Below are 56,263 nucleotides of genomic sequence, written 5' to 3'. Positions count from 1 at the left end.
GTGTGGCACAGAACCTGCTCAAGGGCCTGAAACCTGTTCATTCAAGGAAGCCCCCGCATGAGTACCCCGCCCCGCCGCCTGGAAAGCGCCGCCCAGGCCATCGCCGCCGCCCATGAAATCGCCGGCCAGATCGCCGAGCTGGCCCGCGACCGGCACAACAACCGCCAGTTGCCGCGTCGCCAGGCCCAGCTGCTGTCCGACAGCGGCCTGACCGCCATCGGCGTGCCCGCGCAGTTCGGCGGGCTGGGCGCTTCGGTACAGACTATCGTCGAGACCGTGCGCATCGTGTCCGCCGCCGACGGCGGTGTCGGGCAACTGCTGCAGATTCACAACGTGATGCTGCGCGGTGTGCTCAGCGGCTACCCGGATGAAGTGCGCGAGCGCCTGATCGCCGACCTGCTGGCCGGCAAGCGCCTGGGCAACGCCCTGGCCGAGGTCGGCGGCAAGAACAAGTTCGCCCTCAAGACCCGCATCGAGCGCCGCGAAGACGGCAAGCTGGTGCTCAACGGCAGCAAGTTCTACTCCACCGGCTCGTACCTGGCCGAATGGATCTCGCTGACCGCCGCCAGCGACGACGGCGGCGCCGGGGTGCTGCTGCACCGCGACACGCCGGGCCTGACCCTGCTCGACGACTGGGACGCCTTCGGCCAGAACAACTCGGTGAGCGGCACGGTGCAGTTCGACAACATCGAGCTGGACGAGCGCTATGTGCTGCGCCGCCAGGGCCCGATGAAGCGCACCGGGCTGACCTTCCCGCAGATACTGCACGCGGCCATCGACACCGGCATCGCCGCCGGCGCCCTGCAGGCCGGCATCGACTACCTCAACCAGCACGCGCGCCCGTGGGTGGAGAGCGAGGTGGAGCGCGCCAGCGAAGAGCCGCACATCATCCGCCAGATCGGTGAATACGCCGTGGCCCTGCGCGCCGCCGAATCGCTGCTGCGCGATGCCGCACGGACCTTCGATGCGCACGAGCTGGCCCCCGACGACAAGGCCCTGCAGGACGAGCTGATTCTCTCGGTAGCCACCGCGCGGGCGCACTCGGATGCCGCCTCACTGAAGATCTCCAGCGACATCTTCTCGCTGCTGGGGGCCAGCGCCTCGCTGAGCAAATGGAACCTGGACCGCTTCTGGCGCAATGCGCGGGTGCACACCACCCACGACCCGATCCGCTGGCGCCTGCACCACGTGGGCAACTACTACCTCAACGGCATCGACCCGGGCGAATACACAGCCATTCTCGCCGCCAGGCAGAGCGCGGGCGCCAGCCGCTGAACACCGGGCGCGGGGCCTGCCCTGCGCCTGTTTTCCCCTTTGCCTCGAGTTTTCCATGAGCCCTCGACACCCGCTGCTGCGCAGCCTGGCGATCTACCGCGAAATGCCCTGGCGTTTCGCCCTGGTCGCCGGGCTGTTCGTTTTCATCAACCTGGGGCTGGTCTGGCAGCAATGGCTGATCGGCCATGCGCTGAACGACGTGAGTGCCGGCGCCGCCGTGGTACGCCTGGCCGATGGCAGCCTGGATGCACGCCTGGCCTGGCACTGGTTCTGGCTGATAGGCGCGGTGGCGCTGGGCCGCGCGGTGTTGCAGTACGCCGCGGCCATCGGCTCGCTGGTGCTCGGCCAGGCGCTGCTCACGCGCCTGCGCGAGCGCCTGCTGGCCCAGGTGCAGGCCCTGCACCTGGGCTACCACTGGCAGCACGGCATGGGCGAGATGGTCACCCGCACCACCCGCGATGCGGACAAGGTGCGCGATGCCCTGATCAGCTTCTGGCGCCAACTGGTGGAAACCCCGTTGGTGGTGCTGGCCACCGTCGGCCTGCTGGCCTGGTACGACCCGTGGCTGGCCCTGGGGCCGCTGCTGCTGACCGTGCTCGGGCTGGGCATCTTCGTGCACCAGACCGAGCGCCTGGTGGCACTGGACCGGGCCGTGGGCGCCGCCTACGACCGGGTCAACCAGGACCTGGCCGAAGGCATCGGCGCGGTACGGGTGATCAAGTCGTTCGGCCTGCAGGTCCAGCGCATCGAGGGCTTTGCCGCGCAGGTGCAGGTGTTTGCCGGGCATGCACGCCAGGCGCTGGCCTACGCCAGCTCGCGCATACCGCTGCCGCAGGCGGTGGTGGCGCTGGGGCATGTGTGGATCCTGGTGGTCGGTGCGCAGCTGGTGGCCCAGGGGCGCATCGGCATCGGCGAGCTGGTGACCTCGCTGCTGATCGCCACCACCCTGGTGTTTCGCATCGAAGGCATCGGCCGGGTGATGCAGACCTTCGCCGACGCGCGCGCCTCGGCCGAGCGTATCTGGCAGTTGCTCGATGCGCCGGTACACATCGTCAGCGGTCAGCAGTCGCTGCCCCCGGGGCCGCTGGGCCTGAAGCTGGAGGCTGTCGGCGTGGCAGCGCCCGGCGGTGGGCAGGCGGTGCTCAGCCAGTGCTCGTTGCAGATAGAACCCGGCGAGGTGGTCGCGCTGGTGGGCGCCACGGGCACCGGCAAGAGCCTGCTGGCCAGCCTGCTGCCGCGCCTGACCGAGGCCGACCAGGGCCGCGTGCTGCTGGGCAGCGCTGCACGGGGCTGGCACGACGTGCGCACCCTGGCGCTGGATGAACTGCGCCGGCGCGTGCATGTGCTGCCCCAGGAGAGCTTTCTGTTCGCCGACAGCCTGGCTGCCAACCTGCGCCTGGGTGCGCCCACGGCCAGCGACGCGCAACTGCTCGATGCACTGCGCCAGGCCAGCGCCGAGGACGTGCTGGCGCGCCTGCCCCAGGGCCTGGACACGCCGCTGGGCGACCGTGGCGTGACCCTCTCGGGCGGCCAGCGCCAGCGCCTGTGCCTGGCCCGCGCCCTGCTGGCGGCCCCCGACATCCTGTGCCTGGACGACGCCACCAGCGCGCTGGACGCGATCAGTGAACAGCGTGTGCTCGACACCCTGCGCCAGCGCCGCAGCGATGGGCATGCGCCGACCCTGCTGCTGATCGCCAGCAAGCTGAGCACCGTGCAACTGGCCGACCGCGTGCTGCTGCTGAGCAGTACCGGCATTGCCGACAGCGGCAGCCATGCGCAGCTGCTGCACCGCAACCCGACCTACCGTGAACTGCTGGGGATCGAGCATGGCTAAGCCGCAAGCGGGCACTGCCCTGAGCGATATCGAGATAGAAGAATTACTGGCAAGAAAGGCCCTGGACCGCAGCATGTTCCGGCGCCTGCTGCCCCTGCTGCGCCCGGTGCGCCGGCAGATCGGCTGGGTGATCGGCCTGGAGCTGGTGCTGGTGTTCACCGTGTTCCTGCGCCCGTGGTTCGTGCGCGAGCTGCTCGATCACGGGCTGATCCATGACGGCAACGCCTGGCTGCTGGACCCGCCGCTGGTGCTGTGGCTGGGCGCGGGCCTGGCGGCAAGCTGGCTGGGGCGCTTCGTGCTGGCGGGGCTGTCGCAGTACATCGCCGGCAGCGCCGCGATCAGCGTGCTCAACGACCTGCGCGTGCGGGTGTTTGCGCACGTGCAGGCGCTGAGCGTGGGCTACTTCGACCGCACCCGCGCCGGGCGCATCATTTCGCGGGCCGACCGCGACGTGGACGCGCTTGAGCCGCTGCTGATCCAGGGCCCGCCCGAGCTGCTCGGCGCCCTGCTGCGCTGCAGCCTGGCGGCGGTGATGCTGTGGCTGATAGAGCCGCTGTTCTTCTTCAGCCTGATCGGCAGCGTGCCGTTGCTGCTGCTCGCCACCTGGGGCTTCAAGCGTATCGCCCAGCGCAACTGGGCGAAGGTCGCGGAAAACCGCAGCCGCTTCACCGCCCACCTGGTGGAGAGCGTCAGCGGCGTGCGCCTGCTGCAGCAGACCGGCCGGCAGCAGACCAACCTGCAGCGTTACCAGGGCCTGCTGGACGACTTCAACCGCGCGCTGATTCTGGGCAGCCTGCGCTCGGGCTGGTTCGCGCCGTTCACCGCGCTGCTGGCCGCGATGGGCATGGCGGTGCTGGTGCTGGTGGGTGGCTACGGGCTGGCCGAGGGTTCGGTGACGGTAGGCCAGGTGGGTGAAAGCCTGTTCTACGTGATGCTGTTTCTGGGGCCGTTGCAGGAGCTGACCGACCTGTTCGAGCGCTATGCCACCGGTTCGGCTTCGGCGCAGCGGATCTTTCTGCTGCTGGACACCGCGCCGCAGATTCTCGACCCGCAGGTGCCCGTGGCGTTGCCCAGGGCGCGTGGCGAGGTGCGCTTCGAGCAGGTGCGCTTTGCCTATGAGCGTCAGGCGCCAACGCCGGTGATCGACGGGCTGGACCTGCACATACGGGCCGGCGAGGTGCTGGCATTGGTCGGGCCGTCGGGGCATGGCAAGAGCACGCTGGTGCAGTTGCTCACGCGCTTCTATGACGTGGACGGCGGCGCAGTGAAGCTCGATGGCATCGATGTTCGCCAGTTGAGCCAGCAGCAGTTGCGCCGGCACGTGGGTGTGGTGCTGCAGGACAACGTGCTGTTTGCCGGCAGCATCCTCGACAACCTGCGCCTGGCAGCACCGGGGGCGGACGATGCGACGCTGATCGCGGCGGCCCGCGAGCTGGGCGCCGATGAAGTGCTGGAGCGCCTGCCGCACCAGTACGCGACCCAGGTGGGGGCGCTGGGCGCGCACCTGAGCCATGGGCAGCGCCAGCTGGTGTGCCTGGTGCGGGCGTACCTGGCAGACCCCGCGGTGCTGGTGCTGGACGAAGCCACCTCGGCGGTGGACGTGCATACCGAGCGACGCATCCAGCGGGCGTTGCGTCGGCTGTGCGAGGGGCGCACGGCGATCATCATCGCGCATCGGCTGGCGACCATTCGCGAGGCGGACCGCATCGTGGTGATCGGCCAGGGCCGCCTGGTGGAGCAAGGGCCGCATGCGCAGTTGCTGGCCAGGGGTGGGGCGTATGCGGCGCTGCATCGCAGCTATGCGCGGGCCGGTTAGGGCCAATCGCGGGTCAAGCCCGCTCCCACAGGGGGGCATTGCTCTGGTGCTGCAACCGCCGCACCCACTGCTGCTGCACTGCTGCCCTGGCAGCAGTGCAGCCTCCCACCCCCCGCAAAACCGGGCCCGCACCGCGTGGCATGACGGTTGCACCACCTCTGGCACATTCACCGAGGAACAGCCATGAGCACCGAATTCTTCTGGCGCCTGCCCCTGGGCACCGACGGGCCGCAATTGAGCACCGACCGGCACAACCGTGGCAGCTTCAGCCACCAGCACGGCCATATCGCACCCGGCCGGCTGGCAGACGGCCGCCCCGACGGCTTCACCTATATCGACTACATCGCACAGGTGGCCAAGGCCGCCGAACTGGCCGGCTTCGAAGGCGCCCTGCTGCCCACCGGCCCCGAACCCTGGATCGTGGCCGCCGCACTGGCCCGCGAAACCCGCCGCCTGCGCTTTCTGATCGCCTTCCAGGCCGCCTGGACCCTGCCCGCCTACGCCGCACAGCAGGCCGCCATCCTGCAGCACCTGAGCCACGACCGCCTGGACTGGAACATCATCACCGGCGGCAACCCCGCCAGCCAGCGCGCCCAGGGCGACTTTCTCGACCACGACCAGCGCTACCGGCGCACCGGCGAATTTCTCGACATCATCGACGGCCTGTGGCGCAACGAGCACTTCAGCTACCAGGGCGAGGTCTATCAACTGGACAACGGCGCCCTGCCCGAGCACCTGGGCCATGTGCGCAAGCCGGGGGTGTACTTCTCCGGCTTCTCCGACCCGGCCCTGGACGTGGCTGCACGCCACGCCGACGTGTACCTGAACTGGGCCGAGCCGATCGAGCAACTCAGGCCGCACATCGAGCGCGTGCGCGAGCTGGCCGACAGGCAGGGCCGCACGGTGCGCTTCGGCCTGCGCGTGGACCTGTTCGCCCGCGAAACCGAAGAGGCCGCCTGGCGCGACCTGCGCCGCCAGTTCGACAGGCTCGACGGCAGGCCCAGCGCCCTCTCCAGCACCTTCAGCACTGCCAGCGACTCGGTCGGCGGCGCCCGCCAGAGCGCCTATCACCAGAACATCCAGCGCTTCGACGACCTGATTCTGGGGCCAAACCTGTGGGCCGGTTTCGCCAAGGCCAAGCCCGGCCCCACCGTGGGCCTGGTGGGCAGCCACCAGAACATCGCCGAACGCCTGGCCGAGTACCGCGACGCCGGCTTCTCGACCTTCATCCTGGCCGGCAACCCGCACCTGGAAGAAGCCCTGCGCATCGGCCAGGAAGTGCTGCCGCTGGTGCAACAACAACCCATCAAGGACCCGATGCCCCTATGACCACCCCTCTCGATACCCTCTGGTACACCCACAGCCCGGTGCCGACCGGCCTTGGCATCGCCGTGCAGACCGGGCGCCTGGCCGAGGCGTTCCAGCCGCTGGGCACCTCGATCCAGTCGCTGCGCGAGTCCAGCGAGCGCGAAGTGCGCGAAGCCCACTACGACCATCACCTGCCCAACTCGGTGCGCCACGGCGGCAACATTCCGGCGATCTGGGCCTACGCCAGCGGCGTGCAGACCCGCGTGCTGGGGCTGAGCTGGGCCGATGAGGTGCAGTTGATCCTGACCACCGAGGACAGCGGCGTGAAAAGCGTGCGCGACCTCAAGAACCGCCGCTTCGGCCTGCCCAAGTGGGCCAACGTGCAGATCGACTTCACCCGCGCCCAGGCCCTGCGCGGGCTGGAAAACGCGCTCAGGCTCGAAGGCCTGGACGTGGCCGATGTGGAACTGGTGGACTACCCCTACGGCGGCACCCACAGCGACGAGCAGGTCACCCATGTGCATGGCGCCACGGTGACCCTGGGCATGAACCGGGTGAGCCGGCGCAACAACGAACTGATCGGGCTGCTGCGCGGCGACATCGACGCGATCTTCCTCAAGGGGGCCTCGGCCTTGCAACTGGCCCACGAGTTCGGCCTGCGGGTGGTGATCGACACCGGCTCGCACCCCGACCCGCTGATCCGTTCCAACAACGGCACGCCGCGCACCCTGACTGTTGACCTGAACCTGCTGCAACAGCATTTCGGCGCGTGCACGCGCATCGTCGACGTGGTGCTGCGTACCGAGCAGTGGGCCTGGGCCAACCCCGATGAAACCCGGCGCTACCTGGCGCGCGAGCTCAACACCAGCGAGTACTGGGTGGCGGCGGCGTATGGCGAGGACGCGCACCGACGCCTGCGCACCACGCTGGACAGTCGCTCGATCGAGGCGCTGCAGGATTTCACCGATTTTCTGCATCGGTGGCATTTCATTGCGCGGCGCTTCGATGTGCGCGACTGGATCGATTTCAGTGTGCTGGAGGCGGTGATCGGGTCGACGTCGCGGGTGGCCACCTGAAAATCGTGTCGCCCCATTCGCCAGCAAGGCTGGCTCCTACACAGGCCTCGCCCCCTGTAGGAGCCAGCCTTGCTGGCGAAGCTTTTCAAACCGGTTGCTGCTGCAGCAGCAGGCATTCCACAGCCCCCTGCTGCACCACTAGCAACCCACCCCGAAACACCCGATAAAACCCATGTAAATCAACAGCTTGCAAACATGGCACAAACCCTGCTCTAGCCCCGTATCAGCCACACTCGGGGAGCCACACCATGCATCAGCTTCATCCACTGGCCAAGGGCATCGGCCTGGGCCTGCTGCTCGCAGGCACCAGCACCGCCCACGCCGACGACAACACCACGCCGGCACTCAAGACCGTCACCGTCACCGCACAACACCGCGAAGAAACCCTGCAGGAAGTGCCGGTGGCGGTCAGCGCGGTCCAGGGCACCAGTATCACCGCCGACGGCGTGCGCGCCATGGGCGACATCACCACCTTCATCCCCAACGCCTCGGCCAAGAACCCCGATGGCGATGGCCGCCCGCGCTGGTACATCCGCGGCCTGGGCACCGGCGACACCGGCGCCGCCACGGTCTACCCGGTGGGCATCTATGCCGACGACGTCTACCTCAACGCCCCCGTCGCCGGCGGCGGCCCGCTGTTCGACCTGGAGCGCATCGAGGTGCTGCGCGGCCCTCAGGGCACCCTGTACGGCAAGAACACCACGGCGGGGGCAGTCAACGTGATCTCGAAAAAGCCCACCTTCGACACCGACGGCTTCGGCACCATCGGCTTTGGCAGCAAGAACGAACGCATCCTCAACGGCGCCCTGGGCGGCACCCTGGTGGACGAACGCCTGGCCGGCCGGGTGTCGCTGTATTCCGAGGAGCGCGACGGCTTCACCCACAACCTGACCAACGACCAGACCTATGGCGACGTCAACAAGAAGGCCGTACGCGTACAGTTTCTGGCCAGGCTCAACCCGGACCTGGAGGCGCTGTGGAAGCTCCACGGGCGCCAGTTCAAGGGCGATGGCAGCAGCGGTTCGCTGCCGCTGGGCACCTATTACAACGTCGGCTACCAGCGCCCCCAGGGGCGGCGCATCGAGCTGAACGTGGACGAGCACTCCAAACTCGACCACGACGGCACCTCGCTGACCCTGAACTGGGACATCGGCGACTACCGGCTGACCTCCATCACCGCCTACGACTCTATCCGCCAGCAGTCGCTGACCGACGCCGACTACACCCCCTACGAGGTCAACGGCGCGAGCGACACCGACAACCGCTACGACCAGTACTCGCAGGAATTTCGCCTGGCCTCCCCGCAGCAGGAAACCCTGCGCTGGATGCTCGGCACCCATTACTTTCACGAAACCCTCGACAGCACCGACCGGCGTTTCGTGACCCCGGGCCCGACGCCCAACGGCACCGGCTCCAACCAGATCGGCGGGGTCGACCTGAGCAGCCTCGACTACACCCACAAGACCGACAGCTACGCGCTGTTCGGCAACCTGGCCTATGACCTGAGCGACAACTTCACCGTGACCGGCGGGCTGCGCTGGACCACCGAGAAAAAGAGCATCGACCTGGACCTGGCCCAGCTCACCCGCACCAGCGCCAACGGCCCGCTGGTGCCGCTGGGCGCTGCGGGCGCCAACGGCAACCGCGACGAGAGCAAGCGCTGGGACGCCTGGACCTACGATGTGACGCCCGAGTACCGCATCAACGACAACCTGCGGGTGTTCTTTCGCTATGCCCACGGCTTTCGCTCCGGCGGCTTCAACACCGGCCTGTCGAGCAACCTGGCGCAGCTGACCACGGTCGACCCGGAACAGCTCGATGCCTACGAGCTGGGCCTGAAATCGGAGTGGTTCGACCACCGCCTGACGGTCAACGCCAACCTGTTCTACTACGACTACCAGGACATCCAGGTCAACCTGCTGACGGTCAACAGCGGCCTGCTCACCACCGCGCTCACCAACGGTGCCAAGGGCAAGGTCAAGGGCGCGGAGCTGGAGATCGAGGGCCAGCCCACCGACTACCTGCACCTGCGCGCGGCGGTGTCGTTCCTGGACACCGAGTACACCGACTTCAAGAACGTCAACCCCACCACCGGCGAGGTGACCGCCGACTATAGCGGCAACAGCTTCGTGCGCTCGCCGCGCAACGTGGTGTCGCTGGGCGCCGACTACACCATCCCGCTGGCGATCGGCGGCAAGCTGGTGGCCGGCGCCGACGTGAGTTTTCGCGACAAGGAGTACTTTCTGGCCAACCGCCAGAGCAGCGCCGAGCCGACCCTCAGCCAGCCCCACTACACCCTGGCCAACAGCCGCCTGACCTGGTTCAGCGCGGATGAAAAGCTCAGCGTGACCGGCTTCGTCAACAACCTCACCGACCGCCGCTACCAGGTGCACGGCCGGCCCAACGGCCCCCAGGGCCAGTACGTGCTGACCTACGGCGACCCGCGCACGGTCGGCGTCAGCGTCACCAGCCGATTCTGATCGACCGCGCCGGCGGCAGGCTGCCGGCGCACTTCAACTGCCTTGCAAGGAGTACACCCCATGTTGCGTCCCACCCCCTTGGCCGGCGCCATCGCGCTGGTCATCGGCAGCGTTGCCGTGCCCGAATGCTCTGCCCAGGCCGCACCCGGCGCGGATGACAAGCTCGATACCGTGGTCGTGGTCGGCACCCGCCGCAGCGACGTCACCGCGCTGCAAAGCGCAGCCCCGGTGGATGTGCTGAGCGCCGAAAAGCTGCAGGACACCGGTGCCAGCGACCTGTCCGGTGCGCTGACCGCCCTATCGCCCTCGTTCAGCTTCCCGCAGTCGCCCCAGGGCGCGTTCGCCGGCTCCATCGCCCAGGGCGCCTCGCTGCGCGGCCTGGCGTCGGACCAGGTGCTGGTGCTGGTCAACGGCAAGCGCCGCCATACCAGCGCCAACGTGACCCGCCAGGGCCTGGCCAACGGGCGTGGCGCAGCGGCCGTGGACCTGAGCCTGATCCCGCTCAGCGCGGTGTCGCGGGTGGAGATCCTGCGCGACGGCGCCGCCGCCCAGTACGGCTCGGACGCCATCGCCGGGGTGATCAACATCGTGCTCAAGGAGAACGACGACGGCGGCAACGTGGGCTATCGCTTCGGCGGCTACGACAAGGGCGACGGCCTGCAGCGCAAGCTCAGCGGCTGGAAGGGCCTGGCCCTGCCCAACGATGGCTTCCTGACCCTGAGCTTCGATGCCGGCAGCCAGGACCCGGCCAGCGACACCAACCCCGACAACCGGATCTTCTACCCCGGCAGCACCAGCACCGATACCCCGCGCGAGCAGAACAACCGCTACCGCACCTGGCGCTGGGGCTCGGGCAATGTCTCGGACCAGTACAACCTGGTGGCCAACAGCGAAATCGGCCTGGGCGAAGGACTGACCGCCTATGGCTTTGCCACCTATGCGCACAAGAACACCGACGCCGACGGCTTCTTCGACCCGCCCACCACCCTGGCCCGCAACTACGGCAGCGATGCGCTGCGCCGCTACCCGGACGGGCGCCTGCCGGTCACCCGCTACAACCTGCAAGACTATGCCGTGACCGGCGGCCTGCGCTGGGAGGACGAAACCCTGGGCACGTTCGACCTGGCTGCCAACTACGGCAACGACACGTTGAAGTCCACCGACCGCAACGCCATCAACCCCAGCTGGGGCACGGCCAGCCCGTCGAGCATCTACACCGGCGAGCGCGAGAACCAACAGACCAACCTGACCCTGGACTGGGTGCGCGACTTCCCCACCGACCTGCTGGCCAGGCCGCTGACCCTGTCGGCGGGCCTGGCCTGGCGCAAGGAGAACTACCACCTGGGCGCCGGCGAGGCGGCCGGCTGGCAGAACGGGCCGCTGTTCGGCAGCCTGGACCCGGTCAGCGGGCGGCCGATCCCCGGTTACTACTCGGGCATCACCAACGTCGATGCCGCGTCGCTGGAGCGCAAGGTGTTCGGCGCCTATGTCGACCTCGAAGGGCAGCTCACCGACAAGTTCCAGGCCGGCGTGGCGCTGCGCTCGGAGCATTACTCGGACTTTGGCGATACCACCAACGGCAAGCTGTCGCTGCGCTACGACTTCACCCCGCAGATCGCCGCACGCGGCAGCCTCAGCACCGGCTACCGCGCCCCTTCGCTGGTGCAGAGCGGGCTGTCCTCGTTCAGCGTGCAGGTGGTGGAGCAGCCACCTGGCAGCGGCAACTGGGTCGAGGTGCAGCAGCGCACCCTGCGTGCCGACAGCCCCGAGGCCGCGCTGCTGGGCGGGCGCGCGCTCAAGCCCGAAGAGTCGACCAACTACTCCCTGGGCCTGGTGTGGCGCCCGCTGGCCAACGCCTCGGTGACCGTGGACGCCTACCGCATCGACATCGACAACCGCATCACCCTGTCCGACCAGTTGCCGGCCAACGTGGTGGGGCCGATCTTCGCCGGTACGCCGTATGCCAACATCCAGAGTGCGGCGTTCTATACCAACATTGCCGACACCCGCACCGACGGCATCGAGCTGGCCGGCCAGTACCAGTGGGACCTGGCGCAGTACGGCCGGCTGGACCTGAACGCCGGCTTCGCCAAGACGCGCACGCGCATCACCGAACTGCGCGATGCCGGCGGCATTGCCGGCAACCAGATCGTCGGGCGCGCCACCCAGGGCCTGATCGAGCACGGCACCCCCGACACCAAGCTGACCCTCAGCGCCAACTGGCTGTACCAGAACTGGGGCGTGACCCTGACCCAGCGCCGCTACGGTGAATGGCAGAGCCTCAATGCCAGCAACCCCGACCTGGACCAGACCTTCAGCGCGCAGTGGATCACCGACCTGGACCTGAGCTACCGCTTCGACCAGGGGCTGAAGGTCTCGGTGGGTGCGATCAACCTGTTCGACAGCCACCCCGACAAACTCGAAGGCCAGACCCTGTACGGGGTGCAGAAGTACTCGATCACCTCGCCCGAGGGCGCCCAGGGCGCGTTCTACTACACCAGCCTGAGTTACGACTTCTGAATTTTGTCCGACAATAAAATTGAGCTGGATCAACGTTTGGCGTGATGTATGGCACTTAGCCTTCATCCACTGCGACAGCGCTTCTATAGTGTGGCGGGAACCACGTTCCCCCCACTCTAAGGAGCGTTCATGCTGCGCGTACTTTCACTGGAAAACCTCACCGTCACCCGCAAACTGGCACTGGGCTTCGGGCTGATGCTGGCCCTGGCGGTGTGGTTGGCCGCCACCGGCCTCAAGGGGTTGCACAACGACAAGACTTCGTTCGAGCGGATCAACCGACTGAGCACCCTGTTCGACGAAACGGTGTTTGCCCGCGAGGCCAACTACCAGTACGCGCTGGCGCCCCAGGCCGCCCACCTGGACACCCACCAGACCCACCAGCAGGCCTTGCACAGCGCACTGAACGCGGTGCTCGAGGACGTGCAGCGCGGCGCCTGGCCCGCCGAAGACCTGCAGACCGTGCAGCAACTGGCCGACGGCCTGCAGGGCTACATCACCACCCACCAGGCCGCCCTGGCCCTGGACCCGCCCGACAGCGCCCGGGTGGTGCAGGCCAACGCCCTGCTGGCCGACCTGCAGGGCAGCATCAACGTGCTGTACAAGAAGGAAGAGGAGCGCGCTGCCGCCAGCGTGGCCACGGTGGTCTCGATTCTGCTGGGCGTGACCGTCGCGACCCTGGTGCTGGGCACCCTGATCGCCTGGCTGATCGGCCGGCAGATCGTGCGCCCGCTGCGCCAGAGCCTGGAGGCGGCCGAGCGCATCGCCCACGGCGACCTCACCGTGCAGCTGGACAGCCATCGCCGAGACGAACTGGGCCAGCTGCTGCGCGCCATCGGCGACATGAGCCAGCGTCTGCGCGAGGTGATCACGCGCATTGGTCACGGCTCCTCGCAACTGGCGGTATCGGCCAGCCAGCTGGCCACCATCACCACCCAGACCCAGGCCGGCACCGACAGCCAGCGCAGCGACACCGACCGGGTCGCCACCGCCATGAACCAGATGACCTCGATGGTGCAGGCCGTGGCGCGCAACTCCGAAGACGCGGCCCAGGCGGCCCGCCAGGCCGACGAGGAAGCCAGCGGCGCCTCGGGCATCTCGCGCAATGCCATCGTGCAGATCGAGGCGCTGGCCGGCGAGGTCGGGGTGTCGGCCGAGTCGATGAGCCGCCTGCACCAGGAAATCGACCGTATCGCCAGCGTGCTCGGGGTGATCAAGGCCGTGGCCGGGCAGACCAATCTGCTGGCGCTCAATGCCGCCATCGAGGCGGCACGTGCCGGCGAGGCCGGGCGCGGCTTCGCAGTGGTGGCCGACGAGGTGCGCAGCCTGGCCCAGCGTACCCAGCAGTCTTCCGAGGAGATCGAGCACCTGATCGGCGAGTTGCAGCGCATTGCCAACGAGAGTACGCAGATCATGCAGTCCAGCGTGGAGCAGACCCAGTCGACCGTGACCGGGGTGCGCAACACCGGCGATGCGCTGGCGGCGATCACCCGGCAGGTCTCGGACATCCAGCAGATGAGCCTGCGCATCGCCAGCGCCGCCGAAGAACAGACCACGGTGGTCGAGGAAATCACCCGCAACGTGCTGCATGTGCGCGAAACCGCCGACCAGTCGGCACTGGCCAGCAGCGAGATCGCCAGCTCCAGCGTCGAACTGGCGCGCCTGGGCAGCGACCTGCAGAGCCTGGTGGTGCATTTTCGCACCTGACGGCTCGCGGCACGGGCTGCGGCGCAGGGCGCGGGCAGGTGAAGGGGGAAAACGGATTGACTCCGTTTCCTGGCTGACCCAAGCTTGCCCCACCCCGCCTGCCCGGATGCCGCATGTCAAAACCGCGCCTCTATACCCTGCTCAGCCTGCTCGTGCTGCTCGTCATCGGGCTGGGCTACGGCTGGCTGGGTGACGCCCCGGCCCCCGCGCCGGCCCCCAGCCATGGCTACACCAAGGCGCTGACCATGGCCCATGAAGGGCAGCCGGGGGCGGCGCGGGTGCTGTACCAGCAACTGGCGCGCGCCGACCTGTCGGGCATTCGCCGCGCCAGCCTGCATGCCGAGCTGCCCAACTACCCTTCGCCGCTGGCGCTGAAGCTGGCCGACCAGGACCTGAGCCACGACGACCCGCTGGTGCGCCGCGCGGCGATCGCCAGCATCAGCGCGCTGGTGCCGGCGCCGCAGCGCAGCGTGCTGCTGGGGCCGATGCTCGAAGACCCCGAGCAGAGCGTGCGCTTTGCCGCGGTCGATGCGCTGCTGGGGCTGGGCCCGGACGATGTCGGCCTGTACTACGGCCCGCTGCAGCAGGCACTGGAGCAGTACCAGCAGGCCTTGCTCAAGCAGCTCGACGATGCCGCCGCCCAGGTGCACCTGGCCCGGCTGTACGTGCACGAGGGCCATGACGACGAGGCGGCGCAGGCACTGGAGCGAGCGCTGGCGCTGGCCCCCGACGACCTCGAGGCACTGGCGGCCAAGGTGCGCCTGCTCGACAGCCAGGGCCACGCCGATGCCTCCCGCGAGCTGCTGGCCCAGGCGCTCAAGCGCCACCCCGACTCGGCCTTCCTGCAACACGAGCTGGGCCTGTGGCTGATGCGCCACGACCAGCACGAATACGCGCTGCTGGCGTTCGACCGGGCCCTGGCGCTGGACCCGGACAACGCCGAGTATCGCTATACCCTGGCGTTGACCCTGCACAGCCTGGAGCAGGTCGAGGTGGCGCAGAAGCAGCTCGAAACCCTGCTCGCCCGCCAGCCGGCCAACCGCAAGGCGCGGGTGCTGCTGATCGGCTACTGGAAAGAGACCGGCCAGCTGCAGAACGTGCAGGTGCTGCTGGCCCAGCTGGAGCAGCAGAACCCGGACGATCCGCTGGTGCAGCAAGGCCTCTGAGGCCCCTCGTCCGGGCTCCCGCAAGCGTTTTGAACCCCGCCGAAAGTGGCGTGTCCAGTGATAGTGCATGGATAAAAAGGCAATCGCCTGGCTGTGCGTTATCAAAGGAGATCGCCCGTGAACAATTCGGTGCCAAACGGCGAACGCGCACTGATACTTGCCCCGCCCACCCTCAGCCGCCTGGCGCTGAACCTGTTCGACGAAGCCGGCATACAAGCGCTGGCCACCCGCGACCTGGACGAGATGGCCGATGCCCTGGGCCAGGGCGCGGGGCTGGCCATCATCGCCGACGAGTCCCTGGGCGGCTTCGTGCAGTCGCCCGTGCACAACTACCTGCGTACCCAGCCCGCCTGGTCGGACCTGCCGGTGGTGCTGCTGACCAGCCCGGCCCGGGCGCCGGACGCCGACCTGCACACGGCGCTGGGCAACCTGTTCCTGCTGGCATGCCCGTTCCAGCCCAGCGGCCTGCTGGCCCTGACCCACGCTTCGCTGCGCGCGCGCCGTCGCCAGTACCAGGCCCAGTACAGCGCGGCCCGCCTGCAGGACCTGGAGCAGCGGGTGGAAGAGCAACTGCGCCACCTGCGCGAAGACGAACAACAGCTGCGCCACACGCAGAAGATGGAAGCCATCGGCCAGTTGGCCGGCGGTGTGGCCCACGACTTCAACAACCTGCTTACCGGCATCGGCGGCAGCGTGGAGCTGATCCGCCGGCGCCTTGCCCAGGGCCGCCAGGAAGACCTGCCCAAGCTTATCGACATGAGCCTGGGGGCGGTGCAGCGCGCCGCCAGCATGACCCATCGGCTGCTGGCATTCTCCAGCCGTCAGCCGCTGGATGCGGGCCCGGTCAGCCTGGCCAGCCTGCTGGACGGCGACCAGCTGCGCGCCCTGCTGACCCCGCAGATCGACCTGCAGGTCAGCCTCGACGCCGACCTGTGGCACATCGAGGTGGACGCGCAGCAGTTGCGCGAAGCCATCGACAACCTGCTGAGCAACGCCCGTGATGCCATGCCCAACGGCGGTGAGCTGCGCATCCACGCCGGCAACCGTCGCCAGGGCAAGCCGTTGCCTGGCGGGCATCCGCTGGCCAGCGGCGACTATGTACTGCTGAGCGTGCACGACAACGGCTGCGGCATGCCGCAAAGCAGCGTGGACCGCGCCTTCGACCCCTTCTTCACCACCAAGCCCATCGGCCAGGGCACGGGGCTGGGCCTGTCGATGGTGTATGGCTTCAGTCGCCAGTCCCAGGGGCACGTGGCGCTGTACAGCAGCATCGGCCATGGCACCCAGGTCGAGCTCTACCTGCCGCGTCATGTGGGGGATGTACAGGGCGCGCCAGCGCCCGCCCCCGGCCCGCCGCCGGAGGCCAATGGCAGCAACCGCGTGCTGATCGTGGAGGACGACCACACGGTGCGCCAGCTGGTCCACGAGACCCTCGCCGAGCAGGGCTACCAGTGCTGCGAGGTGGCCGACGCCAGCCTGGCACTGTCGGTTCTGCGCTCCGACCGGCCGATCGACCTGCTGATCAGCGATGTGGGGCTGCCGGGGATGAACGGGCGCCAGCTGGCGGAGATCGCGCGCAAGCTGCGCCCGGGGCTGAAGGTGCTGTTCATCACCGGCTATGCCGAAAACGCCACCTCGTGCCGGGGCTTTCTCGACCCGGGCATGCAGATGATCAACAAGCCATTCAAGTTCACCCAGCTGACGCGCAAGGTGGCGCAGATGCTCGGCCCGGGCAACGCCCCATGAGCCTGCCCCAGCCCCCGCCGGTGGCCGGCCGGCAGGTCACCGAGCACGCCGTGCGGGTGCTTACGGTGAATGTGCACAAGGGCTTCAGCGCGTTCAACCGGCGTTATGTGCTGCCCGAGCTACGCGAGGCCGTGCGCAGCCAGGACGCCGACCTGGTGTTTCTGCAGGAGGTGCTGGGCAGCCACCGTGGCCATGCCAGTCGCCACCCGGACTGGTCCCACGTGCCGCAGTACGAGTTCCTGGCCGACAGCCTGTGGCCGCAGTACGCCTACGGGCGCAACGCGGTGTACCCGGACGGCGAGCACGGCAATGCGCTGCTGTCCAAGTTCGCCATCCGGCATTACGAAAACCTCGATGTGAGCGTGACCGGCAGCGAGCGCCGCGGCCTGCTCCACGCCGTGCTCGATGTTCCCGGCCAGCGTCCGCTGCACACCGTGTGTGCGCACCTGGGGCTGGACGAGCGCCAGCGCGTCAAGCAGTTGCGCCTGCTGTGCCGGCTGCTGGACAGCCTGCCCGCCGAGGCGCCGGTGATCGTGGCGGGCGACTTCAATGACTGGCGCCAGCGCGCCGACCAGCACCTGGCCGGCTGCGGCCTGGTGGAGGTGTTCACCCAGGCCCACGGGCGCCCCGCACGCAGCTTTCCGGCGCGCTGGCCGCTGCTGTGCCTGGACCGTATCTATGTGCGCAACGCCCAGGCCCGGCAACCCCGGGTGATGGGGCGCAAACCCTGGTCGCACCTGTCAGACCACTTGCCGCTGTTCGTGGAGGTACTGCTATGAAGGCCGACTGGCGCGAGGATAACGAGGTGCAATTGCTGATCAATGGCGAGGCGTACTTCCCGGCCGCCTTCGAGGCGATTGCCAATGCCAGGGAGCAGGTGCTGCTGGAGACCTTCATCATTTTCGAAGACAAGGTCGGCAAGCAGCTGCAACAGGTATTGATCGAGGCAGCGCAACGCGGCGTGCAGGTGGAGGTGCTGGTGGACGGTTATGGCACCGCCGACCTGAGCAACGCCTTTCTGCTGGCGCTGAGCCAGGCCGGTGTGCACCTGCAGGCGTTCGACCCGAGCCCGCGGCGGCTGGGGCTGCGCACCAACCTGTTCCGCCGCCTGCACCGCAAGATCCTGGTGATCGACGGGCACACTGCCTTTGTCGGCGGAATCAACTACAGCGCCGACCACCTGGCCGACTTCGGGCCGATGGCCAAGCAGGACTACGCCGTGCGGGTACGGGGGCCGATCGTGGCCGACCTGCAGCAGGCCACCCTGACCCTGCTCGACGCCCAGCGCGCCCGCCCTGTGCGGCCCCGGGGCTGGTGGCGCCGGGCGCCGCCGATCAGTGCCGACAGCGTGCAGGCGCGCATGTGCCTGTGCATCCGCGACAACGCCGAGCACCCCACCGACATCGAGCAGCACTACATGCGCGCCATCGTCACCGCGCGCGAACGGATCATCATCGCCAACGCCTATTTCTTCCCCGGCTACCGGATGCTGCGGGCCCTGCGCAATGCGGCCCGGCGTGGCGTGGACGTCACCCTGATCCTGCAGGGCATGCCCGACATGCCGCTGGTGCGGCTGTGCTCGCGCATGCTCTACAACTACCTGCTGCGCGACGGCGTGCGCATTCACGAGTACTGCGAGCGCCCGCTGCACGGCAAGGTCGCGGTGGTGGACCGCGAGTGGTCCACGGTTGGGTCGAGCAACCTCGACCCGCTGAGCCTGTCGCTGAACCTCGAGGCCAACCTGGTGATCCGCGACCAGGCCTTCAACCAGCTGCTGGGCGAGCACCTGCAGGCGCTGGCCCACAGCCAATGCAAGCCGGTGACCCTGCAACGGGTGCTGCGCGGCTACTGGTGGCGCGCGCCGCTGATCTTCATGGCGTTCCACTTCACCCGGCTGTTCCCGGCCATCGTCGGCTGGCTGCCTGCGCACCAGCCCCGGCTCAAGCCGCTGCAGCCGCCAGCGGCGCTCCAGGAGCCGCTGTCATGAAGCTTTCCGGCACACACTGGCAATGGGCGCGCCGGGCCCTGACCCTGGCGTTCTTCATCCTGATACCGACATTGCTGTTCATGTTGCTGCGCAACCAGGACTGGGGCGAGGTGCGTCACGCCCTGGTGTCCTACCCGCCCGGGGTGTTGCTGCTGGGCGGGGCGATTGCGGCGTGCAGCTTCGTGCTGTTCAGCTGCTATGACCTGCTGGGGCGGCGCTACACCGGCCACCAGCTGCCGGCGCGCCAGGTCGTGCCGCTGGCCTTCGTGTGCTACGCGTTCAACCTGAACCTCAGTGCCTGGGTGGGCGGGGTTGCCCTGCGCTATCGCCTGTATTCGCGCCTGGGCCTGGATGTACCGACCATCAGCCGCCTGCTCGGGCTGGGCCTGGTGACCAACTGGCTGGGCTACCTGCTGGTGGCCGGCAGCCTGTTCGCCTGTGGCCTGCCGCGCCTGCCGGCGGGGATGGAGATCGGCACCGGCGGGCTGCGCGTGATCGGTGTGCTGATGCTGCTGGCCGCTGCGGCCTACCTGGGCGCCTGCGCGTTCGCCAGGCGCCGCAGCTGGCAGGTGCGCGGGCAGGTGCTCACGCTGCCGGGCATCCGCCTGGCACTGCTGCAGGCCGTCATGGGGGCATGCAACTGGCTGCTGATGGGGCTGGTGATCTACACCCTGCTGCCGGACAAGGTGGGCTACCCGAGCATCGTCGGGGTGCTGATGATCAGCAGCATTGCCGGGGTGATCACGCATATTCCGGCAGGCCTGGGGGTGCTGGAGACGGTGTTCATCACCCTGCTGCAGGGCCAGTACGCCAAGGGCACCCTGCTGGCGGCGCTGATTGCCTACCGCGTACTGTACTTTCTGCTGCCGCTGCTGGTGGCCTGCGTCGTCTACCTGCTGCTGGAGCGCGTGGCCAGTCAGGGCGCCGGCGTGCCGGCCCCCGGCCCGCGCGACTCGGCGCGCTGAAGCATGGCCTTGACCTTGCGCTGCAGGCGGTCCAGCGGGAACGGCTTGGTCAGCAGTTCCACCCCCGCCTCGAGGGTGTCGCGCTGGGCGATGGCTTCGTCGGTGTAGCCGGTGATGAACAGTATGTTCTGCTGCGGGTTGTGCCGGCGCACCTCGCTGGCCACCTGGCGCCCACTGAAACCGCCGGGCAGGCCGATGTCGGTGATCAGCAGGTCGACCGGCGGGCCGGCCAGGCACGCCGCCAGGCCTGAACGGCCATCCACGGCCTCGATCACGTCGTAGCCTTCCTGTTGCAGCACCTCCTTGATCAGCATGCGCAGGGTCGGTTCGTCATCGATCAGCAGGATCCGCCCCTTGCCCGGCACGCTGGCCTTGGCCGGCACCGGTACGCTGGCCGCAGACTGGCTGTCGGCGCCACAGTAGCGTGGCAGCACCAGCCTGATGCGGGTGCCGCCGGTATCGGACGCCTCGATCCACACCCGCCCGCCCGACTGACGCACGAAACCGTACACCATCGACAGGCCCAGGCCGGTGCCCTGGCCCACGGGCTTGGTGGTGAAGAAGGGTTCGAAGGCGCGCTCCATCACCTGGGGGCTCATGCCCTGGCCATCGTCCTCGACCGTCAGCGAGCAGTAGTCGCCAGGGGGCAGGCCGTCCCTGCCTGCGACCCGGGCATCGTAGCGTTCATTGCCGGTACTGATGGTCAGGCGCCCGCCGGCGCGCATCGCATCGCGTGCGTTGATGCACAGGTTGAGCAAGGCGTTTTCCAGCTGGTTGGCGTCCACCAGGGTGCGCCACAGCTGCGGCTCGACCTTCAGCTGCAGGGCGATGTCCGGGCCCAGGGTCTGGCGGATCAGGGCGTCCATGCCGTGCACCAGGGCATTGAGGTCTGCCGGGCGCGGGTCGAGGGGCTGGCGCCGGGCGAATGCCAGCAGGCGGTGGGTGAGCACCGCCGCGCGCTGGGACGCCTCCTTGGCGGCGGCGATGTAGCGATCCAGGCCGTCCAGCTGACCACTGCCGATACGCCGCTCGATCATTTCCAGGCTGCCGCTGATGCCGGTCAGCAGGTTGTTGAAGTCGTGCGCCATGCCGGCGGTCAACTGGCCCACGGCATCCATCTTCTGGCTCTGGCGCAGCAGTTCCTCGGCTTGCACCAGGGCCGCGGCGCGCTCCTGGTCCAGGGTGATGTCGTGGCCGATGGCGGTATAGATGCCGGTGCTGGGCACGATCGACCAGTTGAACCAGCGGTAGTGGCCGTCGCGGTGACGGTAGCGGCACTTGAAGCCCTGCACGGTCTGCCCGGCCCGCAGTTGCTGGTGCACCGCTTCGATGCCCGGCCGGTCGTCGACATGGCACAGCTCCAGCACCGGCCTGCCGATGAACGAATCGTCCCAGCCCAGCAGCTCGCGACCGCAGGCATTGATGGCGTAGATCTGCAGGTCTTCGCGCACCAGCATCATGATGTCGCTGGACAGCTCCCAGATGCGCTCGTGGTCTGCGGTCTGCTCCATGATCTTCTGTTCGAAGGCATCGGCGCGTTCGCGCCACACCTGCTCGTTTCTGACCGTCTCGGTGGTTTCGAACACGGTGTTCAGAAAGCCCGCCACCTGGCCGGACTCGTCGCGCACCGGGCTGTAGCAGAAGGTGAAGTACGCCCGCTCCACGTCCCCGTTGCGGTCGGTATCGAGCGCGAAGTTTTCCATGAACACCGCTTCGCCGGCGTAGGCCCGCTGCGCCAGGGCGCTGATATCGTCCCACACGTCGCTCCAGATCACGCTCAGCGGCTTGCCCAGCGGCGCCGGCTTGGCGCCGAGCAAGGGTACGAACGCGTCGTTGTGGATGCTGATCAGCTCGGGGCCCCACACCAGGCAACCCGGAAACTTGGAAGCCAGCAGCATGTCCACGGCGATGCGCAGCGAAGCCTGCCATTGCGGCGCCGGCCCCAGGGCGGTGCGGCTCCAGTCGAACTGGCGTACCGCATCGCTCATGCCGCCCGACAGGTTCGGGGCCGCTTCAGAGTGGGGGGTGTGCATGATCGGGTGCGCTTCCTTGGGGCTCAAGGCTCGGACTGCTCGCCGATATCTTCGTTCCAGAGCTGGGGGTGGTCCTCGATGAATCTGCGCATCAGGCCGGTACAGGTGGCGTCATGCAGCACCTGCAGGTTCACGCCACGGCTCTGCAGCAGGTCCTCCTCGCCCAGGAAGGTGTGGTGCTCGCCGATCACCACCTGCTTGATGCCGTACAGCAGGATGGCGCCGCTGCACATGGCGCAGGGTGACAGGGTGGTATAGAGGGTGGCGTCGGCGTACACGCTGGCGGGCTGGCGCCCGGCATCTTCGAGCGCGCTCATTTCACCATGCAGTATCGCGCTGCCCTGTTGCACCCGGCGGTTGTGGCCGCGTCCGATGATCCTGCCCTGGTGCACGATCACCGAGCCGATGGGAATGCCACCTTCTGCCAGGCTCTTCCGCGCTTCGTCGATGGCGGCCTGCATGAACGGATCGGTGTGTGTGGACATGATGGCGGTGACTCCTGTGACAGCGGCTGTATGGGTGGAAACTAGCACAACGCCCTGGGCGATGGCGGGTTTTGCGGCCGCGACTATGCTCTATAGGTTTGCTTCGCCCCACCCCTCCCCGCGCCCGATCACCAGAGGAACGCTGCAATGAGCAAGAAAGTACTGGTAGTGCTGACCAATACCGCCAGGTATCCGAGCCTCAAGCGCGCCACCGGGCTGTGGCTGGGCGAAGCCGTGCACTTCGTTGCGGTGATCGAGAAGGCCGGCTACAAGGTGGACTATGTGAGCCCCGCCGGCGGCTACGTGCCGATCGACCCGCACAGCCTGAGCATGGCCCCGGACCTGGATTGGCAGTGGTACGACGACAAGGCGTTCATGAACCGCCTGGGCGCCACCCTGGCCCCTGACCAGGTCAAGGCGCAGGACTACCACGCGATCTATTTCACCGGCGGCCACGGGGTGATCTGGGACTTCCCCGACAACACGGCATTGCAGGGCTTGGCGCGCCAGATCTTCGAGGCCGGCGGCGTGGTGGCCTCGGTGTGCCATGGCGCGGTCGGCCTGCTCAACATCAAGCTCAGTGACAACACCCTGCTGCTCAAGGACCGCGAGGTTACCGGGTTCTCCAACGTCGAGGAACAACTGGTCGAACTGGACAAGGTGGTGCCGTTTCTGACCGAGAACGAACTGGCCGCGCGCGGTGGCCTGTACAGCAAGGCCGAGGACCCCTGGCAGGAATACGTGGTGCGCGACCAGCGCGAGGGGCGCCTGATCACCGGGCAGAACCCCGCCTCCTCGGCCGCTGTCGCACGCCAGGTGCTGGCAGTACTGGCCGCATCGAAGGCAGGCTAGCCCCCCGGAGTGTCGACGAATAGCACGGCCAATGTCGTCGCGTCTTACAAGGGCAAACTACGCCCCTCACTTATGCTGAACGGCATCCGCTCAAGATGCCCGCGCGCCCCTGCGGCCCGCTCTGTCAACATAGGTGAATCATGCCCCGTCACAAATTTCGCGCTGGCCGTGTGCTGCTGGAACTGCTGGTCATCCTGTTGATCGGCCTGACCCCTGTGGGGTGCGGCCTGTTGATCATGAGCTGGCAGGTGGAAAAGATGCTGGCCGAGTCGACCCTGGTCTCGATCCAGCACACCCAGCAGGACATCGATCGCATCCTCGACTCGCTGCACAATGCCAGCAACAAGGTGCTCAACCTGGCGGACTTCCCCTGCCCGCGGGCCCTGCCCAGCCTGCGTACCGAAGTGGTGATGCGCCCCGAGCTGCGCTCGCTGGTGCTGGTGCGCGAGAACCGGGCCTACTGCAGCACGGTGCACGGCGAGTACCAACTGCTGGTCGACCCGGGCAGCTTCTTCAACCAGCGCCTGCGCCTGGAGCCGGGCAACGATGTGACCCCGGACTCGGCCATCCTGTATTACCGCCTGCAGGAGTACCCGCTCGGCGTGCTGGCCCTGGTCGACGCCAAGACCCTGCAAGCCACGATGCAGCGGGTAAAGGCCAGCGCCAACCTGGTGCTGCAGTTCGGTGACGATTACCTGTGGAGCGAGGGCAGCACCTTCGACGACGTGCTGCCCGATCACTCCGAACAGCATGTCCGCGTGCTGTCCGCCAGTTACGGGTACACCATCCATGGCGGCTACCCGGACGGCCATATCTGGCAGGCGATGCTGTCCAACGCCCAGGCCATCATCCCGTCGTTGCTGCTGGTGGGTGTCATGACCTCGGCAGCGGTGTACTGGACGCTGTTTCGCAACCGCCGCGCGCCGTCGGTGCGTCGTTACGGTTGAGGCCGGCGCAGGCACAAAAAAAGGCCATCGAGGCATGCTCGATGGCCTTTTTGCATACGCGCCGCGTTTATTCGGCGGTCAGTACACCGCGGCGAACCTGGTCGCGCTCGATGGATTCGAACAGGGCCTTGAAGTTGCCCTCGCCGAAGCCGTCGTCACCCTTGCGCTGGATGAACTCGAAGAACACCGGGCCCATCAGGGTTTCGGAGAAGATCTGCAGCAGCAGGCGCTTGTCGCCCGCCTCGGACGAGCCGTCCAGCAGAATGCCCCGCGACTGCAGCTCGCCCACCGGCTCGCCGTGGTTCGGCAGACGGCCTTCGAGCATTTCGTAGTAGGTGTCCGGCGGTGCGGTCATGAAACGCATGCCGAGCTTTTTCAGCGCGTCCCAGCTCTTGATCAGGTCGTCGGTGAGGAAGGCGACGTGCTGGATGCCCTCGCCGTTGAACTGCATCAGGAACTCTTCGATCTGGCCGGCGCCCTTGGAGGACTCCTCGTTCAGCGGGATACGGATCATCGCGTCGGGGGCGGTCATGGCCTTGGAGGTCAGGCCGGTGTACTCACCCTTGATGTCGAAGTAGCGGATCTCGCGGAAGTTGAACAGCTTCTCGTAGAAGCCGGCCCAGTAGGCCATGCGCCCGCGATACACGTTGTGGGTCAGGTGGTCGATGATCTTGAGGCCGGCGCCGACCGGGTTGCGGTCCACGCCTTCGATCCACTTGAAGTCGATGTCGTAGATCGAGCTGCCTTCCTCGAAACGGTCGATCAGGTACAGCGGCGCGCCGCCGATACCCTTGATCGCCGGCAGGCGCAGTTCCATCGGCCCGGTCTCGATCTCGACCGGCTGGGCACCCAGCTCCAGGGCACGAGCATAGGCTTCATGGGCATTGCGCACACGGAAGGCCATGCCGCACACCGACGGACCATGCTCGGCGGCAAAGTAGGACGCCACGCTCTTGGGTTCGTTGTTCAGGATCAGGTTGATGCCGCCCTGACGGTACAGGTGCACGTCCTTGGAGCGGTGGCTGGCGACCTTGGTGAAGCCCATGATCTGGAAGATCGGCTCCAGGGTACCCGGGACAGGTGCGGCCAGTTCAATGAACTCGAAGCCCATCAGGCCCATCGGGTTTTCGAAGATATCTGCCATGTTCGTTTCCTCATCATCAAAGCGTTCAAATCACAGGGGTAGCTTGCTGTCGATGTGGAGCGAACGTGGCGGCGCGCAGGAGATGCCCCTCACACTGCGGGCGAGGTAGTCACCATAAATCAGTTTGAACCCATGACACTTCATATGGGACCTATTCTCGGCCGTCTGATCCTCCAGTGGCGAAGGACCTTATTATTGTATGCGTAACGCGATTCTACAGGGCGTAAGAAAAATTGTAAGTACTTTAGTGCCCGGGCCTGCCGACAGCGGCAGCCTCCCCTGCAGTACATCAGGCTGACGCCTCAGCTGTATACGGGCCGATGAACGGCTATGCTGTGCGCTCAGGGGTACCAGGGAAACCCTGCCCTTGAAATCATCCGCGCTCATCCCGCACAGGTAGACACCATGCCCCTCACGAAAAAACGCCCCGGTCGCTGGACCCTGCGAGCCCTGCTGCCATGGCTGGTGGGGGCGATACCGGTGGTGTCCGGCGTGCTGATCATGCACTGGCAGGCCCAGCGTGAGCTCGAGGCCAGGGCCGCGAACACGGCCGCCCTGGTCACCGGGCACTTCGAACGCATCCTCGACAACATCGCCGGCGCCGCCCAGGCCCTGCTGCCCCTGACCCGCCAACCCTGCGCAGAGGCCACGCTGGCCCTGCGCGAACAGGTGACACGCGGCTCGTTCGTGCGCTCCAGCAACCTGTTTCGTGACAATGACCTGTACTGCAGTTCGCTTTTTGGCAACTTCAGCGAGCCGGTGGATGCCAAGGACTATGTCGATGGCAGCCTGTGGCTGATGAACGGCAACTCGGTGACGCCCGGCCATGCACTGCTGGCCTACCGGCTCAGCAAGGGCAACGACGGCGCCATCACCACCGTCGATGGCGACCACCTGAGCAGCGCCCTGGAGCTGCTCGACCAGGGCACCACCCTGGTGCTGCAGGTAGGCCCCAACTGGATGGGCGAAGACGGCGTGGTGCACCAGGGCCCGCCCCCGGTGTTTGCCGTGGCGCCGACGCAGCAGGCCTCGCAGCGCTATCGTTTTTCGGTGCACAGCGGTTATGCCGCTGGCGAACCCTGGCGCCTGATGCGCGCCGAGTACCCGGGGCTGTTCGGCCTGGTGACCCTGCTGGGCGTGATGGCCGGCGCGGCCTGCCGCTGGCAGCTGCGCAGGGCCAGTTCGCCACGGGTGGAGCTGCAACGGGCACTGGAGGCCGACGAGTTCATCCCGTACTTCCAGCCGGTGGTGCGCGAGGGTGACTACCGCTGGGCCGGCGCCGAGGTGCTGATGCGCTGGCAGCACCCGCGCGAAGGCATGGTGCGCCCTGACCTGTTCATTCCCTATGCCGAGCACAGCGGCCAGATCGTGCCCATGACCCGGCGCCTGATGCAGCGCGTGGCCGAAGGCCTGGCGCCCCACGCCCAGAGTTTTGGCGACGGCTTTCATGTGGGCATCAACATCACTGCCGATCACTGCCAGGACATGGCCCTGTATGACGACTGCCGCGATTTTCTCGCCGCCTTCCCGCCTGGCCGGGTGATCCTGACCCTGGAGCTGACCGAGCGCAAGCTGGTGGTACCCAGCGACACCACCGAGCAACTGTTCGCAAGGCTGCAGGCCCTGGGGGTGATGATCGCCATCGATGACTTCGGCACCGGCCAGTCGAGCCTGGGCTACCTGCGCCAGTTCAAGGTCGACTACCTGAAGATCGACCAGAGCTTCGTGGCCATGATCGGCGTCGATGCCCTGTCGCTGCATATCCTCGACAGCATCATCGAGCTGTCGGGCAAGCTGGGCCTGGGCATCGTCGCCGAGGGCGTGGAGACCATCGCCCAGCGCGACTACCTGGCCCGGCACCGGGTGGACTTCCAGCAGGGCTACCTGTTCGCCCGGCCGATGCCGTTGGCCGAGTTCGTGGCTGCATTGGGCACACAGCCGGTTGCCCAGGTGACGCGCCCCTGAGATCATGCGCGCTCACCACTTCCCTACCCCTTCGTGCTCCCGAGGCCCCCTTGTCCAGAGGCATCGTTTCATCGGTCATGGCGTCGTGTCTGTTCGCCCTGATGTACTACTACACCTCCTTGCTCACCCCCCTCGACGGCGAGGAAATCTTCGGTTGGCGCATGCTGCTGACCCTGCCGTGCATCACGCTGTTCATGCTGCTGTCCAAGGACTGGCCACTGGCAATCGGCGTACTGCAGCGCATCCGGCGCAACCCGCTGCTGTTGCTGGGGCTGGTGGGTACCTCGACATTGATGGGGCTGCAGCTGTGGGTGTTCCTGTGGGCACCGCTGCACGGGCGCAGCATGGAGGTATCGCTGGGGTACTTCCTGCTGCCGCTGACCATGGTGCTGACCGGGCGGGTGGTGTATGGCGAGCGCCTGTCACGCCTGCAGAAGGTCGCCGTGGCCTGCGCCGTGGTGGGGGTGGGGCATGAACTGATACGCCATGGCTCGTTCGCCTGGGAAACCCTGCTGGTGGCCGGCGGCTACCCGTTCTACTTCATCTTGCGGCGCAAGTTGCGCACCGATCACCTGGGCGGGCTGTGGGCCGACATGTGCCTGATGATGCCGCCCTCGGTGTACTTCATCGTGCAGGGCCCGCTGAGCGCAGCCGACCTGCTGGCCCACCCGCAGCTCTATGTGCTGATCCCGATCCTGGGCGTGATCAGCGCCCTGGCGCTGGTCACCTACGTGATGGCCAGCCGTCTGCTGGCGTTCAGCCTGTTCGGCCTGCTCAGCTATGTGGAACCGGTGCTGCTGGTGGCGGTGGCCCTGATCCTGGGCGAGAGCATCGCCCCGGACCAGTGGCTGACCTACCTGCCGATCTGGCTGGCAGTGGTGGTGCTGGTGCTCGAGGGGGTCAGGCACCTGCTGCGTCAGCGGCGGCGTTCGGTGTAAGCCGTACCTGCCGCACCCGGCGCTCCTGCACGGCCTCGACGGTCATCAGCCAGTCGCCCCAGGTCAGTTGATCGCCCACCCGCGGCAGGCGGTCGAGCAGGCTCATGACCAGGCCGGCGAGGGTCTGGTAGTCCTCGGTGGGCTTGGCCGCAAAGCCGATCTGCGCCTGGATCTGGCGCAGGTTCAGCGCGCCGTTGACCAGGTAGCCGTCCGGCGCCTGCACGATGCCCGGCCCTTCGACTTCACTGGCATCGGGCAGCTCGCCGGCGATGGACTCGAGGATATCGGTCATGGTCAGCACGCCGGTGAAGTCGCCGAATTCGTTGACCACGAAGGCGATGTGGGTCGACTGGCTGCGCATCTGCTCCAGCGCGTTGAAGATGCTGAAACTCTCCAGCAGGTTCAGCGGCGTGCGCGCCAGGCGCTCCAGATCCGGCTCGTGACCGGCCAGCAGCTCCCTGAGCAGCTCCTTCTTGTGCACGAAGCCCAGCGGCTCCTCCACCCGCCCCTGGCGAATCAGCGGCAGGCGCGAGTAGGACGAATGCATCAGCGCGGTACGGATCGCCTCCGGCGGTTGCGCCAGGTCGATGAAGTCGACTTTGGCGCGCACCGTCATCAGCGTTCTGATGGGGCGTTCGGCCAGGTTCAGCACGCCGCTGATCATCACCCGTTCGCGGCGGTCGAACAGCACCTGTTCATCGCCATCCTCGACCAGGTCGGCGATGTCCTCACCCACCTCGTCGGCCTGCAACCGGCGCCCGCCCAGCATGCGCATCACCGCGTGGGCGGTGCGCTCGCGCAATGGCCGGTGCTGTTGCAGGCTGCGCTTGCGCCGGGCGCGGGCCAGCTGGTTGAACAGCTCGATCAGGATCGAGAAGCCGATTGCCGCGTACAGGTACCCCTTGGGTATATGAAAGCCCAGGCCCTCGGCGGTGAGGCTGAAGCCGATCATCATCAGAAAGCCCAGGCACAGCATGATCACCGTGGGGTGGGCGTTGACGAAGCGGGTCAGCGGCTTGCTCGCGACGATCATGATGCCGATGGAGAAGATCACCGCGATCATCATGATCGACAGGTGCTCGACCATGCCCACGGCGGTAATCACCGCGTCCAGCGAGAACACTGCATCGAGTACCACGATCTGCGCCACGATCGGCCAGAACGCCGAATGGCGCGCCGGGCCCTGATGGTGGGCGACATGCCCTTCGAGACGCTCGTGCAACTCCATGGTGGCCTTGAACAGCAGGAACACACCGCCGAACAGCATGATCAGGTCACGGCCCGAGAAGCTCTTGTCGAACACCTCGAACAGCGGTGCGGTCAGCGTCACCATCCACGAGATGCTGGCCAGCAGGCCCAGGCGCATGATCAGCGCCAGCGACAGGCCGATCACCCGCGCGCGGTCGCGCTGATGGGGCGGCAGCTTGTCGGCGAGAATCGCGATGAACACCAGGTTGTCGATACCCAGTACCAGCTCAAGCACGATCAGCGTGGCAAGGCCCAGCCAGGCCGTGGGGTCGGCTAGCCATTCCATGGGCAGGTACTCAGGCGGGAAACGTCACGGGGACGGGAAAGGGAGGATGGCCAGGACGGCCGGGTACTGGGAGGCTCCGAGAACGAAGTCATATCAACCTTGGGTCAATTAGGGACGGTGATCCTACAATTTCAGCTGACTTTTCTCACAGCGTGAAATTATTTCAATCTGTGGCAAAACACCCGCTGCGGCACAGGGCAATTTCCTTCAATACCCCACCGACCTTCCCGCCTACCCTCGCTGCACCCTCCCCCTCAAGGATCTGCCGCATGAGCCTCAGCCTTTCCATGGCCGCCTTCGCCCTGGCCGCCTCCATTTCCCCTGGCCCGGTCAACATCGTTGCCCTGGGCGCCGGCGCACGGCATGGCTTGCGCCCGGCCATGCGCCACGTTACCGGTGCCACCCTGGGGTTCATACTGCTGCTGGTACTGATCGGCCTGGGCCTGCACGAGGTGCTGCGCCACTGGCCAGGCCTTGCCGTTGCCCTGCACTGGGCCGGGGTGCTGTTTCTGCTGTACATGGCGTGGAAGCTGGCCCGCGACGACGGCGCGCTCGGTGAAGGGCGTGATACCCACGCACCCAGCCTGCTGCGCGGCGCTGCCATGCAATGGCTCAACCCCAAGGCCTGGCTAGCCTGCGTGGCGGGCATCGGCGCCTTCGTGGGCCAGGGCGAAACCGCCCTGCTGGGCCAGTTCAGCCTGATCTACCTGGTGATCTGCTACCTCTCGCTGGGCTGCTGGGCGCTGGCCGGCAGCCTGATCCGCAGCTACCTCGACAACCCGCGGCGCCTGCGCCTGTTCAATCGCAGCCTGGCCGCCCTGCTGGTGCTGAGTGCGCTGTACCTGATGCAGGGGTCTGTATGAAAAAGACGAAGGTCAGGCTGTTTTCAACCCAGCATCACCGAGTATCAAGGCTTTTCGTACAGCGCCTAGGCTGAGCGGTAATGCCCGGGCGTCGCAGCCAGGTGCTGCTTGAATGCCCGTTGCAGATGCGCCTGGTCGGCAAACCCGGCCTCCAGCGCCACCTCGGCGATCAGCCGGCCTTGACGCAACTGGGCGCGGGCGTACTGCACGCGGCAGTCCAGCACAAAGCCGTGCGGGGTCAGGCCGTAATGCTGCTTGAAGGTGCGGATCAGATACGAGGTGGACAAGCCGGCCGCCTGGCTGATGTCTTCGAGCTTGAGCGGTTCGGTGCAATGTGCGCGAATGAATGCCGCCGCCCGCTCCAGGCGCGCATCCGGCCTGGCCAGCGGCGGTGGCGCTGCCTCCAGCTGCTGGCGCAGGTCGCCGAAGAACGCTTCGGCAGCCGCCGCCTTGCACGCCGCGCCACGCTGGTTGTCGATGAGCATGTCGTACAGCTGCAACAGGGCCTCGAACAGGGCCGGGGCGGTACTCAGGGTGGCAGCGACCGGTGCGAAGCCAAGGCGGGTCAGCCACGGCATGTCCACGTACAACATCAGGTACGACCACGGCTGGTCGGCGATCGGGTTGCAGGCATGCACCACACCGGGGTTCATCATCACCACCGTGCCGGTCTCGACCTCGCGCCAGGTGTGCCCGCTGAGGTAGGAGCTGCGCCCGGCAGTGATCGCACCGATGGAGAACCCGGCATGGGAATGGCGCGCATAGCAGACCTTGCGACCGTCTGCGACCCCGCGCGCCTCGATGAAGGGCAACGCCGGGTCACGCCAGAAATACGAGGTGGTGGTCATCGCGTGCGGGCCTGTGGGCAGTGGAACAACCCGCACTCTATCAGGCTTCAAGGCGTGCCACTGCCCCTTGCGCACCGCTCGTCGTCACTCGCGCGCCCTGATAAGCTGCCGCGCAGACCGTTCAAGGAAGGCCCGCATGAGCAGCAAGCACTTCACCGAAACCAGCAAATTTCTCAGCTACGTGCTGCGTCACGCCCCCGAATCCATCGATCTGCAACTGGACAGCGAAGGCTGGGGCGATGTCGATGCACTGATTGCCGGCGCCGCTCGCCAGGGCCGCGCGCTGGACCTGACGCACCTGCAGGCGGTGGTGGCCAGCAGCGACAAGAAACGCTTCGGCCTGTCGGACGATGGCCGCAGGATTCGCGCCGTACAGGGGCACTCGACAGCGACGGTCGAGCTCCAGTACGCGCCCAAGGCGCCGCCTGCCGAGCTGTACCACGGTACGGCAACGCGCTTTCTCGACTCGATTGCCCAACAGGGCCTGATCGCCGGCAACCGTCACCACGTGCACCTGTCCCACGACCCCGAAACGGCCATTGCGGTCGGCCAGCGTTACGGTTCACCGGTACTGCTGCACATCGATGCAGCGGCAATGCACGCCCAGGGCCTGGCGTTCTTCCAGGCCGACAATGGCGTATGGCTGACGGCCCACGTGCCGGTGGCGTTCATTCGACAGCCCGGTTAAACCGGCGAGTCGGCGTCGTGCACCACCACCAGCAACTGCGCCTGCACCGCCCCGACCGAGCGTAGCCGGTGCGGTGTCTGGGCATTGAAGTGCAGCGCATCGCCGCGCTCGAGCAACACCCGCTCGTGCATGAAGTCCACCTCCACCTGCCCTTCGTGCACGAACAGGAACTCTTCGCCCAGGTGCTCCTTGAACGTCGAGTCGCTGAAGTCCGCCGGCGGGCAGATGATGAACGGCAGCAGGCTGCGCTGGCCGATATGCTGGGCCAGCACCGCGTAGCCCGGCCCTTCGGCGCTGCCGGACAACGCCTGGCGTTCACCCCGGCGTACCAGGCTGTAGCGCGCCTGCGCAGGCTGGTCTTCGGCGAACAGTTCTTCCACGTTCACGTTCAACGCCCGCGCCAGTTTCAGCGCCGCCGCAATCGAAGGGGTGTTCAGACCCCGCTCCACCTTGGACAGGTAGCTCTTGGTCATGGCCGTTTTCTCGGCCAGCGTCTCAAGCGTCAGCCCAAGTTTTTTTCTTAATACTTTCAATCGGATAGACATTTAACGCCGCTATTCCCGGTGCAATGGGCAACCTTTCCCTTGCCAATGACACTTTGTGTCATATAGCCTTGTTTGTGTCATGAGGTTGACCACCCCGCTCACCTTCCAAGCAACCGGGGCGGGCCAGCCCTGACGTCCGATCCGCCACCGAGGAAACCCCAATGGCCAAGACATTAGCACTCCCCAAGGACCAACTGGTCAAGCAGGCCCTGGAACAGATGCAGGGCTCGCTTGCCGATAATACGTGGACTGTGCGTGAAAAGCTGGCGCTGACCTGCCGAATCCTGTTCGACAACGGCCACGACTCCGGCCTGGCCGGGCAGATCAGTGCCCGCGGCCCGCAACCGGGCACCTTCTACACCCAGCAACTAGGGCTGGGCTTCGATGAAATCACCGCCAGCAACCTGCTATTGGTCAACGAGGACCTGGAGGTGCTCGAAGGCAGCGGCATGCCCAACCCGGCCAACCGCTTTCACAGCTGGGTGTACCGCGCACGCCCGGATGTGAACTGCATCATCCACACCCACCCGACCCACATCGCCGCGCTGTCGATGCTCGAGGTACCGTTGCAGGTGTCGCACATGGACCTCTGCCCGCTGTACGAGGACTGCGCGTTTCTCGAAGGCTGGCCCGGGGTGCCGGTGGGCAACGAGGAAGGCGAGCTGATCAGCGCGGCGCTGGGCGACAAGCGCGCCATCCTGCTCTCGCACCACGGCCAGCTGTCGACCGGCGCCAGCATCGAGGAAGCCTGTGTGATCGCGCAGTTGATCGAGCGCGCGGCGCGCCTGCAGTTGCTGGCGATGTCAGCCGGCCAGATCAAGCCCATCGAGCCGGTGCTGGGGCGCGAAGCGCACGACTGGATCGCCCGCCCCAAGCGCCACGGCGCGGCGTTCGCCTACTATGCCCGGCAGTGCCTGCGTCAGCATGCCGATTGCCTGAACTGAACCTGTTTTCTGCGGAGTGTTTTTCATGTCCACGACTTTTCACGGCATCATCGGCTACACCATCACCCCGTTCAGCGCCGACGGCACCCAGCTCGACCTGGCGGCCCTGGGCCGCTCAATCGATCGGCTGATCGAAGGTGGCGTACAGGCCATCGCACCCCTGGGCAGCACGGGCGAAGGCGCCTACCTGAGCGACCGCGAGTGGGACCAGGTGGCCGAGTTCAGCCTGGCGCACATTGGCGGGCGGGTACCGACCATTGTCAGCGTCTCGGACCTGACCACCGCCAGCGCCATGCGCCGTGCGCGCTTTGCCGAGGCCCATGGGGCAGATGCGGTGATGGTATTGCCGGCGGCCTACTGGAAGCTGAGCGAGGCCGAGATCCTGCAGCACTACCAGAGCATCGGCGACTGCATCGGCGTGCCGATCATGCTCTACAACAACCCGGCCACCAGCGGCACCGACCTGTCGGTGGAGCTGATCATGCGCATCGTGCGCCAGGTCGAGAACGTGACCATGGTCAAGGAGAGTACCGGCGACATCCAGCGCATGCACAAGCTGCAGCAGTTGGGCGAAGGCCAGGTGCCGTTCTACAACGGCTGCAACCCGTTGGCCCTGGAAGCGTTCGTGGCCGGTGCCACGGGCTGGTGCACGGCGGCAGCCAACCTGATTCCGGCGCTCAACCAGCAGCTGTACCAGGCCGTGCTGGGTAACGACCTTGAGGCGGCGCGAGCGCTGTTCTACCGGCAGTTGCCATTGCTGGAGTTCATCCTCAAGGGCGGCTTGCCGGCGACGGTGAAGGCAGGGTTGGCGTTGACCGGGCTGGAGGTGGGCGAGCCGCGCAGGCCGGTATTCGGGCTGGATGACGCCGGGCGTGAGCGGTTGCGCGGGTTGCTCGAACAGATGGGGTAAGGCCTTCTCACTGCCTCGGCGCACGGGATTGCCACGGCCAACAGGGCATGCATCGCCAGCCCTGTTGGCTCGGCTTCAGGGCGCTACAACCGCCAATCCAGGCTCACCGTCAGCGTGCGCGGATCCCCCCAGTACACCCCGTTGTAGAACCCCACGTTGTTGTAGTACCTGGTATCCAGCAGGTTCTTCACGTTCAAGGACGCCGACAGGTGTTCGTCGAACTCGTAACGGGAGATCAACCCCACCACCGTGTAGGACCGCTGGCGAATGTCAGCCGGCGCCGTGATGATCCGGCCATCGCTGCCTCGCCCCACCGGACGATTGCCGCTGCGGTAGATGTCGCTCTGCCAATCCACCGACCCACCCACGGTCAACCTGTCCATCACCCTGTAGGTGCTGTTCCAGCGCACCATGTTCAACGGCTGGGTGGTGTTGCGCCGCTTGTGCTCGGCATCCAGCGAGTGGGTGTAGCTGTAGCCCAGGGTCATGTTCCACCCCGCCATCACCTCGCCAGCGACCTCCGCCTCGAAGCCCTCCACGGTATTGCCCTTGCCGCCGGACTTGTAATACTGCTCGCCGTTGGGCCCTACCGGAATGGAATCGTCCACCTCGGCCACGTTGTCCTGCTTGCTGCGAAACACCGCCGTCGACAGGTTCAGGCGCTCGTCCAGCAGGCTGCCCTTCAGGCCCACCTCGTAGTTGCTGCCCACCACCGGTTCCAGGTACTTGTCGTCGACATCCTTGTAGTTCTGCGGCTTGAAGATGTCGGTGTAGCTGGCGTACACGGTGTAGTGGTCGGTGATGTCGTACAGAACGCCCGCATAGGGTGTCCACACGTCATTGTGGGTGCGGCTTGAGCGCGGGTTCTCCACCACCTGCCCCGCCGCATCGAATGCCCATGAGCGCCCCGTGACCTTCCAGCTGCCGTAGCGGCTGCCCAGCACCAGGTGCAGTGCATCGGTCACGTTCAGCCGGGTGGCGACATAGCCGGCCTTCTGCTGCGTGGTATCGCGCGAACCATCCAGGTTGGTCACGGTATCGGCGAACTTGTCTACCCCGCCCAGGTACTTCCAGTCGGGGATGGTCGTGTAGCCGGGCGGCAGGTCCAGGGGCCGCTTGAGCGGCGCGCTGTTGCGCCGCTGCGACTCGCCATAGCCGATCATGAATTCGTGCTCGCGCCCCAGCAGCGCAAAGGGCCCGCCCAGGTTGAGGTCGGCGGCGCTCATTTTCTCGTCGCCGATGAAGTGGCTGACCCAGGCATTCATGCCGCTGCGGTCGGCCTCGGGGAAGCCCTGGCCACCGAAGTACACCTTGCCGTCGGTTTCGCTCTGGCGGTAGGTGTAGGCGGCCTTGAGGTGCCAGTCGCCGCCCAGGCGCTGGTCGAGGGTGGCGAACACGGTCTCGTCCTTGAGCGGCCATGAACTCCACGGCGCCGAGATGTTGTTCGAACGCGGCAGCTTGGCCTTGCCACCGGAGGCGTTCCAGTACGGCACGGTGCCCCACGAGGCACCCTGTACATGCTTGTTCTGGTAGTCGTACCCCACCGCCAGCACGGTGTCGTCGCTCAGGTCGCCCTCGAGAATGCCGTAGGCCACCTCGCGCTGGGTCTGGTAGCGGTCGCGAAACGAATGGGCATCGCGGTAGGCCAGCACGCTGCGCCCGCGCAGACGGCCGTCGAAGGCCAGCGGCCCGCCCACGTCGACATAGCTGTAGTAGTTGTCGTAGCTGCCGCCACGCAGGCCGGTTTTCACCGCCAGCTCATGGGTGGGGCGCTTGCGCATCATGTTGATGGTGCCCGACGGGTCGCCGGCGCCGGTGGTCAGCCCGGTGGCGCCACGCACCACTTCGATGCGGTCGTAGATGATGGTGTCCGAGTCGGACTTGAGCCCCGCGAAGGTGTTGAGCATGCCGTCGATCTGGAAGTTGTCGATGGCATAGCCGCGCGAGTTGTAGGTGGGGCGCTCGGAGTCGTTGCGCTGCACCACCACGCCCGTCACCTGGCCCATGGCTTCGGAGAGGTTGTCGAGCTGGAAGTCGTCCAGCTGCTGGCGGGTCAGCACCGACATCGACTGCGGGGTGTCCTTGATCGACAGGTTCAGGCGGGTTGCGGTGCTCATGCTGCCGGTGGTGTAGGCCCCGGTGTTTTCGGTGGTGCTGCCCAGGCCCTGGGCACTCACGTTGGTCGAACCCAGCTCCAGCGCCTGGGGGGCGGCGTCGGGCAGGGGTTCGTTGTCAGCCAGTGCGACGGCGCTGCAGGCGGTGCCGTACAGGCCCAGTGTCAACGTCATGGAACGGGTAATCGGCGCGAACATCGCGGCCTTCTCCTTGTTTTACGACGGGAAATTCCGTTTAGAAATACACAGCGGGACATCATCGGATCACCCTTAATACGAATGCTTATCGATTTAATTTAGGCATGAAAAAGGCGATCCGAAGATCGCCTTTTTTACCCGCCGGATGCGCTAAGGCATCACAGGTGGCGTGTACTGCAACGTGGTGCCCAGCGCCCAGAGCAAGAACAGCACCAGCGGCACGTGCACCAGCAACTGCACGAACGAGAAGCCGATCAGGTCGCGCGCCTTGAGCCCCAGCACGCCCAGCAGCGGCAGCATGTAGAACGGGTTGATCAGGTTGGGCAGCGCCTCGGCGGCGTTGTAGATCTGCACCGCCCAGCCCAGGTGGTACTGCAGGTCGTTGGCCACCAGCATCACGTAGGGCGCCTCGATGATCCACTTGCCGCCACCGGAGGGAATGAAGAAGCCCAGCACCGCGGAGTACACGCCCATCAGCAAGGCGTAGGTGTCATGCGAGGCGATCTGCACGAAGAAGGTGGAGATATGGTGCGCCAGGGTTTGCGCGTCCACGCCCTTGACCTGGGTGAGGATGGCCGCGATCGAGCCGTACAGCGGGAACTGGATCAGTACCCCGGTGGTGGTCGGCACCGCACGGCTCACCGCATCCAGGAAGCTGCGCGGGCGCCAGTGCAGCAAGGCGCCGAGCATGATGAACAGAAAGTTGTAGGTATTGAGCCCCGAGATCGCGGTGATGGCCGGCTTGGTCGAGAACTCGTGGTACAGCCAGCCAGCCGCCAGGGCCACCAGCAGCAGGGTCAGCACCGGGCTGTATTCCAGCCATTCACCCGGGCGCGTGCGCTGCGCCGGTGGTGGTGCGCTGAAGCTGGGGTCGATGCCACAGGCCTGGGCATCGCGGGCACTCTGCGGGCCGGGTGCAGTGGCGTAGGCCACGATCAGCGACACGATGACCAGCGCCGCCAGCATCACGCCCGACTGCCAGAGGAAGATGGTTTCGGTGAACGGGATCACCCCGGTGATCGCCAGGATCGACGGCGGCAGGCTGGCCGGGTTGGCTTGCAGCTGCGCGGCCGACGAGGACAGGCCCAGGGCCCATACGGCGCCCAGGCCCAGGTAGGCGGCGGCACCGGCGGCGCGGTAGTCCATCTTCAGGTCGGTACGGCGCGCCAGGGCGCGTACCAGCAGGCCGCCGAACACCAGCGACAGGCCCCAGTTGAGCAGCGAGGCGACCATCGATATCAGCGCCACCCAGCACACGGCCGAACGGCCGTTCTTCGGAATGCGCGCCAGGCGGTCGATGAGTTTCACCGCCGGCGGCGAGCTGGCCACCACATAGCCGCCGATGACCACGAAGGCCATCTGCATGGTGAAGGGGATCAGGCTCCAGAACCCGTCACCGAAGGCGGTGGCGGTATCGAGGGGTTTGGCGCCCATGGCCAGGGCGGCCAGTGACACCAGCACCACGGCCAGGGCGGCGAACACCCAGGAGTCGGGGAACCAGCGTTCGGCCCAGTTGGAGCAACGCAGGGCAAAGCGGGCGGAGCGGCTGTCTTGGAGTTCGGCGGCCACGGGATTTTCCTTCTTATTGATTTTTTTTGAACGGCTGAAGGCCCCTTCGCCGGCAAGGCCGGCTCCTGCACAGGAATGCGTGGTTCCCTGCAGGAGCCGGCCTTGCCGGCGAAGAGGCCAGCACAGGCAAGGCGGTTATCAGCCTAGAACGTCATCTCTTTCACATCATCGGCCACGATCAGCTTGCCGGCGGTCTTGGCGACGATCTCTTCCACGCTCACCCCCGGCGCTGTCTCGCGCAGGATGAACGCGCCATTCTCGATCTCAAGATAGGCCAGGTCGGTCAGCACCTTGCGGATGCAGCCGGCACCGGTCAGCGGCAGGCTGCAACGCGACAGCAGCTTGGACTCGCCGTCCTTGGAGGCATGGGTCATGGTGACGATGATGTTCTCGGCACCGGCCACCAGGTCCATCGCCCCGCCCATGCCCTTGACCAGTTTGCCCGGGATCATCCAGGAGGCGATGTTGCCCTCCACGTCCACCTCGAACGCCCCCAGCACGGTGAGGTCGACGTGGCCGCCACGGATCATCGCGAAGGACTCGGCCGAGTTGAAGATCGACGCGCCGGTGCGGGCGGTCACGGTCTGCTTGCCGGCGTTGATCATGTCGGCGTCCAGCTGCGCTTCGGTGGGGAATTCCCCCATGCCCAGCAGGCCGTTCTCCGATTGCAGCATCACGTCCATATCCGCCGGGACGTAGTTGGCCACCAGGGTCGGGATGCCGATGCCAAGGTTGACGTAGTAGCCGTCCTTGAGTTCACGGGCTACACGTTGTGCCATTTGTTCGCGGGTAAGTGCCATGCTCAGGTTCTCTTTGTTGTTCTGCGCGGGGTCGGGTCAGGCTTTGACGGTGCGTTTTTCGATACGCTTCTCGAACGTGCCGACGATGACCCGGTCGACGTAGATGCCCGGGGTATGGATCTCGGTAGGCAGCAGCACGCCTGGCTCGACGATCTCCTCGACCTCCACCACGGTGATCCTGCCGGCGGTGGCGGCCAGCGGGTTGAAGTTCTGCGCGGTGTTGCGGTACACCACGTTGCCGTAGTGGTCGGCCTTCCAGCCCTTGACGATGGCGAAGTCACCGGTGATGGCTTCTTCGAGGATGTACTTGCGCCCGTTGAATTCGCGCACTTCCTTGCCTTCGGCCACCGGGGTGCCGTAGCCGGTGGCGGTGAAGAAGGCCGGGATGCCGGCGCCGCCGGCGCGCATCTTCTCGGCCAGGGTGCCTTGCGGGGTAAGTTCCACTTCCAGCTCGCCGCTGAGCAGCTGACGCTCGAACTCGGCGTTTTCGCCCACATACGAGGCGACCATCTTGCGGATCTGGTGGTCTTCGAGCAGCACGCCCAGGCCGAAGCCGTCGACGCCGCAGTTGTTGGACACCACGGTCAGGCCGCGCACGCCACGGCGCTTGATCTCGGCAATGAGGTTTTCAGGGATGCCGCACAGGCCGAAGCCGCCTGCCAGTACGGTCATGTTGTCGGCAAGGCCTTCGAGGGCCTCTTCATAGGTCGCTACGCGCTTGTCCAGTCCGGCCATGCTGATTCGCCTTTTGTAGTTGTAGAACCGACGAGGGTCGTCGGAGAGCGTCTGGGGCCATCTTCGCCCTTGGCCACTCATTTGTTAATTTTGTTTTTTTGATGGATTGATTGGTTATTCAAATCAATGTCGATGCGGGTAGGCTTGACCCGCCACAAAACCCTAAAGGACAGTAGACCACCCTCCCCACTTTGCAGGAGCCTTCCATGCGTACGCTCGAACTCGGCGACTCCACCGTACCCGTCATCGGCCAGGGCACCTGGTACATGGGCGAAGACCCCGGCCAGCAGAAAGCCGAGGTCGCCGCCCTGCAGCACGGCATCGACCTGGGCCTGACGTTGATCGACACCGCCGAAATGTATGCCGAGGGCGGCGCCGAGCGGGTGGTGGGCCAGGCCATCCAGGGGCGTCGCGAGCAGGTCTGCGTGGTCAGCAAGGTGTACCCGCACAACGCCAGCCGCAGCGGCATCCCCGCCGCCTGCGAGCGCAGCCTGCAGCGCCTGGGCACCGACCATATCGACCTGTACCTGCTGCACTGGCGCGGCCAGTACCCGCTGGAGGAAACCGTCGAAGCCTTCGAGCGCCTGCGCGAGGCCGGCAAGATCCGGCGCTGGGGCGTGTCCAACTTCGATACCGATGACCTGCGCGAGCTGGACAACCCGGCCTGCGCCACCAACCAGGTGCTGTACAACCCCGAGCAGCGCGGCATCGAGTTCGACCTGCTGCCCTACAGCCACAAGCGCCACTTGCCAACCATGGCCTACTGCCCGCTGGCCCAGGCCGGACGCCTGCTCAAAAACGCGACCCTCAACCAGATCGCCGAACGCCATGGCGCCACCGCGGCCCAGGTGGCGCTGGCCTGGGTAACCCGTGAAGACGGCGTGATCGCGATCCCCAAGGCGGTGGACAAACGCCATGTGCAGCTCAATGCCGCCGCGGCCAGCCTGACCTTGAGCAGCGAAGACCTGCGCGCCATCGACCGCGCCTTCCCGCCGCCCACCCGCAAGCAGCGCCTGGCGATGGTGTGATCAGCGAAAGTCGCGGCTGCGCACATCCAGCCCGTGCAACAGCGGGCTGAGGTCTTCCAGGCGCTTCGCTATCAGGTGGCGCACACCGTCGGCGCATTCGAGCGTACCCATCACCCGCAGCAGCTGCGAGCCCACCAGCACCCGGCGCTGACGCTCGGCCAGCTCGCGCCACACCACCACGTTGACCATGCCGAACTCATCCTCCAGGGTCACGAAGGTCACGCCGCTGGCAGTGCCTGGCCGCTGGCGCCCGGTGACCAGCCCCGCCACGCTCACCGCATCGCCGTGTTCGGCCCCCTCCAGGGCCTGCGAACTGCGACAGCCCAGGCCATTCAGGCGTCGGCGCAGCAGGCTCAGCGGGTGCGGGCCCAATGTGGTGCCGACGCTGGCATAGTCGGCAAACAGGTCCTCGCCCACGCTGGGCACCGGCAGGTTCACCGGCGCTTCACGGGGCGGCTCCACCCCGGCGAACAGCGGCAGTTGCGCCTGCACCGCCGCCACTTCCCAGCGCGCCTGATAACGGTGCCCGGCCAGGGCGCCCAGGGCCCCGGCATCGGCCAGCAGCGCCCGCGCCCGCGCATCCAGGCCGGCACGCAGGCACAGGTCGGCCACATCGCCGAACGCCCGCTGCGCCCTGGCCTGTGCCAGGCGCAGGGCATCGTCCTGGCGAAAGCCGCGCACCTGGCGCAGGCCAAGGCGCAGCGCCAGTTCATCGCCGCCCACCGGCTCCAGGCTGCAGTCCCACTGGCTGTGCTGCACATCCACCGGGCGAATCTGGATGCGGTGGCGGCGCGCGTCCTGCAGGATCTGGTCCGGGCTGTAGAAGCCCATCGGCCAGCTGTTGATCAGCGCACAGGCGAAGATCGCCGGCTCGTGGCACTTGAGCCAGCAACTGGCGTAGGTCAGCAAGGCAAAGCTGGCCGCGTGGGACTCGGGGAACCCGTAGCTGCCAAAGCCCTTGATCTGCTCGAAGATGCGCTCGGCGAACTCGACGCTGTAGCCGTTGTTCAGCATGCCCCGGGTCAGCCGCTCGCGGTGTGGCTCCAGCCCGCCGTGACGTTTCCAGGCGGCCATCGAACGGCGCAACTGGTCGGCCTCGCCTGCCGTATAGTCGGCAGCCACCATGGCCAGCTCCATCACCTGCTCCTGAAACAGCGGCACGCCCAGGGTGCGCTCGAAGACCTTCTTCAGCGCATCCGACGGGTAGGTCACCTGCTCCTGCTTGTTACGCCGGCGCAGGTACGGGTGCACCATGTCGCCCTGGATCGGCCCGGGGCGCACGATGGCCACCTCGATGACCAGGTCGTAGAACTCGCGTGGCTTGAGCCGCGGCAGCATGGCCATCTGCGCCCGTGACTCGATCTGGAACACCCCCACGGTATCGGCACGGCCGATCATGTCGTAGGTGGGGACATCGTCCGGCGGCAGGGTAGCGATGGTCAGCTCGCGCCCGCGGTGGTAGCGCACCAGGTCGAAGCAGCGGCGCAAGGCGCTGAGCATGCCCAGGGCCAGGATATCGACCTTGAGCAGGCCGACCATGTCCAGGTCGTCCTTGTCCCACTGGATCACCGTGCGTTCGTCCATGGCGGCGTTCTCCACCGGCACCAGGGTGTCCAGTGGCTGCTCGGAAATCACGAAGCCACCAGGGTGCTGCGACAGGTGCCGGGGGAAGCCGATCAGCTCGCCGGTCAAGGTCAGTACCCGGTGCAGCAGCGGGCTGTCGGGGTCGAAACCGGCTTCGCGCAACCGCTCCGGCGGCGGGATGCGGTCGGTCCAGCGCCCGCAGCAATCGGCCAGGGCGTTGATCTGGTCGGGCGGCAGCCCCAGCACCCGGGCAATGTCGCGCACCGCCCCGGCGGCATGGTAGGTGCTGGCCACGGCCGTCAGGGCGGCGCGGTGGCGGCCATAGCGGTTGAACACGTATTGCAGCACCTCTTCGCGCCGTTCGTGCTCGAAGTCCACGTCGATGTCCGGCGGCTCGTCGCGTTCACGCGATAAAAAGCGCTCGAACAGCAGGTGCGTGCGGGTCGGGTCCAGCTCGGTGATGCCCAGCACGAAGCACACCACCGAGTTGGCTGCCGAGCCCCGGCCCTGGCACAGAATGCCCTGGCCACGGGCAAAATGAACGATGTCGTAGACGGTCAGGAAGTAGCTCTCGTAACCCAGCTCGGCGATCAGTGCCAGTTCGTGTTCGAGGGTCTGGCGCACGGCCGGCTCGATTCCCCCCGGCCAGCGCCACGGCACCTGGCGTTCGCACAGCGTGCGCAGCCAGCCGGTCGGCGTGTACCCCTCGGGCACCACTTCGCGCGGGTACTGGTAGCGCAACTGGCCGAGGTCGAAGGTGCAGCGCCGGGCAATCTCCAGGGTGGCCTCAAGCAGGTGGGCCGGGTACAGCTCGGCCAGCTGCGCCAGGGGCCGCAGGTGCCGCTCGCCATTGGCGAACAGGTGCTGCCCGGCACCGGCCACGGTGCTGTGATGGCGCAGCGCGCTCATGCAGTCCTGCAGCGCGCGCCGCCCACGCGCATGCATGTGCACGTCGCCACAGGCCACGGCGCGCAGGTTCAGGCTCGCGGCCAACCCCTGCAGTTGTTGCAGGCGCTGTTGATCGTCGGCACCGCGATGCAGTTGCACCGCCAGCCACAGGCGCTCGCCGAACACCTCGCGCAGCCACAGGCCGGGGCCGGCCTGCAACGGCTCGTCCGGCACCCACAGCGCCAGCAGGCCGTGCAGCGGGCCGGCGAAGTCTTCGCGCAGCAGCTGGTATTCGCCCTTTTTCGCCCGGCGCCGCGCCAGGGTGATGAGCCGACACAGGTGCTGGTAGCCGCTCAGGTTTTCGACCAGCAGCACCAGCCTGGGGCCGTCGTGCACCCGCACCTCGCTGCCGACGATCAGCTTGAGGCCCGTCTCCCTGGCCGCCTGCCAGGCGCGCACGATACCGGCCAGGGTGCATTCGTCGGTGATCGCCAGGGCCTGGTAGCCCTGCTGGTGCGCCCGCTCGAACAGCTCGCGGGCACTCGAGGCCCCGCGCTGGAAGGTGAAGTTCGACAGGCAGTGCAGCTCGGCATAGCCCACGCTCATGCGAACCAGCCCTGCAGCCACAACGGCCCGCCTTCGCCCAATGGCCGGTAGGCCCAGCCGCGCTGGCCAGCCGGGGTTTCGACCAGGTAGTAGTCACGCCGTACATCGCCGCCATCCCACCAGCCGGATTCGATCCGCTCGGGCCCGGCCAGCAGGCGCAGGCCCTCGGGCGCCAAGGCCTGCGGCTCGGCCAGCAGCCAGCCCGGGCGCGGCGGCCCACCCGGCGCACGGGCCAGCGGCGGGGCGCCGCCTGCCGCCTGCCAGGCGCACTCGGGGCGGTGGTCGGCAAAAGCCTGCACAGCCCGCACGCTCTCATCGCCCAGGCGTGCACGCAAACGCTCGCGCAGTTGCTCCCAGCCCTGTTGCTGCTGGGGCCGCGCATTGAACAGCTCGCCCGGTTGCGGCACGAACGCCGGCAGGTCGTCGGCCACCAGGCGCACGCTGCGCACCGGTGCGGGCAGGCTCAACTGCTCCAGGCGCCCGCGTGCCAGCTCGAACAGCATGCCCGCCTCGCGTTCGGCGGCCAGCAGGCCGACCACCACCGGCGTGGCGACGCCCCGGGCATGTTCCAGGTGCAGGGTAAAACGCTGCACGCCGCCGTCACGGCTGGCCAGGAACGCCGCCAGGTCGGCAATCAGCCGGCGCAACGGAAACAACAGCGCCTGGTGCGATTCCACATCGAAGTTGAGTTCCAGCCGCGCCTCGAACCGGTCCGGCGGCCGGTAGCACGCCAGCGCCATGGGGCGCAGGCCCAGCAGGCGATCCAGGTGCACCTGCACGCTGGCGGCAAAACGCCTGGCCAGGGTGTCGCGCGGCAACCCCAGCACCTGCCCAAGGTCGCGCAGGCCCATGCGCGACAAGGCCGTGGCGGCCTCCACCGGCAGGCCGATGCGGTCCACGGGCATCTGCGCAAGGGCGGCGCGGGTGGCCTGGGCGTCGTTCAGTGCCAGCCCGTCATGGGCGTTGGCCAGCATGCGCGCCGCCACCGGGTTGCTGGCCAGCACGATGCGATGACGCAGCCCCAGCTCGCCCAGCTCCTTGCGCAGGCGGGCCTCGAACAGCGGCCAGGGCCCGAACAGGCCCAGGCTGGATTCGACTTCGAGCAACACGGTGCGTGGGTAATGCAGGCTGACCTGCGAACTGAACTGGTAGGCCCAGGCGGCCAGCAATTGCTGCAACTGCTCGACCGCCGCCGGGTCATGCTCGACGCAGGTAAAACTGCTGGCCAGCGCCTGCGCGGTGCTCAGGCTCTGCCCGGCGCGCAGCCCCAGGGCCCGGGCCGCCGGGTTGACCGCCTGCAACACGCGCCGCTGCGCCGGGCCGCTGAGCAGCACCAGCGGCGCCTGGGGGTCGTCGCGACCGCGCAGCACGCTGTCGAGTGCCAGTTGCGGCAGCAGGATGCAGGCCCACAGCATCGCCCATCACCCTCGCCCGGCCATGGCGATCGGGGTGGCCGGGGCCAGCCCGCCACGGCACTTGAGCACCCGCCACTGCGCCGGGTGCAGGTCGACGGCAATGCGCAGCGCGGCCGGCGACGGGTTGAGTGCCGCCTGCTGCGGGCGGCAGGCAAAGGCCAGGGTCTGGCCGGTTTCGGCAGCCACCTGCAGGCGGCGCAAGGCGCGGTCGTCGACCTGCTGCGGCCAGCACAGCACCGCGCCGCAACTGCCCGAGCGCAGGCACTGCTCGGCGGCCCACAGGGCCTCGACGCGGGAGGCCTGGATCAGCGACAGCCAGCGCAGGTCGACACCGGCTGCCAGCCAGGCGGGCGGGTACGGAATGAACGGCGGCGCCACCAGCACCACCCGTTCGCCGCTGGCAGTCAGGCGCGCCAGGCTCGGCCAGAGCAGGTGCAACTCGCCGGCGCCCTCGGCAGCCAGCAGCAGTTCGCTGAGCGCACCCGGTGGCCAGCCGCCGCCGGGCAGCACTGCGTCCAGCGCGGCATGCCCGGTGGGTTGCAGGCCCCGGGGCTGGGCCAGCGGGCGCCCCTTCCAGACCCGCCGCTCGTCGAGCAGCCCGTCGAGGCTGACCACCGCGCCCATCAGTCGCGCCTCAACAGGCCGCAGAACACCCCTTCGATCACGAAGTCGCGTTCTGGCCCCACGTCTATCGGTGCATAGGCCGGGTTGCGCGGCAGCAGGCGGTAGTGCGTGCCTGCGCGCTGGAAGCGCTTGATGGTGACCTCGCCATCGAGCCGGGCCACCACGATCTGCCCGTCGCGGGCATCGGGCTGCTGGTGAATGCCCACCAGGTCGCCGTCGAAGATACCGTCGTCGATCATCGAGTCGCCGCGCACCTTCAGCAGGTAGGTGGGGGTACGGCTGAACAGGTGCGCATCGAGCATCAGCTGTTCGTGGATGTCCACGTCGGGCCCGATCGGGCGGCCGGCGGCCACCTGGCCCAGTACCGGGATCTCCAGCACCTCGGGGCGGCGCAGCGCACCGGCCAGGCGGATGCTGCGCGCCTGGTTGGGGGTGACCTCGATCAAGCCGGCCTCGCACAGCGCCTGGATGTGCTTGCGCGCCACGCTGCGCGAGGCAAAACCGAAGGCCTGGGCGATGTCGGCCAGGCTCGGGGGCTGCCCTTGCTGCGCGATGCGGTCGCGGATGAAGGTCAGGATGGCGGCACGTTTGGGCGATAGTCTGTTCATGGAGCACATTTGTACTCTTTTCGGGTTTATCTGACCAGCCCCGCTGATCGCCACGGCAAAATGGTTATGATGGCCCGCCGTGCAATGGAAACCGCGCCCCATGCTTGAAGCCCTGCTGTTCGACCTCGATGGCACCCTGACCGACACCGATACCCTGCATTTGCAGGCACTGCAGCAGTTGCTGCGTGAGCAGGGTCGCGAACTGAGCGAGGCCGAGTTCGACGCCCACGTCAGTGGCCGGGCCAACGCCGACATGTGCCGCTACCTGTTCCCCGGGCGCCCGGTGGCCGAGCATGAGGCATTCGCCGACCGCAAGGAGGCGCGCTTTCGCGCGCTGTCGCCGACCTTGCAGCCCACTGCCGGCCTCGAACGCCTGCTGGCGCATGCCGAGCGCCGCGGCATCGGCATGGCCGTGGTCACCAATGCGCCACGGGCCAATGCGCAGCACATGCTGGTAGCCATGGGCCTGGCCGAGCGCTTCGAGCATGTGCTGGTGGCCGAGGAACTGGCACGGGCCAAGCCCGATCCCCTGCCCTACCTCACCGGCCTGGAGCGCCTGGGGGCCAGGGCAGACCATGCGCTGGCGTTCGAGGATTCGGTGCCGGGCGTGACGGCAGCGAGCCGCGCGGGGATCCTTACCGTGGGCCTGTCGACCAGCCAGGCGCCACAGCTGCTGCTGGAGGCCGGTGCGCAGCTGGTGGTGAAGAACTTCGACGATGAGCGCCTGTGGCAACTGATTGCGCAGATGAGCGGCTGAAGCCACCCACCGCGCCGGTTTCGCCAGCCAGGCTGGCACGCGCACCATCGGGGGTCACCTTCGAGCGGTGCACGCTCGCTGTCGGTGCACCCCTGTGCCGGCCAATTCACAAAACATGACCAACGGGTCACATTTATCCCGCCCCTCTCCTACACTGTTCAATCGACCTGATACCGTCCGGAAAACTCGATCGAAAATAGTCGAAACTTCTGCAAACCCGGTAGGTCAGCAACTAAGTAGGCCAACGACTCTGGTTACCCAGGCGCAGCCCACCCCCCACTCGTCAGCACGCCATCGGCAGGAGCGCCGGCTGGCGTAGCGCTTGCACGTGTGTCCGGGGCGTTTCACCGCATCACATGACATAGCGAGAACAACAGTACAGACATGCAGCGGGTGGGATACGCCCGCAGAACAAGGGACGGAGACAAGTATGATCAGCGCCGCTGTCGAACCTCATGCAGAGCATTTCAACCCGGATACCAGCGCGCAGGTGCGTGCTTCCCAGATCGTCACGACAGCCAAGGCCCCTGCCCTCGATACCCGGCGCAACCCGAACAAGCGCAAGGTGCTGTTCGTGACCTCGGAAATCGCCGACCTGGTCAAGACCGGCGGCCTGGGCGACGTCTCCGCCGCCCTGCCCCGCGCCATGCGCCACCTGCACGATGTACGCGTGCTGATCCCCGGCTACCCGCAGGTACTCGAAAGCGACAACCCGATCCACCTGGTGGGCGAGCTGGGCGGCCATGCCGCACTGCCCCCGTGCAAGATCGGGCGCATGGACCTGGCCGACGGCCTGGTCATCTATGTACTGATCTGCCCCGAGCTGTACCAGCGCGAAGGTACCCCCTACGGCGCCAACAATGGCCGTGACTGGCCCGACAACCATATCCGCTTCGCCCGCCTGGGCCTGGCCGCCGCCGAAATCGCCGCGGGCGAGGGCATGGTGCACTGGAAGCCCGATCTGGTGCACGCCCACGACTGGCCTGCCGGCCTGGCCCCGGCCTACATGCACTGGCGCGGCCTGAACACCCCCACCCTGTTCACCATCCACAACCTGGCCTACCAGGGTGTGGTCAGCCGCGGCTGCTGCCCGGAACTGGCGATTCCCGAACACGCCCTGCAACAGGAAGGCATGGAGTTCTACGGCAAGCTGTCGTTTCTCAAGGCCGGCCTGGCCTACTCCAGCCACATCACCACGGTCAGCGCCACCTATGCCCGGGAAATCACCACCCCGGCCTTCGGCTGCGGGCTCGACGGTTTTCTTGGCAGCAAGGCGCAGCAGGGCCTGCTCAGCGGCATCCCCAACGGCATCGACGAAAGCTGGGATTCGGCCACCGACACCCACCTGACCCACCGCTTCAGCATCAACGACTGGGAAGGCAAGGCGGCCAACAGCAGCCAGGTGCGCGAGCTGTTCGAGCTGGAGCCCTCCACCGGCCCGCTGTTCGCCGTGGTCTCGCGCCTGGTGTACCAGAAGGGCCTGGACCTGACCCTGGGGGTGGCCGAGTACATCGTCGAACAGGGCGGCCAGATCGCCATCATCGGCCGCGGCGAACCGGAGGAAGAGCAAGCCATGCGCGAGCTGGCCAGCCGCTTCCCGGGCCGCGTGGGGGTGCGCATCGGCTTCAACGAGACCGACGCACGGCGCATGTTCGCCGGCAGCGACTTTCTGCTGATGCCCTCGCGCTACGAGCCCTGCGGCCTGAGCCAGATGTACGCGCAGCGCTTCGGCTCGCTGCCGGTGGCGCGCAACACCGGCGGCCTGGCCGACACCATCGAGAATGGCGTCACCGGCTTTCTGTTCGACGAATCGAGCGTGGAGAGCTACCGCGAAGCACTCTCGCGGGCCTTCTACGTATACGGCAAGAAACACCTGCTCAATGCCATGCGCTGCCTGGCCATGACCCAGCCATTCAACTGGTGTCAGGCCGTGGAACCCTATGCCCACCTGTACGAGGAACTGGTGACGCGCGCCACGCTCAACGCAGGCTGAGGAGAACTGCCGTATGCCCTTCAGGTCACAGGAACACGCGACCCACGGGGCCGTGATGCTGGACAGCCACACCACCCGCTTCGCCCTCTGGGCGCCCGATGCCCGGCAGGTGGAGGTGGAATGTGAAAACGCCGCCCCGCAACCCATGCAGCGCAGTGACGACGGCTGGTTCGTGCTGCGCCTGCCCTGCCCGGCCGGTACGCGCTATCGCTACCGTATCGACGGCGACCTGTCGGTCGCCGACCCAGCCAGCCGTGCCCAGCCCGACGGCGTGCACGGCCCCAGCCAGGTGCTGGGCACCGAATATGCCTGGCAACACCCCGACTGGCAGGGCCGCCCCTGGCACGAGGCAGTCATCTATGAAGTGCACGTGGGCCTGCTGGGCGGTTACGCCGGCGTGGCCAGGCACCTGCCGCGCCTGGCCGCACTGGGAGTGACCGCCATCGAGCTGATGCCCATCGGGCAGTTTCCCGGCCAGCGCAACTGGGGCTATGACGGCGTGCTGCCGTTCGCCCCGCAAGCGAGCTATGGCACTGCGCAGCAACTCAAGGCGCTGATCGACCAGGCCCACGCGCTGGGGCTGATGGTGCTGCTGGATGTGGTGTACAACCACTTCGGCCCCGACGGCAATTACCTGCACCGTTATGCCCAGGGCTTCTTTCGCGAAGACCGGCATACGCCCTGGGGCGCGGCCATCGATTTTCGTCGCCGCCAGGTGCGCGACTTCTTCATCGAGAACGCCCTGATGTGGCTGCACGACTACCGCTTCGACGGCCTGCGCCTGGATGCGGTGCACGCCATCGACGACCCTGACTTTCTGCATGAGCTGGCCCGCCGCGTGCGCGCCAGCACCGCACCGGGCCGGCAGGTGTGGCTCACCCTCGAGAACGAGCGCAACCAGGCGCACCTGCTTCAGGAGGGCTACGACGCGCAGTGGAACGACGATGGCCACAACGCCCTGCACGTGCTGCTGACCGGCGAGCAGGAAGGCTACTACGTCGATTACCGCGAGGCGCCGCTGAACAAGCTGGCGCGTTGCCTGAGCCAGGGGTTCGTGTTCCAGGGCCAGCCGGACCGCAACGGCGAGCCGCGTGGCGAAGCCAGCGGCCACCTGCCGCCCAGTGCCTTCGTGCTGTTTCTGCAGAACCATGACCAGATCGGCAACCGCGCGCTGGGCGAGCGGCTCGAGCGCCTGTGCCCGCCCCAGGCCCTGCGCGCCGCCACCGGGCTGCTGTTGCTGGCACCGATGATCCCGCTGCTGTTCATGGGCGATGACTGGGGGTGCCGCCAGCCCTTCCTGTTCTTCACCGATCACCACGACGACCTTGCCACCGCCGTGCGCGAAGGCCGACGCGCCGAGTTCAAGGGGTTCAAGGCCTTCGCCGACCCCGAGCAACGGGCGCGCATCCCCGACCCGAACGCCGCCCAGACCTTCCTCGACTCGCAACCGCAATGGGGCGAGGACAGCGAGCAATGGGTGGCGCTGTACCGTCGCCTGCTGTACCTGCGCCACCAGCACATCATCCCGCGCCTGCCGGGCACCCGCGCCCTGGGCGCCCAGGTGGTCGACGGCCAGGGCGTGAGCGCCCGCTGGCAACTGGGCGATGGCAGCGAGCTGCGCATCGACCTCAACCTCGGCCAGCAGCCACTGGCCCTGGACCTGCCGGCCCGCGAGCGGCACCTGTTCGAAAGTTGCGAACTGCCCCCGGGCCCACCCTGCCTGCCGCCGTTGAGCTGCGTGGTGAGCCTGACCCCTTCCTGCCCCACGGAGCCTGTGCATGCCTGACCTACCCTTGCTGCAACTGGCCGAACGCGCTGGCCTGGCGGTGGACTGGATCGACGCCAACGGGCGCGCCCAGCGTGTCAGCGAACCGGTCCTGCGGCGCATCCTGGCCGCCCTTGGCCACCCGGCCGCCGACGACATCGCCATCGCCAACAGCCTCAAGGCCCTGGAAAAAGCCCACGATTCCCGTCACCTGCCGCCACTGCTGACGGTCGACCAGCACCAGCCGCTGGACCTGTCGCGCTACTTCGCGGCCAACAGCCGCTGCGAGGTGCAGCACGAGGACGGCACCCGCCAGCAGCTGCAGCTGGATGCCCAGGCCCTGCTGCCGCCAGGGCTGCCACTGGGGTATCACCAGCTGCATATCGACGCCACCACCTTCACCCTGGCCGTGGCCCCGGCGCAGTGCTACAGCCTGGCCGATGCGCTGGGCACCCCGCACCCACGGTGCTGGGGCCTGAGTGCCCAGCTGTACAGCCTGCGCCGCCCGGGCGACGGCGGGCTGGGCGACTGCCTGGCACTGGAGGGCCTGGCACGCAGCGCCGCCGAGCGTGGCGCCACGGCCCTGGCCATCAGCCCGGTGCACGCCATGTTCACCCGCAACCACCCCAGCTACAGCCCCTATTCGCCGTCCAGCCGGCTGTTTCTGAACAGCCTGTATGCCAGCCCCCAGGCGGTGATCGACGAGCGCACGGTGCGCATCACGGTCCAGGCCCTGGGCCTTGAGGCCCAGCTCGAACAGCTCGAAGGCCTGCCGTTGATCGACTGGCCACGGGCGGCCGGGGCACGCCAGCAGATATTGCAGGCGCTGTACCAGGGCTTTATCAAGGGCGAGCAACCGCAGCGCGCCGACTTCGACAGCTTTCGCCACGCCGGCGGCCAGGCGCTGGAAGACCACTGCCGCTTCGAAGCGCTGCTCGATGCCGCCGCCGAACGCGGCGAAAGCCAGGACTGGCGCCAGTGGCCGGCCGCCTGGCTCGACCCGCGCAGCGCCGAGATTGCCGCGTTTGCCGCCGACCACGTCGAGCAGATCGGCTTCTATGCCTTCTGCCAGTGGCTGATCGCGCGCAGCCTGGAGCGTGCCCAGGAAGCGGCGCGCGGCAGCGGCATGGCGGTGGGCCTGATCGCCGACCTGGCAGTGGGGGCCGACGGTACCGGCAGCCAGGCCTGGAGCCGCCAGGACGAGCTGCTGGCCGAGCTGCACGTCGGCGCCCCGCCCGACATCCTCAACCGATCGGGGCAAAGCTGGGGCATCTGCGCGTTCTCCCCCGAGGGCCTGCGCCGCAACGGCTACCGCGCCTTCATCGAGATGCTGCGGGCCAACTTCGCCCACGCCGGGGGCCTGCGCATCGACCATGTAATGGGCCTGCAGCGCCTGTGGCTGATCCCCCAGGGCGCCGCCCCCAGCGAAGGCGCCTACCTGCACTACCCACTGGACGACCTGCTGCGCCTGCTGGCCCTGGAGTCGGTGCGCCACAAGGCCATCGTGCTCGGCGAAGACCTGGGCACGGTGCCCGAAGGCCTGCGCGAAAAGCTCGCGGCCCGCGCGATCCTGGGCATGCGTGTGCTGCTGTTCGAGCAGGACCCGCCCGGGCAGTTCACCCCCATCCTCGACTGGCCCGACAACGCCCTGGCCACCACCAGCACCCACGACCTGCCCCCGCTGGCAGGCTGGCTGCAGGCTCGCGACATCGACTGGGGCCAGCGCCTGGGGGCGATCGACGCGATCACCGAGCGCGACTGGCGCGACAGCCGCCAGCATGAAATCCAGGGCCTGCGTCGCCTGCTGCACAGCAGCTACGGCGACACCAGCAGCGAAGCCGACACCCTGATCGACGCCAGCCTGCGCCTGCTCGGGCATACCCGCGCGCCGCTGGTGCTGGTACCGCTGGAAGACCTGCTGGGCGTGGACGAACAACCCAACCTGCCCGGCACCGTCGACACCCACCCCAACTGGCGCCGCCGCTTCGCGTTGCCCGCCGCACAGCTGCTGGACGACAGCGATGCGGCGCGACGCCTCGAGCTGCTGGCCCAGGCCCGTGAACAAGCCTTCGAGCGTGACCGATGAACAGCCTCACCGCCACACTGCGCCTGCAATTTCATGCCGACTTCAGCCTCGACGATGCGGTGCCGCTGGTGCCCTACTTCGCCCGGCTGGGCATCAGCCACCTGTACGCCTCGCCCCTGTTGCAGGCGCGGCCCGGTTCGCGCCACGGCTACGACGTGGTCGACCCGACCCGGGTGAGCCCCGAACTGGGTGGCGAGGCGGCGCTGGAACGCCTGGTGGCCGCGCTGCGCCAGCACGGCATGGGCCTGATCCTGGACATCGTGTCCAACCACATGGCCGTGGGCGGCGCACACAACCCCTGGTGGCAGGACCTGCTGGCCTGGGGCCGGCGCAGCCCCTACGCCGAGTTCTTCGACATCCAGTGGCATTCGCCCGACCCGTTGCTCAAAGGCCAGTTGCTGTTGCCGTTCCTGGCCAGCGACTATGGCGCGGTGCTGCAGGCCGGGGAAATCCCGCTGCGTTTCGACGCCCGCCACGGGCGCTTTCACATCGAGCACCACGAGCACCGCTTCCCGATCAGCCCGCCGGACTATGCGCGCATCCTGTGCGTCAGCGGCCACCCCGAGCTGAGCGAGCTGGGGGCACGCTTTGCCGCCTTCGAGGGCCAGCGCCACGCCCCGGCCAACGTCGAGGCGGTGCACCAGGCCCTGGCCGAACTGGCCCGCGAGCCGCGCATCGGCCAGGCCATCGAACAGGTGCTGGCCGCCTTCGACGGGCGCACCCCCAGCGGTTTCGAGCACCTGCATCAACTGCTCGAACAGCAGCACTACCGCCTGGCCAGCTGGCGCACCGCCGGTGACGACATCAACTGGCGGCGCTTTTTCGACGTCAACGAGCTGGGCGGCCTGCGCGTGGAGCGCCCGGCGGTGTTCGAGGCCACCCATGCCAAGGTGTTCGAGCTGATCGAGCGCGGCCTGGTCGACGGCCTGCGCATCGACCACATCGACGGCCTGGCCGACCCGCGCGGTTACTGCCGCAAGCTGCGCCGACGCGTCGACGGCCTGCTCCCACGCCGGCCGCTGAGCGCTGCGCTCGAGCACTTTCCGATCTACGTGGAGAAGATCCTCGGCCCCGGCGAGCGCCTGCACGACGACTGGCGGGTGGACGGCAGCACCGGCTACGAATTCATGAACCAGGTCTCGCTGCTGCAGCATGACCCGCAGGGCGAAGCCGAACTGACCGCGCTGTGGCACGACCTGAGCGAGCGCCCGGCGTTCGTCGAGGAACTGCGCCTGGCCCGCCAGCTGGTGCTCAATGCCAGCCTGGCCGGCGACTTCGAATCGGTGGCCCAGGCCCTGCTGCAGGTGGCGCGCAACGACATCATGAGCCGCGACCTGACCCTGGGTGCCATCCGCCGCGCGTTGCAGGCGCTGGTGGAGCACTACCCGGTGTACCGCACCTACATCAATGCCTGCGGGCGCCCGGCGATGGACGAGGGGTTCTTCCAGCAGGCCCTGGCCGATGCGCGTTCGAGCCTGGGCGAAGCCGACTGGCCGCTGCTGGACTACCTGCAGCGCTGGCTGGGCGGCCAGCCCTGGCGCGAGCTGGGCCCGGGGCGGGCGCGCAAGCAGTTGCGCCACGCCTGCGTGCGCTTCCAGCAGCTGACCTCGCCCACCGCCGCCAAGGCCGTCGAAGACACCGCCTTCTATCGCTCGGCGGTGCTGTTGTCGCGCAACGACGTGGGCTTCGACGCCGAGCGCTTCAGCGCACCGGCCGAGGCCTTCCATGCCAGTTGCCAGCAACGCCTGGCGCACTTCCCCGACAACCTGCTGGCCACCGCCACCCATGACCACAAGCGTGGCGAAGATTGCCGCGCACGCCTGGCGGTGATCAGCGAACGCAGCCACTGGTTCTGCCAGCGCGTGGAGCTGTGGCGTGAACTGGCCTCGCCCCTGCGCACACAACTGGCCGATGGCGTGGCACCGAGTGCCGGCGATGAACTGCTGCTGTACCAGACCCTGCTCGGCAGTTGGCCGATGACGCTGCGCTGCGATGACACCCAGGCCTTGCGCGGCTACGCCGAACGCCTGCGCCAATGGCAGCGCAAAGCCCTGCGCGAGGCCAAGCTGCGCAGCAGCTGGAGCGCCCCCAACGAGGCCTACGAACAGGCCTGCGCACGCTTCATCGACGCCCTGCTGCTGGAGCCGCAATGCCAGCAGCTGCGCCAGTCGGTGGCCGAGGCGGCGCAGGCCCTGGCCTGCCCGGGCGCGCTCAACAGCCTGGTGCAGAGCCTGCTGCGCATGACCGTGCCGGGGGTGCCCGACCTGTACCAGGGCAACGAATGCTGGGACCTGAGCCTGGTCGACCCGGACAACCGCCGCGCGGTGGACTACGCCGCGCGTCGCCAGGCCCTGGACGACAGCCTGCCCCCCGCCGAACTGCTCGGGCACTGGCAGGACGGGCGGGTCAAGCAGGCCCTGATCGCCCAGGTGCTGGAGCAGCGCCGGGCCTACCCCGAGCTGTTTCGCCACGGCCGCTACCAACCCCTGGAGGTACGCGGCAAACACGCCGAGCGGGTGCTCGCCTTTGCCCGTATCGGCGAGGCGCAACGTGCGGTGGTGGTGGTACCGCGGCTGGCCTCGGGCCTGCTGGGCAACGCCACGCAACCCTTGATCCCGGCACAGAACTGGGACGATACCCGTGTGCTTTTACCGTTCGCCTTGTGCGCTGCCAATTGCACGGGACTTTTCGCCCAGGGCGCAGTCACACCCTCTAACGAGCTGTGGCTGAGCACTGCGCTCAAAGCCTTCCCCGTCAATCTCTTCATAGAACAGACTGAGTCATCAGGAGCGTCGAGATGAGTGCTGAGGAAAAACGTATCCGCGAATTCGCCTACCAGATCTGGGAGTCGGAAGGTAAACCCGAAGGCCAGGAGGAGCGTCACTGGGAGATGGCGCGCAAGTTGGCCGAAGCCGAGGCC

42 protein-coding genes and 2 pseudogenes are annotated in these 56,263 nt (G+C 67.4%); 30 read left to right on the top strand and 14 right to left on the bottom strand.

Features of this window, described 5'->3' with window-relative positions:
- Positions 1-57: 57 nt before the first annotated feature.
- From JZZ72_RS17315 to JZZ72_RS17250, 15 genes and pseudogenes are all read left to right on the top strand, one after another.
- Positions 58-1,275, top strand: a complete 1,218-nt coding sequence (locus JZZ72_RS17315; RefSeq protein WP_043862912.1) for an acyl-CoA dehydrogenase family protein — start codon at positions 58-60, stop codon at positions 1,273-1,275.
- A gap of 55 nt (positions 1,276-1,330) precedes the next feature.
- The gene (locus tag JZZ72_RS17310) at positions 1,331-3,109 is read left to right on the top strand and encodes an ABC transporter ATP-binding protein (RefSeq protein ID WP_210014758.1); all 1,779 of its coding nucleotides are present in this window, start codon (positions 1,331-1,333) and stop codon (positions 3,107-3,109) included.
- Entirely contained in the window at positions 3,102-4,925 is a 1,824-nt protein-coding gene (locus JZZ72_RS17305; RefSeq protein WP_054915370.1) for an ABC transporter ATP-binding protein, read from the top strand. The genes JZZ72_RS17310 and JZZ72_RS17305 overlap by 8 nt, the downstream gene beginning before the upstream one ends.
- Positions 4,926-5,108: 183 nt before the next feature.
- On the top strand, positions 5,109-6,254 hold the full coding sequence (locus JZZ72_RS17300; RefSeq protein WP_058540679.1) for an LLM class flavin-dependent oxidoreductase: 1,146 nt from the start codon (positions 5,109-5,111) through the stop codon (positions 6,252-6,254).
- Positions 6,251-7,309, top strand: a complete 1,059-nt coding sequence (locus tag JZZ72_RS17295; protein WP_043862916.1) for an ABC transporter substrate-binding protein — start codon at positions 6,251-6,253, stop codon at positions 7,307-7,309. The genes JZZ72_RS17300 and JZZ72_RS17295 overlap by 4 nt, the downstream gene beginning before the upstream one ends.
- A gap of 69 nt (positions 7,310-7,378) precedes the next feature.
- Positions 7,379-7,525, top strand: a complete 147-nt coding sequence (locus JZZ72_RS17290) for a hypothetical protein (RefSeq protein WP_160328366.1) — start codon at positions 7,379-7,381, stop codon at positions 7,523-7,525.
- Positions 7,526-7,557: 32 nt separating this feature from the next.
- On the top strand, positions 7,558-9,789 hold the full coding sequence (locus JZZ72_RS17285; RefSeq protein WP_210014757.1) for a TonB-dependent receptor: 2,232 nt from the start codon (positions 7,558-7,560) through the stop codon (positions 9,787-9,789).
- A gap of 60 nt (positions 9,790-9,849) precedes the next feature.
- Positions 9,850-12,309: a TonB-dependent receptor plug domain-containing protein gene (locus tag JZZ72_RS17280; protein ID WP_210014756.1), complete on the top strand. Its 2,460-nt coding sequence runs from the start codon at positions 9,850-9,852 to the stop codon at positions 12,307-12,309.
- 129 nt (positions 12,310-12,438) lie between these two features.
- Positions 12,439-13,158, top strand: a pseudogene (locus JZZ72_RS28315) (HAMP domain-containing protein); the annotation flags it as partial.
- 285 nt (positions 13,159-13,443) lie between these two features.
- Positions 13,444-14,013, top strand: a pseudogene (locus JZZ72_RS28310) (methyl-accepting chemotaxis protein); the annotation flags it as partial.
- 113 nt (positions 14,014-14,126) lie between these two features.
- Positions 14,127-15,179 carry a tetratricopeptide repeat protein gene (locus tag JZZ72_RS17270; RefSeq protein WP_054915374.1) on the top strand — a complete coding sequence of 351 codons (1,053 nt, stop codon included), beginning with the start codon at positions 14,127-14,129 and terminating at the stop codon, positions 15,177-15,179.
- 117 nt (positions 15,180-15,296) lie between these two features.
- Positions 15,297-16,925, top strand: a complete 1,629-nt coding sequence (locus JZZ72_RS17265; RefSeq protein ID WP_088515376.1) for a response regulator — start codon at positions 15,297-15,299, stop codon at positions 16,923-16,925.
- Complete coding sequence (locus tag JZZ72_RS17260) at positions 16,922-17,704, top strand: endonuclease/exonuclease/phosphatase family protein (RefSeq protein WP_043862922.1); 783 nt, start codon at positions 16,922-16,924, stop codon at positions 17,702-17,704. The genes JZZ72_RS17265 and JZZ72_RS17260 overlap by 4 nt, the downstream gene beginning before the upstream one ends.
- The gene (gene clsB / locus JZZ72_RS17255) at positions 17,701-18,912 is read left to right on the top strand and encodes a cardiolipin synthase ClsB (RefSeq protein WP_054915377.1); all 1,212 of its coding nucleotides are present in this window, start codon (positions 17,701-17,703) and stop codon (positions 18,910-18,912) included. The genes JZZ72_RS17260 and clsB overlap by 4 nt, the downstream gene beginning before the upstream one ends.
- Positions 18,909-19,877 carry a lysylphosphatidylglycerol synthase domain-containing protein gene (locus tag JZZ72_RS17250; RefSeq protein WP_058540675.1) on the top strand — a complete coding sequence of 323 codons (969 nt, stop codon included), beginning with the start codon at positions 18,909-18,911 and terminating at the stop codon, positions 19,875-19,877. Before clsB ends, JZZ72_RS17250 begins: the two co-directional genes overlap by 4 nt.
- On the opposite strand, the gene JZZ72_RS17245 is transcribed toward JZZ72_RS17250, so the two are convergent.
- On the bottom strand, positions 19,829-21,910 hold the full coding sequence (locus tag JZZ72_RS17245; protein WP_058540719.1) for an ATP-binding protein: 2,082 nt from the start codon (positions 21,908-21,910) through the stop codon (positions 19,829-19,831). The two genes, JZZ72_RS17250 and JZZ72_RS17245, sit on opposite strands and share 49 nt — an antisense overlap.
- Positions 21,911-21,933: 23 nt before the next feature.
- Positions 21,934-22,395, bottom strand: a complete 462-nt coding sequence (locus JZZ72_RS17240) for a nucleoside deaminase (protein WP_229589252.1) — start codon at positions 22,393-22,395, stop codon at positions 21,934-21,936.
- 147 nt (positions 22,396-22,542) lie between these two features.
- Here JZZ72_RS17240 and JZZ72_RS17235 point away from each other — a divergent pair, with 147 nt between their 5' ends.
- Both JZZ72_RS17235 and JZZ72_RS17230 read left to right on the top strand, forming a co-directional pair.
- Positions 22,543-23,247: a type 1 glutamine amidotransferase domain-containing protein gene (locus JZZ72_RS17235; protein WP_043862926.1), complete on the top strand. Its 705-nt coding sequence runs from the start codon at positions 22,543-22,545 to the stop codon at positions 23,245-23,247.
- Between the two features lie 140 nt (positions 23,248-23,387).
- The gene (locus JZZ72_RS17230) at positions 23,388-24,194 is read left to right on the top strand and encodes a CSS-motif domain-containing protein (protein ID WP_043862927.1); all 807 of its coding nucleotides are present in this window, start codon (positions 23,388-23,390) and stop codon (positions 24,192-24,194) included.
- A 67-nt stretch (positions 24,195-24,261) separates the two neighbouring features.
- Here the strand turns inward: JZZ72_RS17230 and hppD are convergent, their stop codons facing one another.
- The gene (gene hppD, locus JZZ72_RS17225; RefSeq protein WP_054915379.1) at positions 24,262-25,338 is read right to left on the bottom strand and encodes a 4-hydroxyphenylpyruvate dioxygenase; all 1,077 of its coding nucleotides are present in this window, start codon (positions 25,336-25,338) and stop codon (positions 24,262-24,264) included.
- Positions 25,339-25,743: 405 nt separating this feature from the next.
- Between hppD and JZZ72_RS17220 the strand changes: the two genes are divergently transcribed.
- Together JZZ72_RS17220 and rarD are read left to right on the top strand one after the other, a co-directional pair.
- The gene (locus JZZ72_RS17220) at positions 25,744-27,303 is read left to right on the top strand and encodes an EAL domain-containing protein (protein ID WP_058540674.1); all 1,560 of its coding nucleotides are present in this window, start codon (positions 25,744-25,746) and stop codon (positions 27,301-27,303) included.
- Between the two features lie 50 nt (positions 27,304-27,353).
- A complete protein-coding gene (rarD, locus tag JZZ72_RS17215) occupies positions 27,354-28,241 on the top strand; it encodes an EamA family transporter RarD (RefSeq protein ID WP_043862930.1) in 888 nt (295 codons plus the stop codon).
- On the opposite strand, the gene JZZ72_RS17210 is transcribed toward rarD, so the two are convergent.
- Positions 28,204-29,775 (bottom strand): TerC family protein, encoded by a 1,572-nt coding sequence (locus tag JZZ72_RS17210; protein WP_210014755.1) that lies wholly within the window; start codon positions 29,773-29,775, stop codon positions 28,204-28,206. The two genes, rarD and JZZ72_RS17210, sit on opposite strands and share 38 nt — an antisense overlap.
- Positions 29,776-30,044: 269 nt before the next feature.
- Here JZZ72_RS17210 and JZZ72_RS17205 point away from each other — a divergent pair, with 269 nt between their 5' ends.
- Positions 30,045-30,638: a LysE family translocator gene (locus JZZ72_RS17205; RefSeq protein ID WP_058540672.1), complete on the top strand. Its 594-nt coding sequence runs from the start codon at positions 30,045-30,047 to the stop codon at positions 30,636-30,638.
- Between the two features lie 65 nt (positions 30,639-30,703).
- Here the strand turns inward: JZZ72_RS17205 and JZZ72_RS17200 are convergent, their stop codons facing one another.
- Positions 30,704-31,486, bottom strand: a complete 783-nt coding sequence (locus tag JZZ72_RS17200) for an AraC family transcriptional regulator (protein ID WP_058540671.1) — start codon at positions 31,484-31,486, stop codon at positions 30,704-30,706.
- Positions 31,487-31,622: 136 nt separating this feature from the next.
- Here JZZ72_RS17200 and JZZ72_RS17195 point away from each other — a divergent pair, with 136 nt between their 5' ends.
- Positions 31,623-32,174 carry an RNA 2'-phosphotransferase gene (locus JZZ72_RS17195; RefSeq protein WP_058540670.1) on the top strand — a complete coding sequence of 184 codons (552 nt, stop codon included), beginning with the start codon at positions 31,623-31,625 and terminating at the stop codon, positions 32,172-32,174.
- Here JZZ72_RS17195 and JZZ72_RS17190 read toward each other — a convergent pair.
- Positions 32,171-32,719, bottom strand: a complete 549-nt coding sequence (locus JZZ72_RS17190) for a helix-turn-helix domain-containing protein (RefSeq protein ID WP_043862935.1) — start codon at positions 32,717-32,719, stop codon at positions 32,171-32,173. The genes JZZ72_RS17195 and JZZ72_RS17190 overlap by 4 nt on opposite strands.
- A 161-nt stretch (positions 32,720-32,880) precedes the next feature.
- Here JZZ72_RS17190 and JZZ72_RS17185 point away from each other — a divergent pair, with 161 nt between their 5' ends.
- Both JZZ72_RS17185 and JZZ72_RS17180 read left to right on the top strand, forming a co-directional pair.
- Entirely contained in the window at positions 32,881-33,663 is a 783-nt protein-coding gene (locus tag JZZ72_RS17185; RefSeq protein WP_043862936.1) for an aldolase, read from the top strand.
- A 25-nt stretch (positions 33,664-33,688) separates the two neighbouring features.
- Entirely contained in the window at positions 33,689-34,573 is an 885-nt protein-coding gene (locus tag JZZ72_RS17180; protein ID WP_100633914.1) for a dihydrodipicolinate synthase family protein, read from the top strand.
- 83 nt (positions 34,574-34,656) lie between these two features.
- On the opposite strand, the gene JZZ72_RS17175 is transcribed toward JZZ72_RS17180, so the two are convergent.
- From JZZ72_RS17175 to JZZ72_RS17160, 4 genes are all read right to left on the bottom strand, one after another.
- Positions 34,657-36,885 (bottom strand): TonB-dependent siderophore receptor, encoded by a 2,229-nt coding sequence (locus tag JZZ72_RS17175; protein ID WP_210014754.1) that lies wholly within the window; start codon positions 36,883-36,885, stop codon positions 34,657-34,659.
- A gap of 150 nt (positions 36,886-37,035) precedes the next feature.
- On the bottom strand, positions 37,036-38,454 hold the full coding sequence (locus tag JZZ72_RS17170; RefSeq protein ID WP_104573086.1) for a short-chain fatty acid transporter: 1,419 nt from the start codon (positions 38,452-38,454) through the stop codon (positions 37,036-37,038).
- A 143-nt stretch (positions 38,455-38,597) separates the two neighbouring features.
- Positions 38,598-39,254: a CoA transferase subunit B gene (locus tag JZZ72_RS17165; RefSeq protein WP_054915387.1), complete on the bottom strand. Its 657-nt coding sequence runs from the start codon at positions 39,252-39,254 to the stop codon at positions 38,598-38,600.
- A gap of 36 nt (positions 39,255-39,290) precedes the next feature.
- On the bottom strand, positions 39,291-39,989 hold the full coding sequence (locus JZZ72_RS17160) for a CoA transferase subunit A (RefSeq protein ID WP_104573085.1): 699 nt from the start codon (positions 39,987-39,989) through the stop codon (positions 39,291-39,293).
- Between the two features lie 206 nt (positions 39,990-40,195).
- Between JZZ72_RS17160 and JZZ72_RS17155 the strand changes: the two genes are divergently transcribed.
- Positions 40,196-41,017, top strand: a complete 822-nt coding sequence (locus tag JZZ72_RS17155; protein WP_043862942.1) for an aldo/keto reductase — start codon at positions 40,196-40,198, stop codon at positions 41,015-41,017.
- On the opposite strand, the gene JZZ72_RS17150 is transcribed toward JZZ72_RS17155, so the two are convergent.
- From JZZ72_RS17150 to lexA, 4 genes are read right to left on the bottom strand one after another with little or no spacing between them, the layout of a single operon-like run.
- Positions 41,018-44,116, bottom strand: coding sequence for an error-prone DNA polymerase (locus JZZ72_RS17150; protein WP_196932378.1), 3,099 nt, complete (start codon positions 44,114-44,116; stop codon positions 41,018-41,020). It lies immediately after the preceding gene.
- Positions 44,092-45,510 (bottom strand): Y-family DNA polymerase, encoded by a 1,419-nt coding sequence (locus tag JZZ72_RS17145; RefSeq protein ID WP_043862944.1) that lies wholly within the window; start codon positions 45,508-45,510, stop codon positions 44,092-44,094. The genes JZZ72_RS17150 and JZZ72_RS17145 overlap by 25 nt, the downstream gene beginning before the upstream one ends.
- A 6-nt stretch (positions 45,511-45,516) precedes the next feature.
- Entirely contained in the window at positions 45,517-46,134 is a 618-nt protein-coding gene (gene imuA, locus JZZ72_RS17140) for a translesion DNA synthesis-associated protein ImuA (protein WP_043862945.1), read from the bottom strand.
- Positions 46,134-46,751 carry a transcriptional repressor LexA gene (lexA, locus tag JZZ72_RS17135; RefSeq protein ID WP_043862946.1) on the bottom strand — a complete coding sequence of 206 codons (618 nt, stop codon included), beginning with the start codon at positions 46,749-46,751 and terminating at the stop codon, positions 46,134-46,136. Before lexA ends, imuA begins: the two co-directional genes overlap by 1 nt.
- Positions 46,752-46,842: 91 nt before the next feature.
- On the opposite strand from lexA, the gene JZZ72_RS17130 reads away from it, so the two are divergent.
- The 6 genes from JZZ72_RS17130 to JZZ72_RS17105 all read left to right on the top strand — a co-directional run.
- Positions 46,843-47,499 carry an HAD family hydrolase gene (locus tag JZZ72_RS17130; RefSeq protein WP_210014753.1) on the top strand — a complete coding sequence of 219 codons (657 nt, stop codon included), beginning with the start codon at positions 46,843-46,845 and terminating at the stop codon, positions 47,497-47,499.
- 430 nt (positions 47,500-47,929) lie between these two features.
- Positions 47,930-49,492, top strand: a complete 1,563-nt coding sequence (gene glgA / locus JZZ72_RS17125; RefSeq protein ID WP_210014752.1) for a glycogen synthase GlgA — start codon at positions 47,930-47,932, stop codon at positions 49,490-49,492.
- A 13-nt stretch (positions 49,493-49,505) separates the two neighbouring features.
- Positions 49,506-51,278 carry a malto-oligosyltrehalose trehalohydrolase gene (treZ, locus tag JZZ72_RS17120; RefSeq protein WP_043862949.1) on the top strand — a complete coding sequence of 591 codons (1,773 nt, stop codon included), beginning with the start codon at positions 49,506-49,508 and terminating at the stop codon, positions 51,276-51,278.
- Positions 51,271-53,343: a 4-alpha-glucanotransferase gene (gene malQ / locus JZZ72_RS17115; protein WP_054915393.1), complete on the top strand. Its 2,073-nt coding sequence runs from the start codon at positions 51,271-51,273 to the stop codon at positions 53,341-53,343. Before treZ ends, malQ begins: the two co-directional genes overlap by 8 nt.
- Positions 53,340-56,144 (top strand): malto-oligosyltrehalose synthase, encoded by a 2,805-nt coding sequence (locus JZZ72_RS17110; RefSeq protein WP_210014751.1) that lies wholly within the window; start codon positions 53,340-53,342, stop codon positions 56,142-56,144. The genes malQ and JZZ72_RS17110 overlap by 4 nt, the downstream gene beginning before the upstream one ends.
- Positions 56,141-56,263: DUF2934 domain-containing protein (locus JZZ72_RS17105; protein ID WP_210014759.1), on the top strand; the 123-nt coding region annotated here is incomplete at its 3' end. The genes JZZ72_RS17110 and JZZ72_RS17105, both read left to right, overlap by 4 nt.

The organism is Pseudomonas palmensis, from assembly GCF_017848315.1.
Taxonomy (GTDB): Bacteria; Pseudomonadota; Gammaproteobacteria; order Pseudomonadales; family Pseudomonadaceae; genus Aquipseudomonas; species Aquipseudomonas palmensis.
Note: the sequence above shows the minus strand (reverse complement) of the source record. Positions and strands in the feature narration are given on the sequence as shown.

Bases quoted from the DNA above. Each gene is read 5' to 3' on its own strand.
- clsB (WP_054915377.1), top strand. From the start codon at position 17,701: ATGAAGGCCGACTGGCGCGAGGATAACGAGGTGCAATTGCTGATCAAT.
- JZZ72_RS17190 (WP_043862935.1), bottom strand. From the start codon at position 32,719: ATGTCTATCCGATTGAAAGTATTAAGAAAAAAACTTGGGCTGACGCTT.
- JZZ72_RS17260 (WP_043862922.1), top strand. From the start codon at position 16,922: ATGAGCCTGCCCCAGCCCCCGCCGGTGGCCGGCCGGCAGGTCACCGAG.
- imuA (WP_043862945.1), bottom strand. From the start codon at position 46,134: ATGGGCGCGGTGGTCAGCCTCGACGGGCTGCTCGACGAGCGGCGGGTC.
- JZZ72_RS17235 (WP_043862926.1), top strand. From the start codon at position 22,543: ATGAGCAAGAAAGTACTGGTAGTGCTGACCAATACCGCCAGGTATCCG.
- JZZ72_RS17315 (WP_043862912.1), top strand. From the start codon at position 58: ATGAGTACCCCGCCCCGCCGCCTGGAAAGCGCCGCCCAGGCCATCGCC.
- JZZ72_RS17300 (WP_058540679.1), top strand. From the start codon at position 5,109: ATGAGCACCGAATTCTTCTGGCGCCTGCCCCTGGGCACCGACGGGCCG.
- JZZ72_RS17280 (WP_210014756.1), top strand. From the start codon at position 9,850: ATGTTGCGTCCCACCCCCTTGGCCGGCGCCATCGCGCTGGTCATCGGC.
- JZZ72_RS17210 (WP_210014755.1), bottom strand. From the start codon at position 29,775: ATGGAATGGCTAGCCGACCCCACGGCCTGGCTGGGCCTTGCCACGCTG.
- JZZ72_RS17130 (WP_210014753.1), top strand. From the start codon at position 46,843: ATGCTTGAAGCCCTGCTGTTCGACCTCGATGGCACCCTGACCGACACC.
- JZZ72_RS17145 (WP_043862944.1), bottom strand. From the start codon at position 45,510: ATGCTGTGGGCCTGCATCCTGCTGCCGCAACTGGCACTCGACAGCGTG.
- JZZ72_RS17285 (WP_210014757.1), top strand. From the start codon at position 7,558: ATGCATCAGCTTCATCCACTGGCCAAGGGCATCGGCCTGGGCCTGCTG.
- lexA (WP_043862946.1), bottom strand. From the start codon at position 46,751: ATGTGCTCCATGAACAGACTATCGCCCAAACGTGCCGCCATCCTGACC.
- JZZ72_RS17110 (WP_210014751.1), top strand. From the start codon at position 53,340: ATGAACAGCCTCACCGCCACACTGCGCCTGCAATTTCATGCCGACTTC.
- JZZ72_RS17195 (WP_058540670.1), top strand. From the start codon at position 31,623: ATGAGCAGCAAGCACTTCACCGAAACCAGCAAATTTCTCAGCTACGTG.
- JZZ72_RS17230 (WP_043862927.1), top strand. From the start codon at position 23,388: ATGCCCCGTCACAAATTTCGCGCTGGCCGTGTGCTGCTGGAACTGCTG.
- JZZ72_RS17295 (WP_043862916.1), top strand. From the start codon at position 6,251: ATGACCACCCCTCTCGATACCCTCTGGTACACCCACAGCCCGGTGCCG.
- JZZ72_RS17245 (WP_058540719.1), bottom strand. From the start codon at position 21,910: ATGCACACCCCCCACTCTGAAGCGGCCCCGAACCTGTCGGGCGGCATG.
- glgA (WP_210014752.1), top strand. From the start codon at position 47,930: ATGATCAGCGCCGCTGTCGAACCTCATGCAGAGCATTTCAACCCGGAT.
- JZZ72_RS17180 (WP_100633914.1), top strand. From the start codon at position 33,689: ATGTCCACGACTTTTCACGGCATCATCGGCTACACCATCACCCCGTTC.
- JZZ72_RS17240 (WP_229589252.1), bottom strand. From the start codon at position 22,395: ATGTCCACACACACCGATCCGTTCATGCAGGCCGCCATCGACGAAGCG.
- malQ (WP_054915393.1), top strand. From the start codon at position 51,271: ATGCCTGACCTACCCTTGCTGCAACTGGCCGAACGCGCTGGCCTGGCG.
- JZZ72_RS17160 (WP_104573085.1), bottom strand. From the start codon at position 39,989: ATGGCCGGACTGGACAAGCGCGTAGCGACCTATGAAGAGGCCCTCGAA.
- JZZ72_RS17165 (WP_054915387.1), bottom strand. From the start codon at position 39,254: ATGGCACTTACCCGCGAACAAATGGCACAACGTGTAGCCCGTGAACTC.
- JZZ72_RS17250 (WP_058540675.1), top strand. From the start codon at position 18,909: ATGAAGCTTTCCGGCACACACTGGCAATGGGCGCGCCGGGCCCTGACC.
- JZZ72_RS17155 (WP_043862942.1), top strand. From the start codon at position 40,196: ATGCGTACGCTCGAACTCGGCGACTCCACCGTACCCGTCATCGGCCAG.
- treZ (WP_043862949.1), top strand. From the start codon at position 49,506: ATGCCCTTCAGGTCACAGGAACACGCGACCCACGGGGCCGTGATGCTG.
- JZZ72_RS17310 (WP_210014758.1), top strand. From the start codon at position 1,331: ATGAGCCCTCGACACCCGCTGCTGCGCAGCCTGGCGATCTACCGCGAA.
- JZZ72_RS17205 (WP_058540672.1), top strand. From the start codon at position 30,045: ATGAGCCTCAGCCTTTCCATGGCCGCCTTCGCCCTGGCCGCCTCCATT.
- JZZ72_RS17305 (WP_054915370.1), top strand. From the start codon at position 3,102: ATGGCTAAGCCGCAAGCGGGCACTGCCCTGAGCGATATCGAGATAGAA.
- JZZ72_RS17220 (WP_058540674.1), top strand. From the start codon at position 25,744: ATGCCCCTCACGAAAAAACGCCCCGGTCGCTGGACCCTGCGAGCCCTG.
- JZZ72_RS17175 (WP_210014754.1), bottom strand. From the start codon at position 36,885: ATGTTCGCGCCGATTACCCGTTCCATGACGTTGACACTGGGCCTGTAC.
- JZZ72_RS17200 (WP_058540671.1), bottom strand. From the start codon at position 31,486: ATGACCACCACCTCGTATTTCTGGCGTGACCCGGCGTTGCCCTTCATC.
- JZZ72_RS17185 (WP_043862936.1), top strand. From the start codon at position 32,881: ATGGCCAAGACATTAGCACTCCCCAAGGACCAACTGGTCAAGCAGGCC.
- JZZ72_RS17270 (WP_054915374.1), top strand. From the start codon at position 14,127: ATGTCAAAACCGCGCCTCTATACCCTGCTCAGCCTGCTCGTGCTGCTC.
- hppD (WP_054915379.1), bottom strand. From the start codon at position 25,338: ATGGCAGATATCTTCGAAAACCCGATGGGCCTGATGGGCTTCGAGTTC.